We start from the raw sequence: 56,828 nt of genomic DNA, 5'->3' as shown, positions 1-56,828 counted from the left end.
AAGATGCTTCAAATCTCCCTAAACTCTCTCGCCGAGTTTGGCAAATATGGCGGCGATATTGCCGTGATTACCGACAAAACCAAGGAAGAAGTTGCGCCGTACATACCTCGTGCATTTGATGGTCGTTGGTACGTCGTGCATGAGCCCGCGCACGATTTCGTAGGATTCTGCAAGGCGCGCTATCAAATATCGCGATGGGAGTATGCGTCATCGTACCAGCCGATCCTCTACACCGACACCGACGTCATCTTCGATAGCCCGACAGACCCGATCTTGGCCAAGTTGCTTCTCGCCGGCAAATTCGCCGCCCAAAGGGAAGGAACACGTCCGCTCGCAACGAGTGACTCGGTCGGCGCATCTCTGCTGTCTGAGGACAAGTGCGTTGTCGGCGACCGGAAGGGGTTCAACTCGGGGATCATCTGCATTCCAAATGCCAGTGATTTTAACGAGGCGATGCTTGCCATCTCGGAATGCATTGATAGATATGCACGCGCCAGAGGACGTCAGTCGCTCGGCTGGTTCGATCAAGCAATCGCGAATTACGTGACGTTCAAGCTGTGCGAGGTCGATGTGGATATTCTCGATCTGCACACGCGATGGGGGGGACGTGACGCCCTGCATGGCGGGGTCTATCCGCGTGGCTTCGTGCATCTCTGGGGCGGGAAAGACAAGGTATCTCAGATGCAGGAGCTGACCGAGTCGCTGAAGGGGGCGAGCCGCCAGGGCGTTGCGGGGTGGACCTACTTCTGAGCCGGATCGGTTCCCGTCCGCCACTGTGCAGGGCGGCCGAAATGCAAAAGGACAGTCTACGCTGATCTTGATGCGCTCCGGCTGCCTGAGAAATTCGGTCCGCGTGCGTTAAGCCAGTGGTGCTCTTGGCCGCTGGCCGTGATGGTTATTGATCGGCTGAATTGACAGAATGGCAATTTGCCAGACTGCGCCTATACGGCGCGGTCGTCCTGGTGAGGATTGCTCTTCTTAATATAAAACGTCATATGAGCGGAAAACATGAGGCGCAACAGGTTGGTTTCCTGAGCTGATAGTCATATCCGAGTCGAGAAATCTCTGAACAAGCCATCAATATTGTTATCCATTCTTTCCGAGCAGGGCTGATGGCCTTCGCGGCTTGCGCCCTTGGCAGCTAGATCTGACCCAAGCAGGCGGCAGTGTTCAGGATCGGCGAGAGGCCGCCGATCTCGTCCTGGATGTGCTTCCAAGTTCAGCACTTCTCGCGCTCAGTGTCATGGAACTGCTACCTGAGTTCTTCGTGCTTCATGAGTTCCCTCGCTGGGAAGGAGCCTGGGCCGCGACGTCGGCCCGTCGGGGACCCGGTCACGTTCGACAAGAGGCGCGTCGGCGGAGAGCGCCGGGCGGTCGTGCTTGAGCGGCCTTCAGCGCCGCCGTTCGCACAGCGTCTTCACGTAGGTCCCGGCCTCGGTGCCGCGGCCCGAGCCGGCGGCGATGGCGGGGCCGAGCAGCATGCATTCCTGCGGCGAGTGGGCCGGATGGGTGATCACGTCCTGGGCGGTGTCGCGGGTGCAATCCTTCGCCGCCAGGGAGGAGGCGCAGATCAGCGTGACGACGAGGATAGAGGGCAAGGCGACCTCCCAGTAGCGGGAGGCGGTGACATAATGCCGGAATCGCGGGCGCCCACTCTCCGAACGGCGATATCATGCCTCAGTGGGCGATGCTCGCCAGCTCGGCCAGCCGCGTGACGAGGCGGCGCGCCACCTCGTCTTTGGCGAGGGTCGGCCAAGTCTCGAGGCTGCCGTCGCGGCCGATCAGTTGCACCGTATTGCGGTCGCCCCCCATCACGCCGGTGGCCGTCGAGACGTCGTTGGCGACGATGAGGTCGCAGCCTTTGCGGGCGATCTTGGCCCGGGCATGGGCGATCACGTCGGTGGTCTCGGCGGCGAAGCCCACCACCAGGGGCGGGCGCCCCTCGCTCCGGTGCGCGATCGTCGCCAGGATATCGGGATTCTCGGTGAGCCGGAGGGGAGGGGGCCCGTCCGGTCCCTTCTTTATCTTCTCGTCGCCGAGGGTGGCCGGGCGCCAGTCGGCGACGGCGGCGGCGAAGACCGCGATGTCGGCGGGAAGCGCCGCCTCCACCGCCGCCAGCATCTCGCGGGCGGTCTCGACCCGCACGACCGTGACGCCGGGGGGATCGGCCAAGACCACGGGACCCGAGATCAGGGTCACCCGGGCACCGGCCGCGGCGGCTGCCGCCGCGATGGCGTGACCCTGCTTGCCGGAGGAGCGGTTGGCGAGGTAGCGCACCGGATCGATCGGCTCGTGGGTCGGCCCGGAGGTGACGAGGAGGTGGCGGCCCGAGAGGGGTCTCGCCCCTTGCGGCGTCTCGCCTTCAGGCCGCCCCGCCAGCAGGGTTTCCACGGCGTCGGCGATCTCGTCGGGCTCGGCCATCCGGCCGGGACCGGACTCGGCCTCGGCCATCCGGCCCACATTCGGGCCCACCACCGCAACGCCGTCGCCCTTCAGCAGGGCGAGGTTGCGCTGCGTCGCCGGATGCAGCCACATCCGCACGTTCATCGCCGGGGCGATCAGGATCGGCAGGGTGGTGGCGAGCAGCACCGTCGAGGCGAGGTCCGGCGCGTGGCCGCCGGCCATGCGGGCGAGCGTGTTGGCGGTGGCCGGCGCCACCACCACGGCGTCGGCGTCCCGGGCAAGCTTGATGTGGCCGATATCGGCCTCGTCCGCCCGGTCGAATAGGTCGGTATGGGCGCGCTGGCCGCTGAGCGAAGCGGCGGCGAGGGGGGTGACGAATTCCTGCGCGCCTTTCGTCAGCACGCAGCGCACCGAGGCACCGCGCTCGCGCAGCCGCCGGATCAGGTCCAGCGACTTGTAGGCCGCGATGCCGCCCCCGATGACGAGGAGGATCCGTCTGCCGTCGAGCGCGCCCATCCGCCGCTACACCGTGATCGTTCTAGACAGTGACTTGGGTGCCGACCTCGACCACGCGCCCGGTCGGGATCTGGAAGAAGTCCGTCGCGTCGTTGGCGTTGCGGGCGAGCGTGATGAACACCCGGTCCTGCCACAGCGGCATGCCGGACTGCGCCGCCGGGCGGATCGAGCGCCGCGACAGGAAGAACGACGTCGCCATGATGTCGAACTTGAAGCCCTGCTTGCGCAGAAGCGCCAGGCCCCTCGGGATGTTCGGCGACTCCATGTACCCGAACTTCATCACGACCTTCCAGAAATGCGGGCCCATCGGCTCGATCCGGACCCGGTCGGAATCGTTGAGGCGCGGCAGGTCGATGGTCTTGACGGTGAGCACGACGTTCTTCTCGTGCAGCACCTTGTTGTGCTTCAGGTTGTGCAGCAGGGCCGCCGGCGCCGTCTCGGGATCGCTGGTGAGGAACACCGCGGTGCCGCGGACGTGGTGCGGCGGGCTCTTCTCCAGCATGGCGACCAGTTCGGTCAGCGGCACGTCGGTCTTGCGGGTCTTGTTGAACAGGATCGTCACGCCGCGCACCCACGTCCACATCAGCAGCACCAGGGCGCCGGCGAGCAGCAGGGGCATGTAGCCGCCCTCGAACACCTTGAGCAGGTTCGAGGCCAGGAACAGCAGCTCGACGGCGATGAAGGGCACCATCACGGCGCCGGCGGCGAGTGGCGACCACTTCCACACCCGCCACAGCACCAGGAAGGCGAGGCCGGCGGTGATCAGCATCGTGCCGGTGACGGCGATGCCGTAGGCCGAGGCGAGCGCGGAGGACGAGCGGAACAGCACCACCAGGATCACCACGCCGAGCATCAGCAGGGTGTTGATCTGCGGCAGGTAGATCTGGCCCGAATGCGATTCCGAGGTGTGACGGATCTCGAGCCGCGGCAGCAGGCCGAGCTGCACCGCCTGCCGCGAGAGCGAGAAGGCGCCGGTGATGACCGCCTGGCTGGCGATGACGGTGGCGGCGGTGGCGAGCAGCACCATCGGCAGCAGGCCCCATTCGGGGACGAGCTGGTAGAACGGGTCCGTCGTGTCGGGGCTGGCCAGCACCAGGGCGGCCTGGCCGAGATAGTTGACGGCGAGGGCCGGGCCGACGAGGGCGATCCAGGCGGTCTGGATCGGCCGGCGGCCGAAATGGCCGAGATCGGCGAACAGGGCCTCGGCCCCGGTCACCGCCAGGAACACGGCGCCGAGAGCCACCAGCGCGCCGGTGCCGTGGCCGAGCAGGTAATGCACGGCGTGCCAGGGGTTGAGCGCCCACAGGACCTGCGGGGTGCGGGCGATGTGCGGCAGGGCCGCGAGCATCAGCACCGAGAACCACACCAGCATGATCGGGCCGAAGAACGTCGCCATCCGGGCGGTGCCCCGGCTCTGGACTAGGAACAGCGGCAGGATGATCGCGATCGTGATCGGGAGGACGTAGTGCTCAAAGGCCGGGGTGACGAGCTTCAGGCCCTCCACCGCCGACAGGACCGAGATCGCCGGGGTGATGATCGCGTCGCCGTAGAACAGGGCGGCGCCGAACAGGCCCAGCATGAACACGATGTGCGACCCGCCCAGCGCCTTGCGGGCGAGCGCCATCAGCGAGAGGATGCCGCCCTCGCCCTTGTTGTCCATCTGCAGCAGCAGGATGACGTACTTGATGGTGACGATGAGCACGAGCGCCCAGAGCAGCAGCGAGACGGTGCCGAGCACCTCCTCGCCGGTAAGCACGCCGTCGGCCCGGCCCGGCCCCAGGGCTTCGCGGAACGCGTAGAGCGGGCTCGTGCCGATATCGCCGTAGACGACGCCGACGGAGCCGAGGAACAGGGTCCAGAAGCTCGCCTTGGCGTGGCCGTGACCCTCGGCCTCGTCGACGCTGCCCGCCTTGGTGGGTGGGCCGCCGCTCGGCGGGGTGAGGGAGTCGGGCGGCGCGACGGGTCCGCCCGTGGGTGCGGCTGACTGTGTCATGTCTGATCGGGGATGCGCCCGCGGGCGGCCGGGATTGCCGCCAAGCGCGCTGATGGGCCGGGTGGCGGGCTCGAATCCTTCTCGGACCGGCGCGTCCGCCGGGCCTGATTGTGGCAGGATTGTAGCACGGGCCCGGAGGGGCGCAAGGCGGCGCGCGCCTGCCCCTCCGTCAGCCGGCCCTCAATCCTCTCTCGCGCGTCACTCGGCGGCGCTACGCCGCCCTTGGCCGAAGCGGCGCTCGATGTAGTCGATCACGATGCCCTCGAAGTCCTTGGCGAGCGTCGGGCCGCGCAGGGTCATCGCCTTCTTGCCGTCGATGAAGACCGGAGCCGTCGGGGTCTCGCCGGTACCGGGGAGCGAGATGCCGATATCGGCGTGCTTCGACTCGCCCGGGCCGTTGACGATGCAGCCCATCACGGCGACGTTCAGCCCCTCGACCCCCGGATAGGTCTTGCGCCATTCCGGCATCGAGGTGGTGATCCAGTTCTGGATGTCGCGGGCGAGCTCCTGGAACACCGTCGAGGTGGTGCGGCCGCAGCCCGGGCAGGCGGCGACCAGCGGCACGAAGGTGCGGAAGCCCATCGTCTGGAGGAGTTCCTGCGCCACCTTCACCTCGACGGTGCGGTCGCCGCCCGGCTCCGGGGTCAGGGAGTAGCGGATGGTGTCGCCGATGCCCTCCTGGAGCAGCACGCCGATCGCTGCGGAGGCCGCCACGATGCCCTTCGTGCCCATACCGGCCTCGGTGAGGCCGAGATGGATGGCGTAGTCCGAGCGGCGCGCCACCTCGCGGTAGACCGCGATCAGGTCCTGCACCGCCGAGACCTTGGCCGAGAGCACGATCCGGTCCTTGGGCAGGCCGATCTCCACCGCCCGGTCGGCGGAGAGGAGGGCGGACTGCACCATCGCCTCGCGCATCACCGCGCGGGCGTCGCGGGGCTTCGCCGAGCGGGCGTTCTCGTCCATCATGTGGGTGAGGAGCGCCTCGTCGAGGGAGCCCCAGTTGGCGCCGATGCGCACCGCCTTGCCGTAGCGGGCCGCTTGCTCGACGATGGTGCCGAACTGCAGGTCCTTCTTCTCCTTGAAGCCGACGTTGCCCGGGTTGATCCGGTACTTCGCCAGCGCCTCGGCGCAGGCCGGATGGTCGGTCAGGAGCTTGTGGCCGATATAGTGGAAGTCGCCGACGAGGGGCACGTTGACCCCGATGCGATCCAGCCGCTCGCGGATCTTCGGCACGCCGACCGCCGCCTCGTCGCGGTCGACGGTGATGCGCACGACCTCGGAGCCGGCGCGGGCGAGCGCCGCGACCTGCGCCACCGTGGCATCGACGTCGGCGGTGTCGGTGTTGGTCATCGACTGCACGACGATCGGGGCACCGCCGCCCATCACAACCGCGCCCTCGCCCTCGCCGATCCGGACGCCGACGGTGCGGTGCCGGGGGCTCGGGCCGGCGATCTCGGGAGCGGCGTCCGCCGGGGCGGTCGCGGCGAGGGCTTCCATGGCTTCCATCGGATACCTTCGGGGGTCGTTCGCTAGAGTCTCGGGGTCGCTTCAGTCGCGGCGTGACAACCGTCTAGAGCATTTCCGGGCGCGGTGGAAATCGCTTCGTTCCGCGAGCAAGCCGCGGCTCGCCGAAACGCCGAGCGCGATCAACGGCCTGGAGTCGACGGCGGGACTTGGCGATCCCGGAATGCTGCAGGGAATGCGGCGACATCCTTGCCAAACCCCTTCCCGGGGGTGGCGCCCCTCGGTGTCCGCCGCGCCGGGAATGCTTGCGAGGCATCCCCGGCACGGAACATCGTCTGAGGTGATCGTGCCGATGCCACGCGTCAAGCGCATGACGCCGCGCCACCCGGCGCGACGTTGCGGCGCACCATTTGCTTTTGCAATGCAGCACCCCACATCCCAGGCATGACGGACACGACCTTACCCCAGCAAGCGGAGTCCCGCGGGGCGAATGTCTCCGACGCGGCTCACGAGACCTCCGGTCACGCGGCCGTCGACCCGCTTCAGGCTGCCTCCGGCCCTCTCGGCCGCGGCCTCGTCGGTCCCAGGGCCGAGAAGGCGATCGCCCTGGCGCTCCAGGGCGGCGGCGCCCACGGCGCCTTCACCTGGGGCGTGCTCGACGCCTTGATCGAGGACGGCCGCCTCGCCTTCGAGGCGATCACCGGGGCGAGTGCCGGCGCCATGAACGCCGTCGTGATGGTCGATGGCTGGCTGCGCGGCGGCCCCGAGGGCGCCCGCGAGCGCCTGGAGACGTTCTGGCGCGAGATCAGCCTCGACGCCGATCTGTCGCACGCGCAACAGAGCTTCGTCGACGGGGTGATGAGCTTCTGGAAGAAGACCCCGGTCGGGGCGTTCTGGAACGCCGTCGCCAGCCCGTACACGACCAACCCGCTCAACATCAATCCGCTGAAGCGCGCCCTCGTCGACACGGTCGATTTCGAGGCCGTGCGCCGGGACGGCCCGGCCGACCTGTTCATCTCGGCCACCAATGTCTGGACCGGCAAGATGGCGGTGTTCGAGCGGCCGGACCTCACGGTCGACCACCTGATGGCCTCGGCCTGCCTGCCGACGGTCTTTCAGGCGGTGGAGATCGACGGCGTGCCGCACTGGGACGGCGGCTATCTCGGCAACCCGCCGCTCTATCCACTCTATCACGGCGCCCGGTCGCGCGACATCCTGCTCGTCCAGATCAACCCGGTCGAGCGCCGCGAGACGCCGCGCAGCCCGACCGAGATCCGCGACCGCCTCAACGAGATCACCTTCAACGCCAACCTCCTGCGCGAATTGCGGGCGATCGATTTCGTCGACGACCTGATCACCGACGGCGTGCTCGGGCGCAGCAACGCCTACAAGCAGGTGCTCCTTCACCGCATCGACGGCAGCGGCTCGGCGCTCGACGACGCTTCGGCGTCCTCGCGCCTGCGGGCGCAGTGGCCGTTCTTCCTCCACCTGCGCGATGCGGGGCGCGAGGCGGCCAAGGCGTGGCTGGAGCAGAACTACGACGCGGTCGGGCGCGAGAGCACCCTCGACCTAAAGGCGATGTACACCTGAGACGCAACGCCCGAACCCTCCCCCTTTGCGGGGGAGAGTTCAGAGACGCATGCGCCATCGACCTTTCCCTCTATCGGACTTGTCCCTCTATCAGACTTGACGCCCTAAAATATTAGTGCACCAATGGATTGAAAGCACGAAGCGATCCGTGTCGAACGAGGGCCGCCAGAGCCCGCGCGCAGGAACCGGGGGAAACATGACGATCACACGTCGCAACGCGGTCGCGGGACTCGCGGCCGGGGCGGGGCTCGCTCTCTCGGGCCGGGCCTGGGCGCAGCTTCCGATGCCGAAATCGCCCGTCGTCGTCACGGTGGTCGACGTGGCGGGCAACCTTGCCCTGACCCAGAAGGCGATCGAGGCCTACCGCCGGGCGAAGCCCGGCATCGTCTCGCGCTTCGCCTTCACCAAGGCGCCGGCCCCGGAGCTGCCCTCGAAGCTCAAGGCGCAGCAGGCCGCCGGCCGGGTCGATATCGACCTCGTGCTCACCGGCACCGACGGCATCGCCGCCGGCATCGAGCAGAAGCTCTGGGTCGACCTCAAGCCCTATGCCGGCCAGCTGCCGAAGCCTGCCGGCATCTACCAGCCCGCTGCGTTGCGGCTGAATGGCTTGGCGCAGGACCAGGGCCTGTGCGTCGCCTGGTACCCGTCCGGGCCCCTGATCGAGTACATGCCCGAGCGGGTGAAGACGGTGCCGACCACCGCCGAGGAGCTTCTGGCCTGGGCGCGCCAGAACAAGGGCAAGTTCATGTATGCCCGCCCGGCCAATTCGGGGCCCGGCCGTACGTGGATCATGGGCCTGCCCTACATTCTCGGCGACAACGACCCGACCGACCCGGACAAGGGCTGGGACAAGACCTGGGAATACCTGCGGGCGATCGGCGAGACGGTCGACTACTATCCGGGCGGCACCTCGCAGACGATGAAGGAACTCGGCGAGGGCAGCCGCGACATCATCGTCTCGACCACCGGCTGGGACATCAACCCGCGGGTGCTCGGCGTCGTGCCGGCGGAGGCGAAGGTCGGCACGCTCAAGAATTTCCGCTGGGTGGCGGATGCCCATTACATGGCGGTGCCGAAGGGCGTGCCGGACGAGAAGCTCGCCGTCATCCTCGACCTGATGGCGTTCCTGCTCCAGCCGGCGCAGCAGGCCTACACCTACGACGAGGGCTACTTCTATCCCGGTCCCGCCGTGAAGGGCGTCACCCTCGACATGGCCCCGCCGGAGAGCCGCGCGGCGCTGAAGGAATTCGGCCGGCCGGAATACGACCGCATGATCGCCGAGCACCCGATCGAGATGCCGCTCGATGCCGACAAGCTGGTGGTGGCCTTCCGCCGCTGGGACGAGCAGGTCGGCTCCGGCAAGAAGCGATAACACCGAAGGCGGCCCGGAAGAGGCCTGGAGCATTTTCTGCGACGAAGCGGATGCCGGATCGTCGCAGAAAATGTCGCAAAATCAATGACTTGGAGCAGCACGCGATCGCAGCGCGATCGCGTGCTGCTCTGGCGGCAGGGGAGGAAACGGATGGCACGCCATCACGAGGCGCCGCAGGATCTGCGCTTGAGCGGACTGAGCCGCCGGTTCGGTGCGATGACCGCCCTCGACGGGCTCGACCTGACGATCCGGGGCGGCGAGTTCGTCGCTCTCCTCGGCCCGTCGGGCTGCGGCAAGTCGACGGCGCTCAACTGCATCGCCGGGCTGCTGCCGCTCACCGGCGGGTCGATCCATCTCGGCGAGCGCCGCATCGACCGGCTGAAGCCCGAGGAGCGCGGCTTCGGCATGGTGTTCCAGAGCTACGCCCTCTTCCCGCACATGAACGTGGCGAAGAATGTCGGCTTCGGCCTCGCCATGCGGGGCATCAAGGGCGCAGAGGCCGCGCGCCGGGTCGACGACGCGCTCGCGCTGGTGCGGCTGCAAACGCAGGCGGCGAAGCTCCCGGGCCAGATGTCCGGCGGCCAGCAGCAGCGCGTCGCCATCGCCCGGGCGATCGTGATCGAGCCGCCGGTGGTGCTGATGGACGAGCCGCTCTCGAACCTCGACGCCAAGCTGCGCCTCGAGATGCGGGCCGAGATCCGCCGCATCCACGACGCCATCGGGTCGACCACGATCTACGTCACCCACGACCAGGACGAGGCCCTGTCGATGGCCGACCGTGTCGTGGTGATGCGCGACGGGCGCATCCGCCAGGTCGGCACGCCGGAAGATCTCTACGAGCGACCGGCCCATCCGGACGTCGCCGATTTCATGGGCTTTCGCAATCGCCTGCGCGGTCGCGCGGTCGCGGTGAGCGGCGAGCGCGCCGAGATCGAGATTTGTGGTACCCGTCTCGCCGGCACCCTGCGGGAATCCTTGAGCCCCGGCGCTCCCGCGGTCGCGGCGATCCGGCCGGAGGACCTGACCATCGCGGCGGAAGGCCTCCCGGCCCGGGTCGCCAGCGTCGAGTATCGCGGCCGGGCCTTCTTCGGCACCGCCGTGGCGCAGGACGGCACCGAGCTGTTCTTCCGCTCCGATCGGGCGGTGTCGCAGGACGAGACCTTGCACCTCGCCGCCGCCTCGCCCCGGGTCCTGGTCTTCCCCGGGGAGGCTGCGTGAGTTCGGCCTCGCTCCCCGCGACGGCACGGGCCGAGGCACCCGCCGAGACGCCGCCGCTCTCGGTCCGCCTCGCCGCCCGCGGCCTCGACGGCACCACGCTCCTGGTGCTGCCGGCCCTCCTGGCGATCCTCGGCCTGTTCGTCTATCCCTTCGCCTACGGGCTGGTGCTGTCGCTGCAGCCGAAGGCCGGCGCCTGGTGGGCGAACTACGCCCGCTTCTTCTCCGACCCGTTCCTCTCCGACACGATCGGATCCACCTTGCGTCTGGCCGTGCCCGTCACGGTGCTCAACCTCGCGCTCGCGGTGCCGATCGCCTTGCGCGTGCGGCTGATGCGCCGCCAGCGCCTCCTCACCACGATCCTGGTCCTGCCGATCACGCTGGGCACGGTGCTGGTGGCGGAGGGCCTCCTGAACTTCCTCGGGCCGCAGGGCTGGTTCAACCGCAGCCTCGTCTGGCTCGGGGTGATCGGGAGCCCGCTCAAGCTCACCAACAACTACTGGGGCGTCTTCGCCTCGCTCCTCATCACCGGCTTCCCGTTCGCGTTCCTGCTCACGCTCTCCTCGGTCACCGGCATCGACCCCGCCCTGGAGCAGGCGGCGGCGACGCATGGGGCCAATGCCTGGCAGCGCTTCACGCGGGTGATCCTGCCCTTGATCCTGCCGGGCCTCGCCGTGACCTTCTGCCTGTCCTTCGTCCAGGCCTTCTCGGTCTTCCCGTCCGCCGTGCTGCTCGGCGCGCCCGCCGGCGCCACGCGGGTGATCTCGATCGCGGCCTACCAGGCGGCGTTCGAGGAGTACGACTACTCGCTCGCTTCGGCGGTCGCGATGATCATGGGCGCGGTCCAACTCGCCATCGTCGGCCTGCTGCTCTGGGGCCGCACGCTCCTCTATACCGGCCCGGTCGGAGGCACCAAGGGATGATCCGCGACACCGGCCTCGGCTCGCGCCTGTGGCGGATGGCGGTCTGGGCCGTCACGCTGCTGTTCTGCCTCAACCTCATGGCGATGATCGCCGCGGTGGTGCTCAACTCCTTCGCCACGCGCTGGCTCGGCACCTGGCTGCCCCTCGGCTTCACCACCCGCTGGTACGCGGCGGCCTGGGACGAGTTCCAGCTCGGCGACGTGCTGATCGTCACGATCCAGGTGGTGTTCCTGGTGGTCTTCCTGTCCGGGCTCCTCGGCGTCACGGCGGCCTACGCGCTGGCGCGGCGCGATTTTCCGGGCAAGCGGCTGGTGATGCTGGTCTTCCTGCTGCCGCTGCTGGTGCCGCCGATCACCTACGGCATCCCGCTCGCCACCGTGCTCTACCAGGCGGGCCTCGCCGGCACGCTCTGGGGCGTGGTGCTGGCCAACCTCGTGCCGAGCGTGCCCTTCGTGGTGCTGGTGATGATCCCGTTCATCGAGCAGATCGACCCGCGCATCGAGGCGGCGGCCCGCGTCTTCGGTGCCGGCACGCGCCAGCTCTTCCTGCGGGTGCTGCTGCCGCTGCTCATCCCCGGTATCCTGGCCGCCCTGCTGCTGGTGCTGGTGCGCACCATCGCGATGTTCGAGCTGACCTTCCTGGTCGCCGGGCCGACGAGCCAGACCCTCGTCGTGGCGCTCTACTACGCGGTCTTCGCCGCCGGCGTGCGGGCCGGGCAGTCGATCGACGCGATGGCGGTGGTCTACATGGCGGTGACGCTGGTCTGGCTGGTGATCGCGCTCCGCTTCGTCAACCCGACCCAGATCGTGGCACGGGCCAAGCAGCAACAGGGGGCGTAGTGAGGGGGATGTCACCCCCGGAACCGCCACACCCCGGTCCGCTTGATCTCGGCATCCTCCAGCGCCCGGGTCACCGGCACCGCGTAGGTCGCCAGAGTCTCCAGCCGATCCTTCGGCAGGTAGGCCCGGCCGGGATCGCCCAGCAGAACCCGGGCGCCGCGGGCATGCAGGGTGGCGAGCCAGTCGCCGACCCGGGCGGCGAGGTCGCGCTCGTAGAAGATGTCGGCGGCGAGCACGCAGTCCCAGCCCTCGTCGCGGCCGATCAGGTCGGCTCCTTTCGCGGTGATGCGGTCGGCGACGCCGTTCTCGGCCGCGTTGAGGCCGATCGCCGCCAGCGCGAAGGGGTCGAGGTCGCTCGCCTCGACGGATGTCGCGCCGGCCATGGCGGCCGCGATGGCGACGAGGCCGGAGCCGGAGGCGAAATCGAGCACCCGGGCGCCCGTCACCGTCCCTGGGTGCTCCAGCACGTAGGCCGCGAGCGCCTGGCCTCCGGCCCAGGCGAAGGCCCAGAACGGCGGCGGCAGGCCGATCTCGCCCAGCTCCTCCTCGGTGCGACCCCACAATTCCGTCGCCTCATCGGCGACGTGCAGACGGATCGCCGGGGCGTGCGGCACCGGGCGTAAACGCGTGTGGGCGCGGATGAAGGCGACCGGCTCCATCACGCAAGCTCCGCGTAGAGCCGCAGCACGTTTCGCGTAACCGCCGCCTCGGTGAAGCCGCCGGTCAGCACCCGGGCGCGGGCGGCCGCACCCATCCGGGCGACGAGGGCAGGATCGGCGGCGAGCCGCGCCATCGCGGCGGCGAGCGCGGAGGGATCGTCCGGCGGCACGACCAGCCCCTCGATCCCGTCCCGCACCAGGGTCCGGCAGCCCGGCACGTCGGTGGTGAGGATCGCCCGGCCGCTCGCCGCGGCCTCCAGCAACGCCCGCGGCAATCCCTCCCCGCCGCGGGAGGGCAGGCAGGCGACGTGGGCCTGCGCCAGCGCCTCGGCGACGTCGGCGGTCGGGCCGTGCCAGCTGATGCCGTCGCGCGACCACTCGCGCAGGGTAGCCTCGGGGATCGCGCGGCGGTTCGAGGGGTCGGGGGCGCCGTAGAGCGCCAGCTCCAGGTTCGCGCCCTCTGCCCTTGCGAGATGGGTCGCCGTCACAGCCGTATCGACCCCCTTCGACCACAGCATCCGGGCGGTGAGCACGATCCGCAGCGGCGGCTGCGGCGGCAGCGGCCTCGCCACCCACGTCTCCGGGTCGATGCCGGCCCCGCCGACCACCGTGACGCGCGGGCTCTCCTGGTCGAGGCCGAGCAGCCTCGCGTCGTCCGGGTTCTCGAACAGGTAGCGGGTGCGGGCGGTCTCGAGGGGGCCGCGGATCAGGAGGCGCAAGGCGGTGCGGGCGAGGCGGCCGGTCCGGTCCTGCCGGGCGCCGATCAGCCCGAGGCCGGTCAGCGCGTAGACCCGGGACGGGATGCCGGCGAGCATCGCCGCCGCCCCGCCGACCAGGATGCCGCGCAACGCGATGCAGTGGACGATGTCGGCCTTGAGCGCCTTCAGGATCGCCGCGAGCTGGCCGGCGGCGTAGCCCGCCGCCATCGGGTTGAGGCTCGAGCGCTCGGCCTCGAGGTCCACCACCCGGGCGCCGGTCGCCGCGATGACGTCGCGGTGCGCCCGTACCCGGGTGATCACCGAGACGGTGTGGCCGGCCGCCACGGCGGCGCGGGCCATCGGCAGGAAGTGCGAGGCGAAGAACCAGTCCTCGGTGACCACGAAGGCGACATGCGCCCGCTTGTCCTCTCCGCCCTCGTCCTGTGGCTGCACCCGGTCTCTCCCGCTCGTCGACCTCCTCTCCCTACAGCGCGGGGCGGCGCGGGGAAACGGCCCGGCTGTCCCCGCCTCGGGCAGGAACCGCTGCGGGCACGCGTCGGTTGAGTCGGACCGGAACCCGTGAGGTCGTGAAGCCCATGCTGTCGGATCCCGAGATGGCGGAGCCTGCCGCCGAGGATCGCGTCGACACCCGCGACGCCGCCCGCGAGGCGGGCCTGCGCTACGTCAGTGATGAGGAGCCGGGCTATCGCCGCAAGCGCAACGGCCGCGGCTTCGCCTACGTCGATGCCAAGGGCGCGAAGGTGCGGGACGCGGCCGCCCTGGCGCGGATCAGGTCGCTCGCGATCCCGCCGGCCTATACCGACGTCTGGATCTGCCGCCACGCCAATGGCCACATCCAGGCGACCGGGCGCGACGCCCGCGGCCGCAAGCAGTACCGCTACCATCCCGAGTTCCGCCAAGCCCGGGAGAGCACCAAGTTCGCCCACATGATGACCTTCGCGGAGGTGCTGCCGGGCATCCGCGCGACGGTCGAGGAGCATATGGGCCGGCGCGGGCTGCCGCGCGAGAAGGTGCTGGCGACGGTGGTGCACCTCCTCGAGACCACCCTGATCCGGGTCGGCAACGACGATTACGCCAAGCAGAACAAGAGCTACGGCCTCACCACCCTGCGCGACCCGCACGTCAAGGTCGAGGGCAAGGAGCTGAAGTTCCGCTTCAAGGGCAAGAGCAACAAGGTCTGGGAGCTCGCGGTCCACGACCGCCGGGTGGCGAAGATCGTCAAGGCCTGCCAGGACCTGCCCGGTCAGGAACTCTTCCAGTACCTCGACGAGGACGGGGTGCAGCGCGACGTGACCTCGGCCGACGTGAACGCGTATCTCCGCGAGATCACCGGGCGCGACATCACCGCCAAGGATTTCCGTACCTGGTCCGGGACCGTGCTGGCCGCCATGGCATTGCGCGAGTTCGAGGCGTTCGACAGCGAGGCCAAGGCCAAGCGCAACGTGCGCGCGGCGATCGAGCGGGTGGCCGAGCGGCTCGGCAACACGCCGACGATCTGCCGCAAGTGCTACGTCCACCCCGAGATCCTGGGCTGCTATCTCGAGGGCGAGCTGCTGCTCCAGGTCAAGGACGAGGTCGAGGCCGCGCTCCGCGACGAGATCGGCCGCCTGCGGCCGGAGGAGACGGCGGTGCTCGGCCTGCTCCAGGGTCGCCTCTCCAAGGTCGAACAGGAGGCGAAGACCGGGGCGGGGCGCGCCAGGGCGCGCACGGACAAGGGCGGTACGAAGGGGGTGGAGCCGAGCAAGGGACGCTCGGTCAAGGATGGAAAGAATTCCTCGGCAAGTCCGTCGCGGTCCAGCAAGTCACGGGTCGGCAAGGGGGCGTCCCGCAAGGCCGCCTGATCTGGCCGACAGGGGGCGATCCCACATGGATCGCCCGGTCCCGGACCGCCCGATCCCGCGCCACCTCCTCAATGGGAGGCGATGCGGTGCGCCCCGTGGTTGATGCGCCGCAGCGGCCGGGCCTCGCCCTCGAGCACCGGCGCCAGGCCGATCTGCCGGGCGAGCTGTACCAGATCCTTGAGCCGGCCGGTCTTGGTCTTGCGGCGCAGGTTGAGCCGGTGGGTCTCGACCGTGCGCACGCTCACCGTGAGACGGCGCGCCACCTCCTTGTTGCTGAAGCCGGCGCTCAGGAAGCGCAGCACCTCGGCCTCCCGCGGGGTGAGCCCCAGGCTCTCGGCCGCCGCCTCGGGAGCCGGGGCCTCCGCCTCGCCCTCGTGCAGCGGAAGGTCGTGGGCGAGCGCCAGGATCGTCGTGCAGATGTCGCGCGGGGCTGCGCAACGGGCCACGAAGGCGTCGGCACCCGCACTGGCGAACCGGCCGATCTCTGCCGCGTCGGCGGCCTGGAACGCCACCAGGATCCGGGCGTCCGGCGCCCGCTCGCGCAGGGCCGCCACCGCCGCCGGGTCGTATTCGGGCGCGAAAGCCAGGACGACGCAAGGAGCGCCCGGCTCCCGCAGCTCCTCCTCGCCCACCGTCCGCAAGGCCGGGGTATGCTCCAGCGTCGCCCGGAAGGCGGCGCCCAGATCCGACGGCTCGTTGATGATCAGAACCCTGACGGCGTCACTCATGCCGCTTGCCTCCGTCCCAGCGCGATACAGGCGCGGTGCCTACGGAGGAGACTGATCAAGCCTCGTTCCACGGCGGCGGGGGAAGACGGCCCCGGCCGGGCTTTGCGGCAATGGAAGGGCGGGCCCGAGGGGGAGGATTGCCTAGGTAGACCGACTCCGCGGCAGGATGTCGCGAAAGCGAGGTCGCGAGCGGTCGGATCCGGGAGGGGCGCGGCCCGCCGGGCCGGTCCAGTTTGGAACGCGGGCCTCGGTCTTATCCCGCCTTGGGTCAGGCGGGAAGGGACGGGGATCTTGCGGTGCCGTCGGGACGCAGCACGGTCAGGCGGAACGGACCGCCATGCGCCGCGGCATGCGCGACGGCCGCGCTCGCCTCGTCGAGCGGGAACGCCGTCACGGCGTACGCGTCCAGGCGCAGCAACCCGGCGCGGACGAGCCCGGCCATGCGTCCGACCGCGTCCGGCGGGTACATCCACTTGCCCCGCATCGTGACGTCGTTGCGCATGATCCACGGATAGGGCAGCGCCAGGTCGTCCCCGCCGAGCATGCCGACGCCGCCCATCAGCACCACCTGGCCGTAGGGGCGCACGCTCATCACGGACGCACGCACGACCGTCGCGTCGGCCGAGGGCGGCAGGATGTCGAGCACGCAGTCGATCGGGCCGGGCGCGGCCGCCACCATGCGGGCGCGGTCCGTCGCCTCGTCGCCGGTCAGAGTCACCGGGCGGATCCGGGCGCCGAAGCGGCGGACGAGATCGACGAGAGCCGCCTCGTTGCGGCCCGGAGCCACGATGCAGGCCGCCCCCATCGCGAGGCCCACCGCGACGGCGGCGCTCCCGAAATGGCCGGTCGCGCCACTCACGAGCAGGGTCTCGCCGGCCCGGAGGTTCGCCGCCAGGAGGCCGCCATAGGGCACGAGCAGCGTGTTGAGTGCGCACCAGTGCCCGGCCTCCGCCTCGGCGATGGCGCCGATGCGGATGGCGTTCTCGGTCGGCACCCTCACCCGCTCGGCGAAGGCGCCGTGCCGGTGATACTGCTGGAGCCTCTGGCCACCGTCGCCCCGGGCGCTCCAGCCCTGGAGCACGATGTCCGGCATGGCGGCGTCGTCGCGCGAGCGCACGGTCGGATCGCAGAACACCCAGTCGCCGACCTTGAGCTTGGTTGCGTCGGGGCCGACCACGCTCACCCGGCCGATCGCTCCGCAGCCGGGAATGACGGGGGGCGGCAGAAGGTATCGGCGCGCGCCGGACAGGACCTCGTCGGTGTAGGGCAGCACCGGGGCGGCGGCGACGTCGACGATCGCCTCGCCCGTCCCGATCACCGGGTCGGGCACCTCCTCGATGGCGAGCGGCGACCCGAACGCCTTGAGCACGGCAGCTTTCATCTCTCTCGCCTCCCTTGGGCATGCGGGAAGGATGACGCGGGTCCCGAGCACATGAAGGACTGGTATGATCCTGGGATGAACCGACCCACCATCGCGCGGCAGGCACGAGTGAGCGATTCCCGGCAGAAGGCCTTCGGCGACTTCCTGCGCTCGCGCCGCGAGCAGCTCGATCCTGCGCGCCTGGCGATTCCATCCCTGCGCCGCCGCCGGACCCCGGGCCTGCGCCGCGAGGAGGTCGCCGAGCGGGCCGGCATCGGCATCGACTGGTACGTGCGCCTGGAGCAGGGGCGCGACGTCAGCCCCTCGGCTGCCACGGTCGACGCCCTGGCTCGGGCGCTGTGCCTGAGCGAGGCCGAGCACGCGCATCTGCGCGCCCTGTCGCGCAGCGGCCGGGCTTGCGCCTTCGTGCGCGAAGAGGTGCCGCCGACGATCCGTCGCCTCGTCCGCGACCTGCCGCAGCCGGCCTACGTGACAGGCCGGCGCTGGGATCTCCTGGCCTGGAACGCCGCTGCCGCCGACCTCTTCGGCTTCGACGACCTGTCCGAGGGGGAGCGCAACATCCTGCACTTCGTCCTGACCGATGCCCGGGCGCGCGCCCTGTTCGGGGCGGCCTGGGCGGCGGAGGCGCAGCGCATGGTGGCGCAGTTCCGCGCCGTCCACGACCTCTCGGCGGCAGACCCGGCCTTCCTCGATCTCCTCGACCGCCTGGCGGAAGGATGCCCGCTCTTCCCGGCGTGGTGGGAGGCGCACGAGGTGCGCGGCGGGGGCGGCGGCCGCAAGGTTCTGCACCACCCCCGGCGCGGCCGGCTCGTCTTCGACTACGCGACCTTCCAGGCGACCGGCGATCCCGCGCTCAAGCTCGCGATCTACGCGCCCGGCGAGGCGTGAGCGGGCTACCCCGCCCGCGCCAGGATCAGGTCTGTGGCCGCCGAGACGACGCGGTTGCGGCCCGTGCTCTTGGCCTCGTAGAGGGCGATGTCGGCGCGCTTGAGCAGGCCGCCCACGGTCTCCCCCTCCGACCAGGTGCTGACGCCGAAGCTCGCGGTGAGCTGCACCGGGCCGCGCTGGCCCTTGAAGCGCAGCTGCGTGCAGCGCAGCCGCAGGCGTCCGGCGGCGGCCTCGGCCTCCTCCAGGGTGCGTCCCGGCAGGGCGAGGGCGAATTCCTCGCCGCCGAGGCGCCCGGCGATGCCACCGGCCTCCGTCAGCAGCTCCGCGGCGACGCCCCGGATCGCCGTGTCGCCGACATCGTGGCCGTGCTGGTCGTTGATGGCCTTGAAGTGATCGATGTCGACCAGGATCATCGACAGCCTTCCGTGCGCGCCGGCCCGGTCGGCCACGTCGCCGACCCGCTGCAGGAAGGCGCGGCGGTTGAGGAGCCCGGTCAGCGAGTCGGCCTCGGCGAGGCGGATCAGCTCACGCTGCATCCCGGTCATCCGCTCGGCGGCGCGCAGGCGGGCATAGAGCTCCTCCGAGCCCGGCGGCTTGTCGATGAAGTCGTCCGAGCCGCTGTCGAGCGCCTCCGCCAGGTTGCGGGCGTTGCGGGCCGACGACATGGTGATGATGTAGAGCGGCCGGTGCGCGTCCGCGAGGAGCCGGGCCGACCAGCACAGCTCCAGCCCGCCGAGGGGACGGACCTCGAGGCTGGTGATCAGAGCCGTGACCGACGCGTTGTCGGTGACGAAGTCGAGCGCCTCGCGCGAATCCGTGAACGTGTCCACGGTATGGCCGCGCGGCGTCAGGAGCCCGCTGATGACCTTGAGCACCACCCGGCTCGGATCGACGACGACGATGTGCATGGCGCCCCCCCGCAGGAGGACCCACTCCCGCTTCCCGCGACGAGGTTGCGCGCGAAGGTTTAACGCCCTCTCAAAGCACCCCGCGAAATCGTGGGGCTTCCGGTGATGCCGCGACAGACGGTCCCGACCACGCCGGACGGGCGCTATATCGTCGTGCGCGGGCGGCTGTGGCGCCGCTCCGATCCCGGCCTGCCTTTGGTCCGGCGCGAGGCCCTGGTGCAGGACCTGATGCGGGCCCGCCGCGCCGTGCGCGATGCGAAGGAGGAGGGGGGTGCGGCGCTGGCCGCGGCCCGCGCGGCGGTCGACGCGGCCAAGCACGGCCTCGGAGAGCGCGGCCCGCCCTGGTGGACGGACGGGGCACCGGACTACAACCGGCACCTCGCCCGCAACACCCCTTACGCGGAGTGGTTCGCCGGGCTGGAGGAGGAGTGATCCGTCAATCGACGATCCCGAGCGAGCGCATGCGCTCGATCGTCTCCATCAGCTTCGGCCCGGTGTCGTTGCGCAGAACCTCTTCGGTGAGCAGGAAGGCCGGACCGCTGATGTTGAGCGCGAAGTGGCCTCGCCCGCCCGGGGCGTGGATCGGGGCGGCGACAGCGTTGATGTCCTGGTGCCAGATGCCGATGCCGACGCAGAAGCCGTGCGCGGCGATCTCGGCGGCGCAGTGGCGATAGGTCTGGTCGAGGCGGGCCGCGTCAGCCCCGTCGCGGCGCAGGCGGGTCATGAGCGCGGTCCGTTCCGCCTCGTCGAGGCTCGACAGCGTCGCCATGCCCATGGCGCTGCGGGCGAGCGGCAGGCGATAGCCGACCTCGCTCGACAGGACGATGCGCTGGCCCTGGCCGCGCCAGAGCTGGACGTAGACGCTCGACAGCCCGTCGAGGAGGCCGAGCGCCACGTGCGCCTGCACCGCGGTGGCGAGGTCCTGCAGGAACGGCTTGACCATCTGCGGGAAGGAGTTCTGGCGCAGAAAGGCCGCGCTCAGCGCCAGCACCGCCGGGCCCAAGCCGTAGCGCTCGCCCTCCGGATCGTGCACCAGGTAGCCGAGGGACAGGAGCGTATGGGTCAGGCGCGAGACGGTGGGCTTCGGCAGGCCGGTGCGGGCCGCGATCTCGCGGTTGCCCAGCATCTCGGCCGCGTCCCGGAAGGCGCGCAGGACCTGCAGGCCGCGGGCGAGCGCGGTGACGAATTGCCGGTCGCCGTCCTCCGGCTCCGCCGAGTTCTGCGCGATCGAGTCCTGCGTGATCGCGCCGGCGCGCGCCGCCACCGCCTGTGCCATGCTGCCGCCTCCCTGCCACGCCCTGTTCTACGGATCTCGTCCCGGGCCGCCCTAGGGTGACGGGACAGCGCCGGCTCGGCAACATGTTTCGCGATGCGGATCGTCATTTCGCGTCTTGACCCGTCCCGGACGGGGAGGCAGTGTCGGGCTCAAGGCGGGCAGGGACCTGCCGGCGACGCCGAATGCGGCGCGCCACAAGAACACAGGAACGCCATTCCAGGAGGACGCCTTGGTCAAGACCCTCGCGCGCATCACGGCCGCCGGCCTCGTGGCCCTGGCGGCCTCGACCGCGCTCGCCGCGCCGATGAGCCTGAAGATCGCCTTCGTCGATCCGCTCTCCGGCGGCGGGGCCAGCACCGGCGAGGCCGGGCTGAAGACCTTCCAGTTCATGGCCGAGCAGCTCAACGCCAAGAACCCCGATCTGAAGCTCGAGGTGACGGGTTACGACAACAAGCTCAATCCGCAGGAGAGCTTGGTCCAGCTCCAGAAGGCGATCGATTCCGGCGCCAGGGTGGTGGTGCAGGGCAACGGATCCTCCGTCGGCGCCGCATTGATCGACTTCGTCGGCAAGTACAACGACCGCAATCCCGGCAAGGAGATCATCTATCTCAATTACGCCGCGGTCGATCCGGCGTTGACGAATGCCAAGTGCAATTACTGGCACTTCCGTTTCGACGCCAATTCCGACATCAAGATGGCGGCCCTCACGAACTACATCAAGGGCAAGCCGGAGATCAAGAAGGTCTACCTGATCAATCAGGACTACTCGCACGGCCAGGCGGTGCGCGCCGCCGCCCGGGCGATGCTGAAGGAGAAGCGGCCCGACATCCAGATCGTCGGCGACGAGGTGGCGCCGCTGCAGAAGGTCAACGACTTCTCGCCCTACATCGCCAAGATCAAGGCCTCGGGCGCCGACACGGTGATCACCGGCAACTGGGCGCAGGACATGGCGCTGCTGCTGAAGGCCGCCGGCGATGCCGGTCTGCAGGCACATTTCTACACCTATTACGGCGGCGGCAGCGGCGGTCCCACCGCGATCAAGCAGGCCAACCTGCCCGACCGGGTCTTCCAGATCGCCGAGGGCTACGCCAACATCGAATCCAAGGCCGGCCACGACTTCGAGACCGCCTTCCGCGCCAAGACCGGCCAGGAGCTGACCTACCCGCGGGTCGTCAACCTGATGAACATCCTGGCCAAGGCGACGCTCGCCGCCAAGTCGACCGACCCGAAGGCGATCGCCAAGGCGATGGACTCGATCCACAACGACACGCTCTACGGCAAGGACAGCTTCATCCGGCCAGACGATCACCAGATCTTCCAGCCGATCTACATCTCGCGCTTCGGGCCGGTCGATACGTCGAAGGTGCTCGACAGCGAGAATACCGGCTGGGGCTGGACCGGCGACGGTGTGGTCGAGGCGAAGGATACCCTGCTGCCGACCACCTGCAAGATGGACCGGCCGAGCTGAGGGGAAGGGGGCGGCGCCCTGGACCGACGGGGTGCCGCTTCACGTCGCGCGAATTTTCTGGCGCGAATTTTCTGGCGCGAGTTTTCCGGCGCGAGTTTTCTGGACTGAACGGCCCTTTCCCGGACGATTGAAGCGTAGCGGAAGGAGATCCGGGAGCCGGCTGTAAAATTTCGCGAAGCGACCGTGTGTCTGCGCCATTGCAGCATGCAGAGCCGCTTCGCGGCACTTCTCTCCTGGATCCCGGATCTCCTTCCGCTGACGCTCCAGCCGTCCGGGACAGGGCGAGGCCGAAATGACTTGAGGCTGGCGGGGCCGCCCCCGCCGTCCCCGCCACCCCGGGCCCGGGTTCGGCCCCGGCGCCTCGCACCGGCAGGAGACCCCGCGTGCTCGAACTCGTCATCATCTCGACGCTGAACGGCGTGCTCTACGGGATGCTGCTCTTCCTGATGGCGAGCGGCCTCACGCTGATCTTCAGCATGATGGGCGTGCTCAACTTCGCCCATGCCAGCTTCTACATGCTGGGCGCCTTCTTCGGCTACCAGATCAGCCGCTTCACCGGCTTCTGGGTCGGCCTCGTCGTCGCGCCGGTGGTGGTCGGCGGGATCGGGGCGCTCGTCGAGCGCTACGGCCTGCGCAACGTCCACCGCCACGGCCACGTGCCGGAACTCCTCTTCACCTTCGGCCTCGCCTACGTGATCGAGGAGGTGGTGCAGATGGTCTGGGGCAAGCTGCCGGTCGACTACCGGGTCCCGGCCGTCCTCGACTTCCCGGCCTTCACGGTGTTCGGCACCAACTATCCGGCCTACAAGCTGTTCATGCTGGTGATCTCGGTGGTGATCTTCATCGCCCTGCTGACCGCCCTGACGCGCACCCGGGTCGGGCTGATCATCCAGGCGGCGCTCACCCACCCCAACATGGTGGCGATGCTCGGCCACGACGTGCCCAAGGTGTTCATGCTGGTTTTCGGCGTCGGCACCGGCCTCGCCGCGGTGGCGGGCGTCATCGCCGGGCCGGCTCTGGTGACCCAGGCCAACATGGCGGGCCTGCTCGGGCCGATCCTGTTCGTGGTGGTGGTGGTCGGCGGCCTCGGCTCGCTCACCGGCGCCTTCGCGGCCTCGCTCCTGATCGGGCTGGTCCAGACCTTCGCCATCTCGCTCGACGTCTCGGTCGCCAGCGTCTTCCAGGCCGTCGGCATCGACGCCGCGCCGTCGGGCGGCGTGCTCGGCGACCTCTGGACCGTGACGATCGCCCAGATCGGGCCGATCATCCCCTATCTCCTGCTGGTCCTCGTGCTGATCGCGCGGCCGACCGGCCTGCTCGGGAACCGCGAAGCATGAGCGATCTTGCCGACATCGCGCCGTCCGGGACTTTGGCGCAGGCCGGCGCCCGCCCGTCGATCCGCCCGCGGGGCGCAGGCGCCGTTGCCCAGGTGCTGCCCTGGCTCGTGGCCGCCGGGATCCTGGTCGCGGCGCCGCTGGTCTTCACCAGCGGCACCGCGCTGACCATGATGAGCCTGATGGGCATCATGGTGGTGTTCTCCCTGTCCTACAACATGCTGCTCGGCCAGACCGGGCTCCTGTCCTTCGGCCACGCGGTCTATTACGGCCTCGCCGCCTTCTTCACCGTCCATGCGATGAACCTCGTGGCGTCGCTGCGCCTGCCGGTGCCGCTGCCGCTGATGCCGGTGGTCGGCGGGCTCGCCGGCCTCGCCTTCGGGATCCTGTTCGCCCGGATCTCGACCCGGCGCGCCGGCACCGTCTTCGCCATGATCTCCCTCGGCATCTGCGAGCTGGTGGCCTCGGGCTCGCACATCCTGCACAGCTTCTTCGGCGGCGAGGAGGGCATCACCGCCAACCGCACCAAGATGCTGCGCCTGTTCGATCTCAGCTTCGGTCCGCAGATCCAGGTCTACTATCTCATCGCCGCCTGGTGCCTGATCTGCGCCCTCGCGATGTACGCGATCACCCGCACCCCGCTCGGGCGCCTGTGCAACGCGGTGCGGGAGAACCCGGAGCGCGTCGAGTTCCTGGGCTACGAGCCGCAGGCGATCCGCAGCACCGCCTTCTGCCTCTCGGCCCTGTTCGCCGGCGTCGCCGGCGCCCTCGCGGCGATCAACTTCGAGATCGCGAACTCGGCCTATCTCGGGGTGCACCAATCCGGCGTGGTGCTGCTCGCGACCTTCATCGGCGGCATCGGCACCTTCATCGGCCCGGTCGTCGGCGCGGTGGCGGTGACGCTGCTCCAGGTCTCGCTCAGCGACCTGACGGAGGTCTGGCAGCTCTATTTCGGGCTCCTGTTCATCGCCATCGTGATGTTCGCCCCCGGCGGCATCGCCGGCCTCGCCCTCATGCACGGCCCGGTCCTGCGCGCCGGCACCGCCCACCGTCTCCTGCCGGCCTACCTCCTGGCGCTGGGTCCGTTCCTGGCCATGCTGGCGGGAGCAATCGCGCTGATCGAGATGGCGTTCCGGGTGCTGGTCAAGGCGAACGACGGCACCGAGATGAGCCTCGTCGGCATTCCGCTCGATGCCGCCCACATCCTGCCCTGGTGTGTGGCCGGCGCGATGGCGGCCGGGGGGGCGCTCGCCTTGCGCGCCGTGCTGCCGCGGGTGGCGGCCGCCTGGGATGAGGCCTCCGCCGCCGCCAAGGAGAAGCTGGCATGAGCCCCGCGAGCACGAGTCCCGCGATCGAGCTGACCGGCGTCCACAAGAGCTTCGGCCCGGCCAAGATCATCAACGGCGTCGACCTCTCCGTGCCGGTGGGCGAGCGCCACGCCATCATCGGGCCGAACGGCGCCGGCAAGTCGACCTTGTTCCACCTCATCAGCGGCCGGTTCGCGCCGACCAGCGGCACGATCCGGCTCGAGGGTCGGGACATCACCGGCTGGCGCCCGGCGGCGATCAACCGGGCCGGCCTCGCCCGCAGCTTCCAGGTCACCAACATCTTCCCCAAGCTCAGCGTGTGGGAGAACGTGCGCTGCGCCGTGCTGCGGGCGATGGGCCACGGCCCGTCCTTCTGGCGCGGCGTCGAGAGCCTGCCCGGCGTGGCCGAGCGCACCGAGGAGATCCTGTCGCGCATCCGCCTCGGCCACCGCGCCTCCGTGGCGGCGGGGCTGCTCGCCTATGCCGAGCAGCGGGCCCTCGAGATCGGCATCGCCATCGCGAGCGACGCCCGGGTCATCCTCCTCGACGAGCCGATGGCCGGGATGAGCCACAGCGAGAGCGAGCACGCGACCCAGCTGATCCGCGAGGTCACGACCGGGCGCACGCTCGTGATGGTCGAGCACGACATGGCGGTGGTGTTCGGGCTGGCCGACCGCATCTCGGTGCTGGTCTACGGCCGGATCATCGCCACCGATACGCCCGCCCGCATCCGGGAGAACCGCGCCGTGCAGGAAGCCTATCTGGGCGTCGCCACCGGGGAGGAGGCCGCGTGAGCGCCGCCCTCGCGATGCCGGCAGCCGGCCCGGCGCCCGCCCTCCTCGAGGTCGAGGACCTGCACGCCTATTACGGCAAGAGCCACATCCTCCAGGGGGTGAGCTTCCGGGTCGGGGCCGGGGAGATCGTGTCGATCCTCGGCCGCAACGGCGTCGGGCGCTCCACCACCCTGAAGGCGATCATGGGCGACGTGCCGCCCCGCGGGCAGATCCGCTTCAAGGGCCAGCCGATCGCGGGTCTCAAGCCCTACACGGTCGCCCGCCGCGGCCTCGGCTACGTGCCGGAGGAGCGGGCGATCTTCCCCAAGCTCACGGTGCGGCAGAACCTGGCGCTCGGCGAGAAGAGCGGAAAGCGCGGCGGGCGTTGGTCCTACGCCGACATCTTCCGGCTCTTCCCGCGGCTGGAGGAGCGGATCGACACCCCCGGCGGCGTGCTCTCGGGCGGCGAGCAGCAGATGCTCACGATCTGCCGCACGCTGATGGGCGACCCCGACCTCATCATGATCGACGAGCCGACGGAAGGGCTGTCGCCCCAGATGGTTGCCCGGGTCGCCGAGATGATCGGCGAGATCGCCGCCCGCGGCGTGTCGGTGCTGCTGGTCGAGCAGAAGCTGACCATCGCCCTCAAGCTGTCACAGCGGCTCTACGTGATGGGCCACGGCCACGTGGTGTTCGAGGGCACGCCGGCCGCGCTGTCGGCCAACGAGGCGGTGCGGCGGGAGTGGCTGGAGGTGTAGGATTCGTTTTGGAGAGCCCGGGCCGGCTCTGCGCTCAGGCCGACACACCCGCCGGGTCATCCGGGGCCGCGAAAGCGGCGGAGCCCGGGATCCAGGCGCGCAGGTGTTGGCCGGAGACGGCCCCGAGCGTTTCGCTCGGTTCTTCACCCTCAGCGGTTCCGGGTCCCGGGCTCTCGCCTTCGGAGAGCCCCGGGATGACGCGGAGGATGTCAGTCCATTTCCGAGCGAACGGCGCTCAGCGCACGCCCAGCAGCTCGACGTCGAACATCAGCGTGGCGTTCGGCGGGATCACGCCGCCGGCGCCGCGGGCGCCGTAGCCGAGGTCGGGCGGGATGACGAGGGTGCGCTTGCCGCCGACCTTCATGGTCGACAGGCCCTCGTCCCAGCCCTTGATGACCTGGCCGGTGCCGACCGCGAAGTTCAGCGGCTGCTTGCGGTCGAGCGAGCTGTCGAACTTCGCGCCCTTCTTGCCGTCCTGGTAGAGCCAGCCGGTATAGTGGACGCTGACGGTCTGGCCGGTCTTCGGCTGCGGACCGGTGCCGACCACCTCGTCCTTGTACTTGAGGCCGGACGGGGCGGTGACGAACGAGTCGGCGGAAGCTGATGCGGTCATGGCGATCGTGAGGGCTCCGACAAGGTAGAAGGGCGAACGGCGCATCGACGGGATCGTTCCTGTGCGTGACGTCGGGACCCGAGTTAGGGCATTGCCGGGCCGGCGGATAGGCGTCTCAGGCCGGCGGGAGCGATCCGGGGTCGATCGCGGCGCCCTCGGCCCAGCCGAGAAGCAGGGCCCGCACCGCTGCCGGATCGGCGAGGCGGTGGCGGGCCACCGTCTCGCCGGGTCCGACCCGGACGGAGATCCCGCCATCCTCGTTCACCGGGGCGAAGGCCTTCTCGTCGGTGAGGTCGTCGCCGATGAAGATCGCCCGGCGGCCGGCATAGGGCGCCTCGCGCAGGAACGCCCGGATGGCGTGGCCCTTGGTGGCGCTGGCGGGCAGGATCTCGGCCACCGCCTTGCCCTGCTGCAGCCGGTAGGCCTCGCCGAGGATGCCGGCGACCGAAGCGGCCGCGGATTGCGCCCGCGCGGCGTCGGCGTCGTTGGCGAGGCGCCAATGCACCGCGACCGAGCAGCCCTTGTCCTCGATCAGCACGCCGTCGAGGTCGGCGGTCGCCCGCTGCAGGGTGGCGACGCCCGCGCGCAGGGCGGGATGCGCCGCCGGATCGCCGCCCACGACCCGGCCGCCGCGGCGCTGCTCGACCCCGTGCAGGCCGGCGACGTCGAAGCGCTCCGGATCCAGGAAGCCGTCGATGGTGGCGATCGGCCGCCCGGTCACCAGCGCCAGCGCCCCGCCGAGGCGGCTGCGCAGCCGCGCGAGCCCCGCCGGCAGGGTGGGCGGAACCACGACGCCGTCGGGGCGCTGGGCGATCTCGACGAGGGTGCCGTCGAAGTCGAGGAAGAGGGCGTAGGCGGTGTCGGTCAAGGGATCGCGTCTCCCGTCTTTGCCGGCGGTCGCCTGGACAGAGTGCCGCGACGGCCCGCGCCTGGGGTTAAACCGCAACCCGGCCCGCGAGGCAAAGCCGGGGAGGGATGGGTGCGACGGCATCGTGTCGCGGGGCGCCGGATTGCCGTAGCGATCAGTCCCCTTCTCTCAAGGACAAATTCCTAGCGATGACGCAGCGGCCGCAGTAATGCAGCGGGCCGATGCACAGGATTCACTCTAGTATCGGGCTGCGCGATGTCCCGCCCGGCGACGCGACGCCCCCCGCGACACATGCCGGCCCCGTCCGGCGGGACGCGAGGACGGTGACTCGGCCACGGTCTAACCGGCATCTGCTGACTCGCAGCCTCGAGGTAACCTTTCCTTCAAGCGCCCGTGATTTTTGTCTGAGAGTGCGGTGTCGTGATCGGCTGGACCGGACGGGGTGGACGCGCAGTGCGCAGAATGCAGACCATCGTCGATCTGTTCCGGATCGAGACCGCGAACCCGGACCTGATGCGGGCGCAGATGCGGGCCCTGAACAACCAGGTGCCGCTGCTCTATGTCATCCTGGCGATCAACTCGACGGCCGTGGCGGTGACCTATCTGGGCGTCGCGCCGGACCGGATCACCCTCTACCCGCTCGGCGGCCTGCTGGCCCTGTGCGGCCTGCGCCTCGGGCTGTGGCTGCGCCGGCGCCGTCGGCCAATCAACGAGACCCGGATCGCTGCCAGGCTGCGGCTGACGGTTGCGCTCGCCGGCGCGCTGGCGGTCGGCTTCATGGCCTGGGTCATCGCGCTCTCCGAGTACGGCGACGCCGACGCGAGGGCGCACGTGCTGTTCTACGTCGGCACCACCACGATCGCCTGCGTGCTCTGCCTCATGCACCTGCGCGCGGCGGCGCTGTTGGTGACGGTGATCGTCACCGTTCTGTTCTGCCTGCAGGTCAGCCGTCTCGACAATCAGGTCATGCGGGCGATCGGCTTCAACCTGGTGATCATCAGCGCCGCGCTGATGTTCGTGATCGTCGCCTACTATCGCGATTTCACCCGCCTGATCGGCCAGCAGGTCGAGCTCGAGCGCCTGAGCCGGGAGAACCTGCGGCTCGCCAATCTCGATACGCTGACCGGGCTGCCCAACCGCCGCAGCTTCTTCACCTCCCTGGACCAGGCGGCGGGCGAGGCGGAGGCCGGGGCCGGGCCGTTCGTCGTCGGCCTCGTCGACCTCGACGGGTTCAAGCCGGTGAACGACGCCCACGGGCACGGCGCCGGTGACGCGGTGCTGCAGGAGACGGCCCGGCGTCTGCAGGACCTGGTGGGCGCAGCCGGCGTTGTGGCGCGCCTCGGCGGCGACGAGTTCGGCCTCGTCCTGCGCGACGCCGCCGCGCTGGGGACGACGGGCGAGGCGATCTGCGACGCCCTGGCGGTGCCATTCCGGCTGCCGCATGGCGGCACCGCCCAGATCGGCGCCTCGATCGGCTTCGCCGCCTATCCGGAGGCGGGCCGCAAGGCCGCGCAACTGGTCGAGCGGGCGGATTACGCCCTGTACTACGCCAAGGCGCACAGTCGCGGCGCCGCCGTGCTGTTCACCGAGGAGCACGAGCGGCTGCTGCGCACCCAGAGCGTGATCGAGCAGGCCCTGCGCCACGCCGATCTCGTGCAGGAGCTGAGTCTGGTCTTCCAGCCGATCGTCGACATACGGTGCGGTCGCACGGTGGCGTTCGAGGCGCTGGCGCGCTGGACCAACCCGGAACTCGGCGCGGTCTCCCCGGCGGTGTTCGTGCCGATCGCCGAGCGCTCGGGCCTCATCACCCGTATCACCGCGGTGCTGTTCGCCCAGGCGATCGCCGCCGCCAAGGCCTGGCCGGACCGCGTCGCCCTGTCCTTCAACCTGTCGATGGCGGACATCGCCTCGCCGCAGGCAGCCGCCGGCATCGTCGCGGCCGTCCGGACGAGCGGCTTAGAGTCCGGGCGGGTGATCCTGGAGGTGACCGAGACCGCGCTGATCCAGGACGTGGCGCAGGCCCAGACCACGCTCGAGGCGCTGAAGGCCAGCGGCATCGCCATCGCGCTCGACGATTTCGGCACCGGCTACTCGTCCCTGAGCTACGTCCACCGCCTGCCCCTTGACAAGCTCAAGATCGACCGGAGCTTCATCAGCGAGGTCACCACCGATCCGGCCAGCCGCGACATCGTCACGTCGATCGTGGCCCTCGCCCGCAACCTGAATCTCGACTGCGTGGTGGAGGGGATCGAGACCGCCGATCAGGCCCGGCTGCTCCAAAGCCTCGGCTGCGTGCTGATGCAGGGCTACCACTTCCACCGGCCGATGGGCTTTTCCGACACCCTGCGCTACCTCGATGCCGAGGTGGTGCGGACCGTGCCTCCGGTTCAGGCCGTCGCCTGACCGGAGCGGCCGCACCCGGGATGGGAGGGGGCGGCCATGCTCACCTACGCGATCGGCGACGTCCACGGCCGCGCCGACCTCCTCGCCCGCCTGCTCGCCCGGATCGAGGACCACCGCGCCGGACGGCCGCGCCGCCTGGTCTTCCTCGGCGATGCCATCGACCGCGGGCCCGACAGCGCCGGCGCCGTCGCGATCCTGCGCGACCTCCAGGCCCGCGAGCCCGAGGCGGTGACCTGCCTGATGGGCAACCACGAGGCGATGCTGCTCGACGCGGTCGCCGGCACGAATCCCGGCCTGTGGCGGATCAACGGCGGGGGTGCGACGCTCGCCTCCTACGGCGTGGCGCATCCGGGCGACCTGCCGGGGGAGGTCGTCGCCTGGATCGCCGCCCTGCCGACCCTGCACGGCGACCCGCAGCGCTGGTACGTCCATGGCGGCCTCGACCCGGCCAGGGAGGCGGAGGCGAGCGATCGCGAGACCCGGTTGTGGATGCGCGAGCCGTTCCTGTCCTCGGGCCACGATTTCGGCCGCCACGTCGTGCACGGCCACACCCCGACGCCGACCGGCCGGCCGGAATTGCGGGCCTTCCGCACCAATCTCGATACGGGCGCGGTGTTCGGCGGCCCGCTCACCGCCGGCGTATTCACCGACCGGCAGGGGCCGCCGGTGGAGGTGCTGGCGGTGCGGTAGGACGCGTCTCGCTCTCGTCCCGCCATCCGTCGTCGGGCCGGCCGGGTCATCCGGGCAAAGACGAGACGCGCCGGCTTCCAAAGGGGAGAGCGATCAGACCGGGACGCGCGAACGCGGCAGCCGGCACGGGAGAGAGGACCCCCACGTCGTCACGAAGACGGATCGTGCGGGGGCCCGCTCAGTAGCTGCGCGCTCCGGGAATCGGCGGCGGCACGACGAAGACTCCGCCGCGCGCGGGAGGGGGAGCGATGCCGGGCCCATAAGGCGGGGGGCCGTAGCGGTCGTAGCGGTCCCCCCGGAACCGCTCGTCCCGCCAGCGCCCGTCCGCGTCGCGGCGGTCGCGATCGTCCCAGTCGCGGCCGCGGCGGCTGCCGAAGTCGCGATCCCGGTCATCGCGATCCCGGTCGTCGCGGTCGCGGCGCCGGGGCAGGATCTCGTCCGGGTCACGGCTCTCGGCATCGCGGCGGTCGAATGCCGGCCGGTCGCGGTCGCGCCGGCCGTAGCCGTCATCGTCGCGCGTGCTGCGCCGGGCGGTCGGGCGGTCGTCGTCCCATTGCGCCGCGGCGGGACAGGCGGCGAGCCCGGCGAGCAGAGCCGTGGCGAGCAGGAATCTCATCGAACAGGCAGTCCTCCGGGACCAGGCACCGGGCGAATCAGGCGACGGGCTGGTCGTCGCCCGCAGTATACTCCCGCCACAGCAGCACCAATGCCGCCATCACGGCCGGGCCCAGGAACAGGCCGAGAAGCCCGAAGCTCTCGACGCCGCCGAGGATGCCGAGCAGCACCCACAGGAAAGGCAGTCGGGTCGCACCGCCGATCAGGACCGGGCGGACGAAATGGTCGGCCACGAAGGTGATGACGAGGCCGGCCGCCGCCACGATGATCGCGGCCGTGGCGCCGCCCTGCGCCGCGGCGAGCAGGGCCGCGAGGCCGAAGGCGACCGGGGCGCCGAACGGGATCATCGCGGCGAGCGCCGTGAAGGCGCCGAGCAGCACCGGATGCGGCACGCCCGCGAAGAAGTAGACGATCCCGAGCAGAAAGCCCTCGCCGAGGCCGACCAGCACCAGCCCGTCGACGGTGCCGTGGACAGAGGCCGCCATCTGGCGCGCCACCCGCTCGCCCCGCGGGCCGAACAGGCGGCGGGCCGCCGAGAGCCCTTGCGCGGCCAGGGCCGGTCCGTCACGGAAGAGGAAGAACAGGGTCAGCAGCGTGAAGCCGAACAGCATCGCGCGATGGACGATCTGGCTGCCGAAGGTGCGCCCGAAACCCACCAGCGACGAGTGGTTGATCGACTGGTCGACGCGCTTGAGCACCTCGGACGAGCCTTGCGGGTGGCTGAGGTTCTCCTGCCACCAGGCCGAGACCTGCGCCGCCCCGAACGGCAGGCGCGACACGAAATCCGGCACCGGCCAGCCCTGTTCCTCGATCTGGCGCCAGAACGCGACCGCATCGTGCGCCTCCCGCGCCGCCTGCACGGCGACGACGATCAGCGGCACCAGGATGATCAGGGCGACCGCGAGCGTGAGGAGCGCCGGCCACAGGAGGTTGTGCTTGCCCGGCGGCTTGATCCGCACCAGCCGCTCGCGCAGGGGCCACAGGGCGACCACCAGGATCACCGCCCAGGCGAGCGCCGGCAGGAAGGGATGCAGCACCCAGAGGCCGAGGGCGGCGAGGGCGAGGACCAGCGCCGCCCGGGCGAAGGCCGAGGTGCCGGCACTCTGCGGGGGCGTCGGCACCGGTGCGGGCAAGGGTCCCGATTCCGGGCCGGTCGGGGGCTTCACGAGTTCCATGCCGGTTTAGTCCTGAGCCACCGCTCCGCGGGCGCGTCATCCGGCGTGACCTAGGGCAGGGGGCGGCTCGCGGAAACGCCGTGCGGTTGCCGGCCCGCCCCCCCTCGTGTATGCGGGCCCCTCGACCGGGCGCTGCCCGGCGAACCCGTTTCGGGTAGGCGGTTTCGTGGCCGGGGCGCGGGCGGTGCCCGGAGGTCGCGCCGTTCGAGCCAGACCTCAGCAGGAAGACGGCTGCACGTCCATGTCCGACACTTTCGACCGCGTCGCCACCATCATCGCCGACGTCGCCGACATCCCGCGCGAGAAGATCACGCCGGAGAGCCACGCCATCGACGATCTGGGCATCGACAGCCTGGCCTTCCTCGATATCGCCTTCGAGATCGACAAGACCTTCGGGATCAAGCTGCCCCTCGAGCAGTGGACCCAGGAGGTCAACGAGGGCAAGGTTCCGGCCGAGCAGTACTTCGTGCTGAAGAACCTCTGCGAGCGCATCGACGGCCTGGTGGCCGAGAAGGCCGCCAAGGTCTGAGCCGGCGGTAAGCGGTCGCGGGGATGCGCCTCGAATATTTCGACATGATCGACCGGGTCGTGAGCCTCGACCGCGCCGAGGGGCGCATCGCGGCGCTGGCCACGGTGCCGAACGAGAGCCCGGTCTTCGAGGGGCACTTCCCCGGCCACCCCCTGGTGCCCGGCGTTCTCCTCACCGAGACGATGGCGCAGGCCTCGGGCTACCTGCTCCTCGCCCGTGCGTCGTTCAGCCACATGCCGTTCCTGATGGGCGTCGACAAGGCGCGCTTCCGGTCCTTCGTTGGCCCCGGGGCCGTGCTCGAGGTCGAGGCGAGCCTGGAGCATGACGGCTCGGGGTACGCCGTGACCAAGGCGGCGATCCGGGCCGAAGGCAAGCCGCTCTGCAACGCCGAATTGCGGTTCAAGACCATGCCGTTCCCGGACGGGCTCGACGCGCCGATGCGCGAGCGCGCCGCCCGCATCGGCCTCCTCGACGGAGCGGACGCGCGATGAGACCGGTGGTCGTCACGGGCCTCGGGCTCGTCTCCTGCGCGGGCGAGGGCGTCGAGGCGCATGTCGCGGCCTACCGGGCCGGCGCGGCGCCACGTACCGACGCCGAGACCTTCGCGCCCTATCCCGTCCACCCGGTCGCGCCCCTGACCCTCGACGGGCAGATCCCCAAGAAATCCGATCAGCGGCAGATGGAGCCGTGGCAGCGCCTCGGCGTCTACGCTGCCGGCCTCGCCCTCGACGCAGCCGGCGCCAAGGCGGATGCCGCGCTCAAGGCTGCCATGCACCTCGTCGTGGCGGCGGGCGGCGGCGAGCGCGACTACGCGGTCGATGGCCAGATCCTCACCGGCCTGCGCGGTGCTGCCGATCCCGGCTCCTACCTCAACGAGCGCCTGCAGAACGACCTTCGGCCGACGCTGTTCCTCGCCCAGCTCTCGAACCTGCTCGCCGGCAACATCGCCATCGTGCACGGCGTGACGGGGGCCTCGCGCACCTTCATGGGTGAGGAATCGAGCGGGGTGGATGCCCTGCGGATCGCCCAGGCGCGCATCGCCGCCGGCCAGCTCGACATCGTTCTCGTCGGCGGCTCATACAACGCCGAGCGGGCCGACGTGCTGCTGATCCACGAGATGGGCGGCTACCTGCGCAAACCCGATTACCGCCCCGTCTTCGACCGCGGCGACGCTCCGGGCTTCATCCTCGCCTCCGGCGCCGCCTTTCTGGTGCTGGAGGCCGAGGAGCATGCCAAGAACCGCGGCGCCCGGGCGCTCGCCCGGCTCGACGCGGTGGCGAGCGACCGCACGAAGCGCCGGAACGGCAGCGTCGCCGAGAGCCTGACGCAGCTCTGGGGCAAGGCTGGCTTGCTGACGCCCGATGCCGTGATCTCCGCCGCCACCGGTTGCGCCGGCATCACCGCTGAGGAGCACGATGCGCTGACGACCCTCGCGCCGCAGGCGCCGGTCCGGGCGCTCGGCGATCTCACCGGCCACACGTTAGAGGCCGCCGCACCCTTCGGCGCCGCCATCGCGGCCGCCCTGGTGGCGGAGGGAGAGGCCGGCGAGGTCGCCGTCACGGCGGTCGGCCATCGCCGGGGCGAGGGCGTGCTGCGCCTCACCACCACGGGGGAAGGCCGATGAACCGCGACCGCGACGCGATGGGCCGCCCGCTGGTGGCGGTCACCGGCATCGGCGTGGTGACCTCGCTGGGCCAGGGGGTCGCCGACAACTGGGCCGCCCTGACCGCTGGGCATTCCGGCATCCACGCCATCACCCGCTTCCCGACCGAGGGCCTGCGCACCCGCATCGCCGGCACGGTCGATTTCATCGCCGCCGACCCGATGGTGGCGCCGCTCCTCTCCGAGCGCTTCGCCGAGGCCGCCGCCGACGAGGCCGTCGCGCAGGCGGGCCTGTCCGGCGATTTCCCGGGCGCGCTGTTCATGGCGGTGCCTCCGGTCGAGATCGAGTGGCCGCAGCGCCAGGCCCTCGCCGAAGCCGCGGCGACGAACGGCGACGTGACCTATTCGGATCTGCTACGGGCCGCCGCGAGCCGACGCTTCGACGACTGGCACGACCTGTTCATCTTCGGCACGGTCGCCGACCGCATCGCCGACCGTTTCGGCACCAGGGGCTCGCCGATCTCGCTCTCGACCGCCTGCTCGTCGGGGGCGACCGCGATCCAGCTCGGCGTGGAGGCGATCCGGCGCGGCGAGGTCGAGGCGGCGCTCTGCATCGGCACCGACGGTTCGGTGAACCCTGAATCGCTGATCCGGTTCTCGCTGCTCTCCGCCCTCTCGACCCAGAACGATCCGCCGGAAGCCGCCTCCAAGCCCTTCGCCAAGAACCGCGACGGCTTCGTGATGGGCGAGGGCGCCGCCGCCCTCGTGCTGGAGGACGCCGCTCGCGCCCGGGCCCGCGGCGCCCGCATCCTCGGCTACGTGCTCGGCTGCGGCGAGAAGGGCGACGGCTTCCACCGCACCCGTTCGAGCCCGGACGGCGCCCCGATCATCGCGGCGATCCGGGCGGCGCTGGACGATGCCGGCCTGCACCCGGACCGGATCGACACGGTGAACGCCCACGGCACCGGCACGCCGGAGAACGACAAGATGGAGGCGATGGGCTGCCTCGCGGTGTTCGGCGAGCGCATGCGCAGCGTGCCGATCTCCTCCAACAAGTCGATGATCGGCCACACGCTCACCGCCGCCGGCGCGGTCGAGGCGGCGTTCTCGCTCCTCACCATCGCGCATGGCCGGGTACCCCCGACCCTGAACTACGCCGTGCCCGATCCAGGCATCCCTCTCGACGTGGTCACGACCGCCCGCGACGTACCGGTGACGACGGTGCTGTCGAACTCCTTCGGCTTCGGCGGCCAGAACACCTGCCTGGTGTTCGGGGCGGAGCCCGCATGAGCGCCCCCGTGCACAACCGGCGCGTCCTCGTCACCGGCGGCGGGCGGGGCCTGGGCGCCGCGATCGTGCGGGCGCTCGCGGCCTCGGGCCACGACGTCGACTTCACCTATCGCGGCTCGCGGGAGGCGGCCGAGGCGCTGGCGCTGGAGCTCACCGCCCTCTACCCCGAGCAGCGGATGCGGCCCCACCCGCTCGACCTCTCGGACAAGGCGGCGCTCGACGATTTCTGCGGCGTCATGGAGGGCGAGGCCCTCTTCGGCCTCGTCCACAATGCCGGCCAGCCCTGCGACAGCCTCGCGGCGGTGCTCGACCAGGACCGGGCGGAAGCGGCGATGCAGGTCAATTTCTGGTCGCTGACCCGCCTCGCCAAGGCGCTGGTGCGGCCGATGACCCGGGCCAAGGCCGGGCGCATCGTGGCGATCGGCTCGGTGGCAGCGCTCCAGGCCAATCCCGGCAACGCCGCCTACGCGGCGAGCAAGGGCGCGCTGATCGCCTATTGCCGGACGCTGGCCATCGAATCGGCCCGGCGCGGCGTCACCGTCAACGTGGTGGCCCCCGGCTTCATCGACACCGACATGATGGCGCCCTACGCCGCCCACCGCGCCGGGATGGAGAAGCAGATTCCCGCCGGGCGCTTCGCCGCGCCCGGTGAGGTGGCCGATCTGGTCGCATTCCTGCTGAGCCCCGGGGCGGGGTACATCACCGGTGCGGTGCTGCCGGTGGATGGCGGGCTCACCGCGATGATGGGCATCCACCGCACCTGACGAAACGAGCTCATGCGGCACCCCCACTTGCGCGCCCGCTTGCGCGCCGCCGCGGCGGCGGCCTTCCTCCTCGGTCCGGCGTCGATCCAGGCGCAGGATTTCGGCCGGCTGGAATTCTTCCGGGTCGAGGGGCTGCCCCCGGGCGACACGCTCAGCATCCGCGAGGCGCCGGATGCCGATTCGCCGGCCCTCGGGCAGGCCCCGCCCCGCGGCCGCCTGCGCGGCTTCGGCTGCACCAACGACACCCCGAGCGGCCTGACCTGGTGCCGGGTGAAGCTCGGCCCGATCGTGGGCTGGGCGCGGCGGCGGTACCTGACGCCGGAGTGAGCGGACGCTTCGACAAAAGCTCCGCCCAGAGGAACACCGTATGAAAGCCCTCCAGCTCTTCGGCGACCGCGACCTGCGCCTGACCGAGGTCCCGGACTTGGATCCGCCCGGCCCCGGCGAGGTGCAGATCCGGGTGCGCGCCGTCGGCCTCAACTTCATCGACGTGTGGGGCTTCCGCGGCATGGCCTTCGCCAAGCGCAAGCTGCCGCTCACCGTCGGGGCCGAGGCCGCCGGCGAGATCGCCGCACTCGGCGAGGGCGTCGAGGGCTTGAGCGTCGGCGACAAGGTCGCGCCCTACGGTGCGCTGACCTGCGGCAAATGCCGTGCCTGCCGCGAGGGCCGCGACAACCTCTGCGAGGAAGTCGGCGGGGTGCTGGGCTTCCACGTCGACGGCTTCGCCCGCGAATACGTCAACCTGCCGGCGCGCCTCGTCGTGCGGGTGCCCGACGCGGTCAGCTTCATCGACGCCGCCTGCGCGCCGATCGCCTTCGGCACGGTGCAGCACATGCTGTTCGACAATGCGCGACTCGAGCCCGGCGAGACGATCCTGGTCCATGCCGGGGGATCGGGCATCGGCACGACCGCGATCAAGATGGCGAAGGCGATCGGCTGCACGGTGTTCACCACCGTGGGCGACGACGCCAAGGGCGAGAAGGCGCGGGCGCTCGGCGCCGACCACGTCATCAACTACCGCACCGAGCGCTTCGAGGGCGAGGTGCGCAAGGCGACGAAGCGCAAGGGCGTCGACGTGGTCTTCGAGCATGTCGGCCCCGAGACCTGGAACGGCTCGCTGCTCTGCCTCAAGCGCGGCGGGCGGCTCGTCACCTGCGGGTCGACCTCCGGCGTCTCCACCACCATGAACCTGATGCAGCTGTTCCAGCAGCAATACCGCATCACCGGTTCGTTCGGCTGCCGCATCGCCAATATCCGCGACGCCCTCGGCAAGATGGCGGAGGGGATGAACCCGGTGATCGATACCGTGCTGCCGCTCGCCGATTTCGCGCAGGGGCTGGAGCGGCTCGAATCGCGCAAGGTGTTCGGCAAGATCCTGGTCACGCTCTGAAGGACACGATCGCCCAGGAAGTGTGCGGAGACCGCCGGCACACCCTTGCGCAAACCGGTCCGGCGAGAGAAGAGGCAGCGTGCAGGGCGTGAAGATCCTGCGCGATCGCGTCCCTTTGCCCGCTCTCCTGACCGGATTGCTTCGTGAGATCATCGTGCTGCGCCTGAAGCTGAGGCTCTACCGCACCCTGTCCCGCCTCGCCGGCCTGCCGATGGTCTTCGTGGTCCGTGCCCTCTTCGCGCTCGCCCGCCTCCTCGGGCCGGCCCGTGCGGCGGCGGCGGGAGCGGCGATCGCCCGGGCGATCGGGCCCCGGCTTCCCTCGCACCGCACGGCGCTCAAGAACCTGCGCCAATCCTTCCCGGAGGCGCGCGAGGCGGAGATCGCCGCGATCGCCCTCGGCTCCTGGGACAATCTGGGACGCACCGGCGCCGAGTACGCCCATCTCGCCGAGATCTTCGACTACGACCCGGAGGCCGCAACGCCGGGGCGGATCGAGGTCGAGGGCATCGAGCACTTCTTCGCACTGCGCGACGACGGCAAGCCGGGGCTGATCTTCTCGGCCCATCTCGGCAACTGGGAGCTGCCGGCGATCTGCGCCGCCCGGTTCGGCCTGGAGGCGAGCGCGGTGTTCCGCCCGCCGAACAGCCCGGCGGCGGCGCAGCTGGTGCAGGAGGTGCGCCGCGCCACGATGGGTGGCCTGACGGCGGCCGGGCCCGGCGCCGCTTTCGCGATGCAGGGCGTGGTGGAGCGCGGCGGCCATCTCGGCATGCTGGTCGACCAGCATTTCACCCGCGGCGTAGTGGTGGACTTTCTCGGTCACCCGGCCCTGGTCAACCCGCTGCTGGGAAAGCTCGCCCGGCACTACGACTGCCCTGTCCACGGGGTGCGGGTGATCCGGCTGCCGGGCGACCGGTTCCGCCTGGAGCTGACCCCCGCCCTCGACCTGAAGCGGGACGCGGGCGGCGCGATCGACGTGCAGGGCGCCATGCAGGCGATGACCGACGTGATCGCCGGGTGGGTGCGCGAGTACCCCGAGCAATGGCTGTGGATGCACCGGCGCTGGCGGCCGGCAATGCTGCCCCCGGCGGCGGCCCGGGCGCCCGCCGCTCAAGCCTCAAGCTAACGTGACTTCTCTCCGCCCGCCGGCCGGGTGTTGATGACGCATGACGCGCGCGCCCTTTCACCGCCTGCTCGCCGGCCTGGTCCCGGCCTGCCTCGGCCTTCTCGGCCCGGCCCGCGCCGAGGAGACACCGCCGCGGGCGGTGGTCGAATTGTTCACGAGCCAGGGCTGCTCCGCCTGCCCGCCCGCGGACCGGCTGGTGAGCGAGCTGGCGCGTGATCCGGGCGTGATCGCCCTGACCCTGCCGGTGACCTACTGGGACTACCTCGGCTGGAAGGACACGCTCGCCAGCACCTCGTTCACCGCGCGCCAGCGCGCCTATGCGAGCATGCGCGGCGACCGGCAGGTGTTCACGCCGCAGGCGGTGGTGAACGGCGCCGCGACGGTGGTCGGCTCCGACAAGGCGGCGCTGGAGCGCAGCATCCGCGACCCCGGCACCGCCGCGAGCCTGCCGGTGCCGATCCACAGCGAGGCCGACCCCGATCGCATCGTGATCGATGTTGGCCCGGCGCGCGACGCCGGGCGCACCGCCGAAGTGTGGCTGCTGCCCGTCGCCCGTACCTGCGAGGTCGCGATCGGGCGCGGCGAGAACCGCGGTCGCACCGTCACCTACCGCAACGTCGTGCGGGGCATGCACCATGTCGGCTCCTGGCGCGGCATGCCGGCCCATTACGAAGTGCCCCGCACCGCCCTGGTGGCCGCCGACGCCGATTCCTACGTCGTGGTGCTCCAGGCCGAGAACAATGGGCCGGGGCGCATCCTCGGGGCCGTCAAGGGACCGGGCCTGTGAGAGCCGGTTCGACGTCGATGGCCGGTCTGATCCCATCCACGACCTCAGGATGAGATCGCGAACTGGATAATCGCGGCGCCGGAAGAATGCGCCGCCAGGAGGAGACGCACCTTGGCCGACCCGACCGACATCCCCGCCTATACCCTGCCCGAGCGCAATCGCCGGGTGCTGCTCGCACGCCGGCCGACCGGCATTCCGCAATCCGAAGACTTCAGCCTCGACACCGTCCCGGTGCCGGAGCCGGGTCCAGGCGAGATCCTGGTGCGCAACCTCTATCTCTCCGTCGATCCGGCGCAGCGCGGCTGGGCCAGTGCGGAGGCCAACTATTCGCAGCCCGTGCCCCTCGGCGGGCCGATGCGGGCCCTCGCCGTCGGGGTCGTTGTGCGCTCCAACAGCCCCGACGTCGCCGAGGGCGAGTTCCTGTACGGCTGGTTCGGCTGGCAGGATTACGCGTCCGTTCCGGTCTCGGCGATCTTCCGGCGCTGCCGCGAGGCGGTGCCGCTCTCGGCCCATGCCGGGTTGCTCGGCCTCAACGGGCTCACCGCCCATCTCGGGCTGACCGAGCTCGGCCGGCCGAAGGCCGGCGAGACGGTGCTGGTCTCGACCGCGGCGGGCGCCGTCGGCAGCCTCGTCGGCCAGATCGCCCGCAACCTCGGTTGCCGCGCGATCGGGCTCACCGGCAATGACGCCAAGGTCGCCCGCTGCCGCGAGGCCTACGGCTATGCCGCCGCCTACAATTACCGGACCGGGGACTGGGCCGCCGCCCTGGCCCGGGAGGCGCCGGAGGGGGTGAACGTCTATTTCGACAATGTCGGCGGGCCGATCCTCGATGCGGCGCTGCGCCGGATGGCGGTGGGCGGCCGGATCGTCCAGTGCGGCACCGCCTCGGTGGCGAGCTGGACCGAGACGCCGACCGGGCCCCGCGTCGAGCGCGAGATCCTGACCCGGCGCCTCGTCTGGAGCGGCTTCGTGGTGCTCGACCACAAGGCCCGCTTCGAGGAGGCGGTCGCGCAACTGGCGGCCTGGTACATGGACGGCCGCATCATCCTCGACGAGGATGTCTCCGAGGGCATCGAGGGGGCCCCCGGGGCGATCGCCGCGCTCTACCGCGGCGAGAACCGCGGCAAGCGCCTCATCTACGTCGGGTAGGATGATCGGGGGTTAAGGGGTCAGTCGACCCATTCGCCCCGGCGCATCAGCGGCTCAGGTCTCCCCTCCGGCGTCACCCCATCCACGTCGACCTCGGCCGAGCCGATCATCCAGTCGATGTGGATCAGGCTGCGGTTGGCGCCGCGGGCAGTGAGATCCTGTTCGCTCAGGCCCGCGCCGCCATCGCGAAAACACTTGCTGTAGGCCTGGCCCAGCGCGATGTGGCTCGCGGCGTTCTCGTCGTAGAGGGTGTTGCAGAACAGGAGCCCCGAAGCCGAGATCGGCGAGGAGGCCGGCACCAGCGCGACCTCGCCGAGGCGCCGCGCGCCCTCGTCGGTGTCGATCACCTTCGCCAGCACGTCGCCCCCGGTGCGGGCGTGCGATTCGACGATGCGGCCCTCCTCGAAGCGCACCGCGATCCCGTCGATCAGGGTGCCCTGGTAGGAGAGGGGCTTCGTCGCGCTGACATGGCCGGTCACCCGCATCCTGTGCGGCGTGGTGAACACCTCCTCGGTGGGGATGTTGGCGTTGCAGACGATCCCGTTCTTCGCCGTGGTGGCGCCGCCGCACCATTCATGGTCGTCGGCGAGGCCGACGGTCAGGTCCGTGCCGGGCCCGCGGAAATGCAGGGCGGCGTAGCGGCGCGCGTTGAGGTACCGCGTGCGGTCGCTGAGCGCCCGGTTGTGCGCCGCCCAGGCGCCGACCGGATCCGGCCCGTCGACCCGCGAGGCGGAGAAGATCGCATCCCACAGCCGGGCGACGGCCTCGTCCTCGGGCAGCTCAGGAAATACCGTGCGGGCCCAGGCGGGAGACGCCGCCGAGACGATGGTCCAGTTGGTGGCGAAGTTGGCGATCTGCTCGAGCGCCGGCATGTACGCCTTGGACCGGGCGCGGTTGGCCCGCGCCACCTTGTCCGGATCCTGGCCGGCGAGGAGCGACGGGTCGTCGCCCGAGATGGCGAGCCGCGCGGCGCCGCTCCGATAGGCGTGGGCCATGCCCTCGTAGAGCCAGCCGGCGGCGTGGTCGAAGGCGTCGTCATGGCCGTGCTCGAAGCGCGCCAGCGTCGCCTGGTCGTCGGCGAGCAAGGTGGTCACCACCGACGCGCCGGCCTTGTAGGCCTGGGCGGTGATGCGGCGGGCGAGCGGCAGCGCGTCGAGGGGCGCCGTCATCACCAGTTCCTGCCCGGGCCGGAGCCCGAGCCCGACCCTCACGGCGACCTCGGCGAGCCGGTCGAGGCGGGCGTCGTGCGTGCTCATGCGAATGTCGTCTCCTGCAGGCGAGCGCTGTCCTGGACGGCCCAAGAGTGGGGTCTCACCCCACCCGCGTCCAGGCGATGCCGCCCAGATCCTCCCGGAAGGCGAAGCGGGCGAGGTGCTCGGCCACCACGCCCTGCATCCGGGTGAGGCTCTCCAGGTCCGGCGCCTCGACCCGCAGGGTCAGGCCCTCCGGGTCGGCCTCGGCCGTGAAACGCCGGTCCTCCCCGAACGGCACCACGCCGCGCTCCGGCGAGAAGGTCGTCTCGGGGAACTTGTGGCCCCAATGCTTGCACAGCTGGGTCAGATAGCGGCTGCCGCTCGCCGTATCGACGCGGGCTTGCGCCGCCAGGGTCACGGGATCGCTCACGCGGCTTCCCCTTCTTCCTGCCCTGCGTCCTGCAATGCCGACCAGATCGCCTGCGGCGTCGCCGGCATGTTGATGTGGCGGATGCCGCGGGGGCGCAACGCGTCGACGAGGGCGTTCATCACGGAGGGCAGCGAGCCGGCGCAGCCCGCCTCGCCGCAGCCCTTCACCCCGAGCGGGTTGGTGGTGGCGGGTACGGCGTGGCTCTCGAAGCCCATGAACGGCGCGTCGGAGGCCCGCGGCAGGCAGTAATCCATGAACGAGCCGGTCACGAGTTGGCCCTGCTCGTCGTAGGCCGTGCGCTCCATCAGGGCCTGGCCGATGCCCTGGACCACGCCGCCATGGAGCTGACCCTCGACCAGCATCGGGTTCACCAGCGTGCCGAAATCGTTGACGGTGGTGTAGCGCAAGACCGTGGCGACGCCGGTCTCGGGATCGACTTCGACCTCGGCGACGTGGCAGCCGTTGGGGAAGGCCGAGGGCGATTCCTTGTGGGTGTGGGCGACATCGAGGCTCTTCGGCGCCGACGGGTCGGGCAGGCCCGCCCGCACCTTGGCGGCCAATTCCAGGAGACCGATGCCCCGGTCGGTGCCCGCGATGGTGAAGCGGCCCTCGCGAAACTCGATGTCGGCGGGGCCCGCCTCGAGCACCGAGGCCGCGGCCTCGCGGCCCTTGGCGATCACGAGGTCGCCGGCCTCGACCAGAGCCGTGCCGCTCGCCATCAGCGACTTCGACCCGCCGGTGCCGCCGCCGGCGATGAGCTGGTCGCTGTCGCCCTGGAGGAGCCGGATGCGGTCGAGGGGGATGCCGAGGCGGTCGTGCAGCACCTGGGCGAAGGGCGTCAGGTGGCCCTGGCCGTAATCGAGGGTGCCGGTGATGATCGTCACGGTGCCGTCGGCCTCGAAGCGGATGCCGCCCATCTCGTTCTGCGGCGGGGCGGTGATCTCGAGGTAGTCGCCGATGCCGATGCCGCGAAGCTTGCCCCGCGCCTCGCTCTCGGCGCGGCGTGCCGCGAACCCGTCCCAGTCGGCGGCCTGGAGCGCCCGGTCGAGCACGGCCGGGAAGTCGCCGCTGTCGTAGGTGAGGCCGGATGGCGCCTTGTAGGGCATGTCGGCCGGGCGGATGTGGTTGCGGCGACGGAGCTCCACCCGGTCAAGGTTCATCTCGGCGGCGGCGGTGTCGATCAGGCGCTCGATGAAGTAGTTGCCCTCGGGCCGCCCGGCGCCCCGATAGGCGCCGATCGGCGTGGTGTTGGTGAACAGGCAGGCGACCTCCACGTCGAAGACGGGGGTGCGGTACACGCCGACCATGTTGCGGGCGATGTTGACGGTCTGGAACAGCGGCGCCAGCGGGTTGAGATAGCCGCCCATATTGGCGCGGCCCTTCACGCGGAAGGCCAGGAAGTTGCCTTCGGCATCGAGCGCGAGGTCCGCCGTCACCGCGACGTCGCGGCCGTGATGGTCGGACAGGAAGCTCTCGGAGCGCAGGTCGGTCCACTTCACCGGCCGGCCGAGGCGCTTGGCGGCCTCCAGGAGCGGCAGGTATTCGGGGTAGACCGGCGCCTTCATGCCGAACGAGCCGCCGACATTCCCGGTGAGCACCCGCACCTTGTCGCGCGGCAGCTTCAGGACGCCCTCGGCAAGGGTGTTGCGCAGGCCGAACACGCCCTGCGAGCCGACATGGAGGGTGAAGCGGCCGTCCTCCGGCTCGTACACGCCGATGGCGGAGCGCGGCTCCATCGGGTTGATGACGAGGCGGTTGTTGAGGAGGTCGAGGGAGGTGACGTGGGCCGCCTTGGCGAAGGCCGCCTCCGTCGCCGCCTGGTCCCCGGTACGGAAGTCGAGGGCGAGGTTGCCGGGCGCGTCGTCGTGGAGGAGGGGCGCACCTTCGGCCGCGGCCTCGTCGGGCGTGGTCACGACGGGCAGGTCCTCGATGTCGAGCACCACCGCTTCCGCGGCGTCGCGGGCCTCGGCCAGGGTCTCGGCCACCACCAGGGCGACCGGCTCGCCGACGTAGCGCACCCGGTCGATGCTGAGGGAGGGGTGGGGCGGCTTGCGCATCGGCGTGCCGTCCTGGTTCTTGAACGGCAGGGCGTTACCGATCGTCCCGTAGCCGTCGAGGTCGGCGGCGGTGAGCACCGCGAGCACGCCCGGCATCGCCAGAGCAGCCTCCGCGTCGATCCCGCGGAGATGGCCGTGGGCGATCGGGCTGCGCACGAACACGCCGTAGGCCTGGCCGTCGAGGGCGAGGTCGTCGGTGTAGCGGCCCTCGCCCCGCACCAGCACCGGGTCCTCGGCCCGCGGCACCGGCTGGCCGATGCCGAATTTCTGCGGAGTGGCGAAGTCGCGGGCGTCGGGACGGGCGTTCATGCCGGGGCTCTCCGGGATTCTTGTCAGTGTCAGCTAGCAACTCGGCCGAGGCATGCAAGACACGGGCAGGCAGGACACCCCGGCGCGCAGGGCACGGCTCGTGCCGCCACAGAACCGAATCCCGGATCGGAAACCTGAAACCAGCCCTTGCGGAAAGGCCGTTGAGCACGGCAAGCCTGTGCGGCGGCGACCGCAAAGGCGTATCACAGGCCGGCCCGATGACCCTCTCGATCAACCTCCCCCTGATCCTCGCGGCGGCCTTCGTCTCCAGCGCCAGCCCCGGCCCCGCGACGCTGGCGATCGCCGACACGGCGATGCAGGGCGGGCGCCGCGCCGGGCTGACGCTGGCACTCGGCGTCGCCACCGGATCCCTGACCTGGTCGATCGCCGCGGCGCTCGGGCTCGCGGCGGTGATGGCCTCGAGCGCCTGGGCCCTCGAACTCCTGCGCTATGCCGGCGGCGCCTACCTCATGATCCTGGCGCTCAAATCGGCCCGCAGCGCGATCAAGGGGCCGCCGGCCGCGGCCCGAACCGAGGCGACGACCTCGCGTACCGATGCCCGAAGATCCTACATCAAGGGGCTCGCCCTGCACCTGACCAACCCGAAGGCGATCCTGTTCTTCGGCTCGCTCTACACCCTCGGGATCTCGGCCCGGACCTCGCATGCGGAGCTGGCCCTGGTCATCGCCGCTGTCGGCCTGCAGAGCACGCTGATCTTCACCGGCTACGCCTGGCTGTTCTCGAACCGTCGCCTGGCCCGGGGCTATGGCCGCCTGCGGCGCTGGTTCGACGGCGTGTTCGCCATGCTCTTCGCCGGAGCGAGCCTGAAGATCCTCACCGCGCGGCTGACGCCGTGATTCGCTCGCCTCGCCGAACCGATCGGGGCGCCGCATGACCGAGGAGGCCGCGCTCGCGGAACTGGCCCCGCTGTTCGAGGAGGTGTTCGGCGAGCCGGTGCCGCTCACCCCCGCGCTGACCGCCGAGGACGTCGAGGGCTGGGACTCGACCCGGATGATCGAGCTCATCATCGCGGTCGAGGCGCGGTTCCGCATCAAGCTCACCACCCGGGAGGTCGACGGGCTGTCGAGCGTCGGCGACCTCGCGGCCCTGATCGCCCGCAAGGCTCCCGAGACCCGGAAGTGACGGCCCCGCGATGACGGTCGACCTCTCCTGGCTGCCCGAGCCGCCGCCGGATTTCGCCGCCCGCCTCGCCGCGGCGGAGGCACTGTCCGACCTGGAGGCCTGGGACGCGCTGGTGGCGCTCGCCCGCACCCGCCTCGATCCGGCCCGGACCAACCGGCTCGACCGGTCCTTGCAGCGGCGCTTCCCCGAGGGGTCTCCCTCTGGCCCGCCATTGCGGCTCGCGCTCCTCGGCTCCTCGACGCTGGCGCATCTCGCCGCCGGGATCCGGATCGGGGCGCTGCGCCGCGACCTCCGGCTCGCTGTGTGCGAGGGCGCCTACGGCCAGTACCACCGGGAGATCGATGGCGAGCGCTTGCGCGCCGTCCGGCCCGACTTCGTGCTCCTCGCCCTCGACGCCGCCGATCTCCTGGGACCGAGCGACCCCGGTGCCGGGCCGGAGGCGGCGAGCCTCGCCGACGCGATCGGCCGCCTGAAATCCCTCTGGGCCCGGGCGCGGGCGGCGCATGGCTGCGCCGTGATCCAGCAGACGCTGCTGCCGACCGCCCTTTCGCTGCTGGGCCACAACGAGCACCGGATGCCGGGCTCGCTCGCCGCCCGAACGCTCCGCCTCAACGCCGCCTTGCGGGACGCTGCACAAGAGGACGGCGTCGACCTCCTCGCCCTCGACGACGCCGTCTCGCGTCACGGCCTCGAGGCCTGGCACGATCCGGCTTTGTGGCTGCGGGCTCGCCAGGCGGTGACGCCGGCGGCGGCCCCACTCTACGGCGACCTCGTCGCCCGGCTCGTCGGCGCCCGGCTCGGCCGCTCGGCCAAGGCGCTGGTGCTCGACCTCGACGACACGCTCTGGGGCGGGACGATCGGCGAGGACGGGCTCTCCGGCCTCGTCGTCGGGCAGGGCAGTGCGGTGGGCGAATCCTTCCTCGCGCTCCAGGCCTACGCCCGCGATCTGACGCGCCGCGGCATCGTGCTGGCCGTCTGCTCGAAGAACGATCCCGAGACGGCCCGACGGCCCTTCGCCGAGCATCCCGACATGCTCCTGCGCCTCTCCGACGTCGCCGCCTTCGTGGCGAACTGGGACGACAAGGCGACCAACCTCCAGCGCATCGCGGCGGAACTCCGGCTCGGCCTCGACGCCCTGGTCTTCGTCGACGACAGCCCGTTCGAGCGCGCCCTGGTGCGCGAGCACCTGCCGATGGTGGCGGTGCCGGAGGTGCCCGACGAGCCGGCGCGGGTCGCCCGCTGCCTCGCGGATGCGGGCTACTTCGAGGCCGCGACCCTGACCGACGAGGATCGTGGGCGTGCCCGCGCCTACGCGCAGGACCGGGCGCGCCGGGTCTCCGGCTCGGCCCCCGGCAGCACGGAGCTTTCCGGCACCCTCGCGGGGCTCGGCATGCGCCTCACCTGGCGCCCATTCGACGCGGTCGGGCTCCCGCGCATCGTCCAGCTCGTCAACAAGACCAACCAGTTCAACCTCACCACGCGGCGCCTGCGCGAGGCCGAGGCCACGTCGCTGATCGAGGATCCCGCCGCCCTCACGCTGCAGCTGCGCCTCAGCGACCGCTTCGGCGACAACGGCGTGATCGCGGTCGCGATCGGCCGGCTCGCCGGCAGCGACCTCGTCATCGAGACCTGGCTGATGAGCTGCCGGGTGCTCGGGCGGCGGGTCGAGGAAGGAACCCTCGCGGCGCTGGCGGCTCAAGCCGTGCGCCGGGGCGCCCGGCGCCTCGTCGGTGTCTTCCGCCCGAGCGGGCGCAACGGGATGGTGGCGGATCTCTACCCGCGCCTGGGCTTCACCGCCGATGCTTCCGGGCCGGACGGGGATGGGCGATGGGTGCTCGACCTCGCGGCCTACGCGCCGCCCCGTGATCTGCCGATGGTGGTGGAGGCGGGCTGAACCGTGTCTCACACCCCTCGCATCCTCTCACGCCACCTCGTTCGGGATCTCGACCGGGGTGGCCGCCGCGGAAGAAGGGGTGAGGACGGGTAGGGAGACCGTGAGGCGTTGCCGATCGACACCGTGTCCAGTCTCCGCTCGTCGAACCTGACGTGCGGACCTCCCGTCTGCGGCGACGCGGCCCGCCCTTGGATGACCGCTTCACGGAAGCCGACAGCCGAGGTCAGGTGGCTGCGCTCGCCGGCATGACGGTCCGCCGGCGCCCGGAACATCCGCCGACGCTCCGGCCAGGCCTCGTCGCAGCAAGGCTGCGGCGAGGCGACGATCATGGGCGGGCCTCCCGACGGGCCGCGGCAATCGCTCCACCGCGACGCCGTGCAGGACGATGCTCCGCACTCCGGACCTGATGGTCCGGCTTCCAATCAGACGAAGACGAAGTTGTCCTGGGTGAAGCCTTTGCCTGCGAGGTCCGACACCGACGCGACGTCGGTGAAACGGGCGATCGAAACGGCGTCGTTCTCTCCCCGAACGTAGAGCATGCTGGCCGTCCCGACCGTCGTGTTGAAGTACAGGATCAGGTCGCCGGCCTGCTCTCCCGTGACGGCGGTGGCCGCCGCGGAGGCGGATGCGAACCCCTGGTCGGTCAGGACTACGACGCTCTCGCCTGCCGCTCCCGCTGCCGCGCCCGAGTAGAAGCTGTCGACCCGGGTGGACGGACCGCCCGAGGACGTGTTGACGAAGTTCGCTCCAGCCTGATCGACGCCGAGGTTCGCCGCATCGAAATTCAGGCGGTCGTCGGACGCGTTGAAATCGATGATCTCGGTGTAGCCAGGCACGAGACCGCCTTCGACCAGCGCCAGCGGGTTGGTGAACTTGAACTCGAAGATGTCGCGTCCGCTTCCCCCCGTCAACGTATCGAGGCCGTCGCCTTGATAGAGGATGTCGTCACCCTCGCCGCCGATGAGACGGTCGCCGGCGAAGTCGCCGCGCAGCGCCATGCGCCCGTCGTCGCCGTAGAGGACATCGTTGCCGATCCCCCCCTCGAGGGTATCAACACCGGTGCCCCCGGTGAGAATGTCGTTGTCCTGCTCACCGAGCAGCAGATCGTCGCCTGCATTGCCGAACAGCTGATCGGAACCGAAGAACCCGGTGACCGTGTCGGCTCCGTCGCCTCCCGAAACGACATCGTCGTCCAGATCGCCGTAGAGCAGATCGTTGCCCGCCCCGCCATCCAGGGTGTCGCGTCCCGAGAATCCGTGAACGAGATCGTCGCCGTCGCCGCCGAAGCCCAGATCGGCACCGTCGCCGCCATCGAGGGAATCGTTGCCCTCGCCGCCGAACAGCACGTCGTCGCCGTCCCCGCCCTCGACGGTGTCGTTTCCGCTCCCGCCATCGACCCAATCGGCGTCCTGCTCGCCGCTGACGAGGTCGTTGCCGGCGCCTCCGCGCAGGGTGTCCCGCCCGAAGAAGCCCCGCACCGCATCGTCGCCGGCCCCCCCGTCGACGCTGTCGTTGCCGACGTCGCCGAAGAGAGTGTCGTCCCCCGCAAGGCCGAAGACCGTATCGTCGCCACCGAAGCCGTGGATGAGATCGCCGAATTCACCGCCGGTGAGGGTATTCGATTCGTCGGTGTCGAAAATCGTCAGCGGCACGCTGGTGTCGTCGTCGGTGATCGTCAGCACCGCGCTTCCGACGCCGATCGTCGACGGCTGGTCGACCGAGACGATCCGCAGGCCGAAGGTTTCGTCGGCCTCGATCAGGCGGTCGCCCAGCACCGCGACCGTGACGGTCCGGGAGGTCTCGCCATCGGCGAAGTTGACCGTGACCGGGATGCTGGAGACATCCTCGGCATCGGCGGTGCCGAGGGCTGCGAGGGTAACGGCGGCGGCGCCGGTGGCGACGTCGCGGGAGACGGTGAACGAGACGTTGCGGCTTCCCGCGCTGCCCTCGACCACGGACGTTTCATCGGCGGCGATCGAGTAGATGGGCGCGGCGAGCACGGTCAGCAGCGTTTCGACCACCGTCGACGCGTTCGAGGCGGTGAAGACGGTGCCACCGGACTCCGTCGCGATCTCCCTGAACGCGGCCGCCGTGCTCGCATCGCTCCCGATGACGACGGTGTAGATTTGCACCGGCACGACGTCGGCGGGGGAATCCGCGGATGCGTCGGCGACGGAGAAACTGGTCATGAACAGACCGGGCGCCATCGCCCTGGTGACCGGTGCGGTGGGCACATCGACGTTGAGGTTGCGAGCCAAGCGGTAGACCTGCCCGGCCAACTCGACATCCTTCGGAGGAGCATCGCCGAACAGGATGATCCGGCGCGCCGCCGCCTCCTTGCGCCACGTGCCGGCGCCTCCGTTGAGCGCGCGCAGCAGCCCGGCATTGACGGCTTCGGGAAAGTCGCCGCCGCCGCCGACGGTGATGCGGTTGATCGCCCCGATCGCCGCGCTCTTGCGATCGTCGGGGTCGGGTTGCTCGGTGAACGACAAATAGGTTTCGGTCGCCGGGTCGTTGTAGCCGACGACGGCCACCCGCGAATTCAGCAGCCCGCGGCTGGGATCGAAGATGCCGTTGAGGATCGCCGCCGATTGCGCTTTGACCGCGCCGATATCGTCGAACATGCTCCCCGTCGTGTCGATCACGAAGGCGACGTCCTGGCCGGGGCGAAGATTGACGGTCCGATCGGAGAAGCGCGCGAACTCGACACTCTTGAGAGTGTCAGCGCCATCTCTGTCGACATTAGAGTCGGAAATGACGATCGAACCATCAGTTACGAATTCAATATCGTAATCACCATAGGCGCCCGTATACAGAGAGGTGTCACTCCCGCTGCCGCCTTCGATGAGGTCGTTTCCAGCTCCGCCGATGATCAGATCGTCGCCGCCGCCGCCATTGAGATTATCTGCTCCGGAATAGCCTTCAATGGAGTCGTTTCCGGTTCCAGCCAGAACATCATCAACGGCATCTTTGCGTCCGATGTAGTATGTTGCTTGATTATGGTGGCTCGAAGACCCTGAAACAAAATCCGTAACACGCTCGTCCGTGTCGATGAATACGACGTTTGAGTCTGGTGTCATATCCAGAAAAAACTCTGAATCGATAACTCGATCGAGCGCTTCAACATAGTTGTTCTTATCGTGAGGGGCCGGTCGAGGAAGTCCCGGGAAGGAATATGTATCATCATACCAAAGCGTATTATCGGCCGTCGAAGGAAAATCGTTGCTGGAAAATGGACTGCTCAAGCGCGGCAGTATTTTGAATACGAGATCATTTTCAAATCCGAAATTCAATATATCTTGATTGTCTGCAACTTTTGGTGTGGCAAACGTAATATAATCGGCGGAACTGAATGCGCCACCGTAACTATCAAACGAGATATCACGCAGGATATTTGCGGCTGCGGCGCCGAGGCTGTGGCCAGTTACAAAGACATGGTTGATGCCGGTTGTTGCAGAGTACGACGCAACCGTATCTAATAACGAATTATAAGCATTGATATAGTTACGATTGCCGACAATATCTGCATAGGTAGCGACGTCCAGTACGCCATCTGTTCCCCTGAATGAGATCGCTAAATCGTTGCCTTGGCGGAAAAGAGCTGCTGCCGGAGCTCCCAGAAAACCTAATCCACCTTCGAAGTATCCTCCATCAAAAGATCCACTCAATGTTCCAGAAACAAAACCAATATCACTGCCTGTCAATCGATTCCACCCACCTCCTGGCTCTCCTCCATCGATGTATGCGGATCTCGCCAGTCTTGCTACTTCGGCAATTTCCTCAGCACCCGCAGAAAACCCCCCAAAATAAGGCATTTTTTCCTCCCTTAATTCTGATATTCTCTGATGTAAGATTCTTAGTAACGTGACTGTTCCCGGCGTAGCAGTGCAGGCCAGATTTTGCAAGTGCAGAGTGGTTAACCCTTGAGAAGGGGCGCGAATGTGTTGGGAGACCTAAATCTGGAAAGTTGGGATAACTGGTTTCATGCCAGCCAATATGATCGTATGATCCGCGGATCTTGCAGAAAACTTACAAGAAATATGACGAATAAATCAGTAAAAAACTATTTCTGTCTAGTAAAGAGATTTAACATTGCTAGTGTGAAAGCTGGCAGCATCGGGGGAAGGCGCGATGAAGGTGAGGTTTCGAGGATGACTCCGCTTCTCATGCCCACTTCCTGCCCGGGACATGCGGAATGCCGGCATCCGCCTCTCAGGCAGATATCGGCCAGGGCACTCATCTGGTAATGCCGCCTCACCGCCGCAGCCGGTTCCCCAGCACGAACCCGAACAGCCCCATCAAGACGATGCCGGTCCCGCCCTGCACCCCGACGAGCAGGTTGGTGATCCGACCGACCGGCTTGATGCCGATCTCCGGCGGGTTCGCCGTCATCATGTTGAGGGCGCTGTAGCTCAGGAGATCGAGGGCGTTGTAGGTCGGCGCGCCGCTGCCCTCCGGGATCAGGCCGCCGGTGAGCCCGAAGAGCCCGGCGAACACCACGATCAGCACCGCGAAGGCGCGAAACAGCCGTGACAGGCTCTCGCCGTAATCGCACAGCCACTCGACGAACCGGTCGGCGAGCCAGCGATAGCCGTGGCGCAGCACGCCGCTGCGGTCGCGGGCGCCCCAGGCGGTGCGGAACAGCACGCCCGCATGCAGGCGTCCCATGCGACGGCGGCGGCGATAGGCCCAGCCGGCCTCGTCGCGGCTGCCGATGCTCTCGAAATTCTGCTCCAGCGCCAGGTAGCTCGCCTTCGCCGCCTCATACTCCCCGGCGACCTCCTCGCCCACCGCCTCGCCGATCTGCGCGGCGCGGAAGCGCGTGCCATTGAGCCAGGCGCCGGCGAAGCGGGCGTGGCGCAGGCCGCAGGAGGAGAGATCGAGCCGCACCAACGTCGCGGCGGAGAGGTCGGCCCCCGAGAGATCGGCCCCGTCGAGCTTGGCGCCGGTCAGCGTGGCGCTGCGCAGGCGCGAGCCGGTGAAGCGCGCCTTGGTCAGGCTCGCGCCCTCGAAATCGGCGTGGGTCAGGTTGGCGTCGGAGAGGTTCACCTCGTCGAGGCGGGCGCCGCGAAACCGCGAGTAGTCGGCATCGGCCCCGGTGAAGTCCGCACCCCATAAATCGGCGCCGGAGAAATCCGCGCCGTCGAGCAGGCTGCGGGGCAGGCGGGCGAAGCGCAAGGACCCGTCCCGGAAGCTTGCATCCTCCAGCATCGCCTCGGTGAAGTCGGCCTGGCCGCCCGCCACGCCGGTGAAGCGTGCGCCGCTGAGGTCGGCCTTGCCGAAATCCGCCTCCTCGATCAGCGCGCCCGAGAAATCCGCCGAGCGGGCGAGCGCCCCGGTCAGCCGGGCCCGCTTCAGGGTGGCGCCGGTGAGGTTGGCCTGCTCGAGGTCGCTGCCGCCGATCTCGGCCCCGGCAAGGTTCAGGCCCTGACGGTCCTGATCCCACCACGCCGCGTCGCCGGCGACCGGCGCGAGGCGCGCGCGGCTCAGATCCGCCTCGCGCAGGTCGAGGGGCCGGCCGTCGCGGTGCAGGGCCGCGCCGTCCCGCGCCGCGATCTCGGCGAGGAGCGCGCCGACGCGCGGATCGAGCGGGGTCTGGGGGCGGGTGTTCACCGCTCAGATGCGCCGATCGCGCGTGACGGGCCTGTCCATGCCATGGCGCACGGGTTTTCCTTCGAGTGGGTCGGGCCGATGTCGCCGGTATCAGCCACGGACCTGGCGGGAATGCAACGGCGGGGCCAATGGCGGCGCGCCTGCACGGCGGGAGGTGGACGCTGCGGCTATGATCGGTCGCAATCCGTCGACAGGAAAAATTTGGAGTACGAAACAATCCATCGCCATGATCGATGATCAACCGCGCCATCATGCAGGTTCGGCGAGTCTATCAGCGATCCGAGCAGGCTGTCGCGGCCTCGGGCACCACTGCGCGTTTTTCGCACTGATGAGATCCTGCATGGGATTGCCTGCCGAGCAAAAATCGATCAACAAGACAGGTGGACAGTTCCAGTCGTCGCCATTTATGAGTGTATCGAGTGGTGATCAGGTATTAATCATGAGCGAAGAAAGCATGGTCGGCGCCGCGATCTCGGAGATGCATAACCGCATACATTTTCTGGCGCTGATAGCCGTCATCGCAACATCATCCCTCGCCCATGCCGAGGATCTTCGGAAGGAATTTACCTGGGTTAAGGCCGAGGGATCGCCGCCGAAGCTCGGCCTGCAGCCGAAAGACCCCGATCACCGGTCGATGTCCTATGACTATGTCTACATGGAGTGCGGCCGGCAGGGACAAGTCACGGTCGCGGCATGGCCGATCGATCGTCGCGCGCGAGCTCCGAAGGCGGCCGTGGGCCTTACTGTCGTGACGGATCGCGAGCGCCACGTCCTGCCCAACCCGAAACGCTCCTTCAACGAGATGGACGAGGCCTGGCAGGTTTCGGCCACCACGTCAGACCTCGCATTTCTCCGCACCATGCTGCAAGCGTCGAGCATCCGCCTCGATACGACCGGTCTCTCCCTGGTCCTGCCGATGGCCTCCCGGGATGTCGGCGCCTTCCTGAAGCACTGCGAGCAATTCCGACGCTAGGTTCACGTCAGGCCGGACGCGGGCGGCCTTCGCGGCGGCCTGAGCCTACCGCAGATCGAGGGCCTGGATCACCTCGGCCACCCGTCGCCGCGCATCCTCGCCGAGAGGCAGGATCGGCCGCGGCGGCGCAGCATGGCAGAGGTCGAGGAGGCCGGCGCAGGCGAACATCACCCGCAGGCTCGAATACTTCTGGAACAGAGCCCAGAGGGGGCTGAGCCAGGCATCGAGCCGTCGCGCCTCTGCACGGCACGGACGATGTCGATCGCGACTTGCGGAAACAGCCCGGCGACGACGCTGTACCAGGCATCCGCTCCGGCGAGCAGCGCTTCGGTCGTAGTCCTATCGCCGCTATTGCCGAGGAAGACACCCTGCGGAACGGCGGCACGCAGCCTTGCCAGGTGCCCGGCGATCACCTGTGGGTCCTGGCCCGGGCTCTTCACCACGATGATGCCGGGCAACCGGCTTAAGCCGCCGATCAGCTCAAGGCCGAGCCGGAAATGCGTGGTCGAGGAATCGTTTCAGATGCACAGTGGCAAGCCGCTCTCCCGCGCCACCCTCGCGACATTCTCGAACACCTCGTCGTCGGTGGGCGGCGTTTAGGAGAAGGCCGCGAGCAGCCCGGCCGCGGCGCCCGCCGCCCGGGCATCCTGCGCCAGATGCGCCACTGCGTCGGTCGGCAGCGCACCGATTCCGACCATCACGGGCACCGTCCCTGCGTGCCGTCGAGAGCGGCGTCGAGCACCCGGCGGCGCTCTTTCCGCGTGAGGTAGGGATAGGAGCCGGTGCTGCCGAGGAAGCCGATCGAATCGACGTCCGCGGCGCACAGGCGGGCGACGAGCCGGCGCAGGGCTGGAAGATCAACCCGGCTATCAGCATCCGGCGGGTGTGATCGGGAAGGTGGAAAGGCCGGTGAAGCGCGGCGTCGATCCGTCCTGTCTGGCCCAGGGTCAGGCGGCGGGCCGCCGCGCGAGGGCGAGGCCGAGGCCCAGTGCGATCATCGCGGCACCGGAGGCCTCGCGCAGGCGGCGGATCAAGCTTGGGCGGGACGCGGCCCCGCTGCGGAGACGACTGGCCGCGACGGCGACCGCGAGGTCGGCGAGGGTGTTGAGCGCGACCGACACCGCCCCCAGAATTACGAACTGCAGCGCGACGCGACCGGCGGCCGGATCGACGAACTGCGGCACGAAGGCCAGGAAGAACGCCGCCGTCTTGGGGTTCAGCGCCTCGACCAGCACGCCCTCGCGGAAGGCGCGCCCGGGTCCGCTCGGGGGCGCCACACCGGCTGGCACCTGGGTCGGCGCGCACTGGCGGGCGGCACGCAAGGTGCGGTAGCCGATCCACACCAGATAGGCCGCACCCATCAGCTTGAGTGCCGTGAACAGCTCCGCGCTGGCGAGCACGAGGGCGGAGATACCGAGACCACCCGCCAGGACATGAACCATGCCGCCGAGCCCCGTGCCGAGGCTCGACGCGACGCCTTCGGCGCGGCCCCCAGCAAGACTGCGCGCGGCGACGTAGAAGAGGCCCGGGCCGGGCGTGACGGCGAGCACGAAAGCCGCCGCGACGAAGATAGCGAGGGAGGTCGGATCGGGCATGAATGTCTCGGAAAGGGCGGGGTGCCGGCCAGCTGGCGCCGATGCATCGGGCATGCGGAGCCAGTAACGGCAAACCGGTTCACTCCCTACGGCCAGTTCCACGCATTCGTGCTGGTCCAGTTCGCCGCCGGCTTCCGTTCAGCTTGAAGAGGGGCGATGCGCAAAGATCCCTAACGCAAAAAACCCCGCGAGGCTCTGAGCCTCGCGGGGTTTTTCATGATCTTGGTTGCGGGGACAGGATTTGAACCTGTGACCTTCAGGTTATGAG

The 56,828-nt window shown here is 69.9% G+C and carries 50 protein-coding genes and 1 pseudogene (1 of these 51 running past the window's edge); 30 read left to right on the top strand and 21 right to left on the bottom strand.

Annotation, left to right across the window (positions count from 1 at the left end; translation table 11 throughout):
- Nucleotides 1-750, top strand: partial view of a hypothetical protein gene (locus tag MFF64_RS19070; protein WP_238191972.1) — the 3' portion only. It extends 660 nt beyond the left edge of the window; only the last 750 of its 1,410 coding nucleotides appear in the window; its start codon lies off the left edge, out of view; the stop codon is at nt 748-750.
- 641 nt (nt 751-1,391) lie between these two features.
- On the opposite strand, the gene MFF64_RS19065 is transcribed toward MFF64_RS19070, so the two are convergent.
- From MFF64_RS19065 to ispG, 4 genes are all read right to left on the bottom strand, one after another.
- On the bottom strand, nt 1,392-1,598 hold the full coding sequence (locus tag MFF64_RS19065) for a hypothetical protein (RefSeq protein WP_099901909.1): 207 nt from the start codon (nt 1,596-1,598) through the stop codon (nt 1,392-1,394).
- Nucleotides 1,599-1,677: 79 nt separating this feature from the next.
- The gene (coaBC, locus tag MFF64_RS19060) at nt 1,678-2,919 is read right to left on the bottom strand and encodes a bifunctional phosphopantothenoylcysteine decarboxylase/phosphopantothenate--cysteine ligase CoaBC (RefSeq protein ID WP_238191970.1); all 1,242 of its coding nucleotides are present in this window, start codon (nt 2,917-2,919) and stop codon (nt 1,678-1,680) included.
- A 22-nt stretch (nt 2,920-2,941) separates the two neighbouring features.
- On the bottom strand, nt 2,942-4,912 hold the full coding sequence (locus MFF64_RS19055; RefSeq protein ID WP_238191968.1) for a potassium transporter Kup: 1,971 nt from the start codon (nt 4,910-4,912) through the stop codon (nt 2,942-2,944).
- Nucleotides 4,913-5,110: 198 nt separating this feature from the next.
- A complete protein-coding gene (gene ispG / locus MFF64_RS19050) occupies nt 5,111-6,418 on the bottom strand; it encodes a flavodoxin-dependent (E)-4-hydroxy-3-methylbut-2-enyl-diphosphate synthase (protein ID WP_099903024.1) in 1,308 nt (435 codons plus the stop codon).
- Between the two features lie 402 nt (nt 6,419-6,820).
- On the opposite strand from ispG, the gene MFF64_RS19045 reads away from it, so the two are divergent.
- The 5 genes from MFF64_RS19045 (at nt 6,821) to MFF64_RS19025 (ending at nt 12,315) form a co-directional block, all read left to right on the top strand.
- The gene (locus MFF64_RS19045) at nt 6,821-7,966 is read left to right on the top strand and encodes a patatin-like phospholipase family protein (protein WP_238191965.1); all 1,146 of its coding nucleotides are present in this window, start codon (nt 6,821-6,823) and stop codon (nt 7,964-7,966) included.
- Nucleotides 7,967-8,162: 196 nt separating this feature from the next.
- The gene (locus tag MFF64_RS19040) at nt 8,163-9,338 is read left to right on the top strand and encodes an ABC transporter substrate-binding protein (protein ID WP_099905175.1); all 1,176 of its coding nucleotides are present in this window, start codon (nt 8,163-8,165) and stop codon (nt 9,336-9,338) included.
- Between the two features lie 150 nt (nt 9,339-9,488).
- Nucleotides 9,489-10,556: an ABC transporter ATP-binding protein gene (locus MFF64_RS19035; protein WP_099905173.1), complete on the top strand. Its 1,068-nt coding sequence runs from the start codon at nt 9,489-9,491 to the stop codon at nt 10,554-10,556.
- Nucleotides 10,553-11,476: an ABC transporter permease gene (locus MFF64_RS19030; RefSeq protein WP_099905171.1), complete on the top strand. Its 924-nt coding sequence runs from the start codon at nt 10,553-10,555 to the stop codon at nt 11,474-11,476. Before MFF64_RS19035 ends, MFF64_RS19030 begins: the two co-directional genes overlap by 4 nt.
- Nucleotides 11,473-12,315, top strand: coding sequence for an ABC transporter permease (locus MFF64_RS19025; protein WP_099905169.1), 843 nt, complete (start codon nt 11,473-11,475; stop codon nt 12,313-12,315). Before MFF64_RS19030 ends, MFF64_RS19025 begins: the two co-directional genes overlap by 4 nt.
- Nucleotides 12,316-12,326: 11 nt before the next feature.
- Here the strand turns inward: MFF64_RS19025 and MFF64_RS19020 are convergent, their stop codons facing one another.
- Entirely contained in the window at nt 12,327-12,974 is a 648-nt protein-coding gene (locus MFF64_RS19020) for a class I SAM-dependent methyltransferase (protein WP_099905167.1), read from the bottom strand.
- The gene (locus MFF64_RS19015; protein ID WP_238191963.1) at nt 12,974-14,125 is read right to left on the bottom strand and encodes a glycosyltransferase; all 1,152 of its coding nucleotides are present in this window, start codon (nt 14,123-14,125) and stop codon (nt 12,974-12,976) included. The genes MFF64_RS19020 and MFF64_RS19015 overlap by 1 nt, the downstream gene beginning before the upstream one ends.
- A gap of 143 nt (nt 14,126-14,268) precedes the next feature.
- Here MFF64_RS19015 and MFF64_RS19010 point away from each other — a divergent pair, with 143 nt between their 5' ends.
- The gene (locus MFF64_RS19010; protein ID WP_099907469.1) at nt 14,269-15,534 is read left to right on the top strand and encodes a DNA topoisomerase IB; all 1,266 of its coding nucleotides are present in this window, start codon (nt 14,269-14,271) and stop codon (nt 15,532-15,534) included.
- A gap of 68 nt (nt 15,535-15,602) precedes the next feature.
- On the opposite strand, the gene MFF64_RS19005 is transcribed toward MFF64_RS19010, so the two are convergent.
- The gene (locus tag MFF64_RS19005; protein ID WP_099907467.1) at nt 15,603-16,262 is read right to left on the bottom strand and encodes a response regulator transcription factor; all 660 of its coding nucleotides are present in this window, start codon (nt 16,260-16,262) and stop codon (nt 15,603-15,605) included.
- Between the two features lie 268 nt (nt 16,263-16,530).
- On the bottom strand, nt 16,531-17,643 hold the full coding sequence (locus MFF64_RS19000; RefSeq protein WP_099907466.1) for an alcohol dehydrogenase catalytic domain-containing protein: 1,113 nt from the start codon (nt 17,641-17,643) through the stop codon (nt 16,531-16,533).
- 108 nt (nt 17,644-17,751) lie between these two features.
- On the opposite strand from MFF64_RS19000, the gene MFF64_RS18995 reads away from it, so the two are divergent.
- Nucleotides 17,752-18,531, top strand: a complete 780-nt coding sequence (locus MFF64_RS18995; protein WP_099907471.1) for a helix-turn-helix transcriptional regulator — start codon at nt 17,752-17,754, stop codon at nt 18,529-18,531.
- Nucleotides 18,532-18,536: 5 nt separating this feature from the next.
- Here MFF64_RS18995 and MFF64_RS18990 read toward each other — a convergent pair whose 3' ends face one another.
- Nucleotides 18,537-19,439 carry a GGDEF domain-containing response regulator gene (locus MFF64_RS18990; protein WP_099907464.1) on the bottom strand — a complete coding sequence of 301 codons (903 nt, stop codon included), beginning with the start codon at nt 19,437-19,439 and terminating at the stop codon, nt 18,537-18,539.
- Between the two features lie 105 nt (nt 19,440-19,544).
- On the opposite strand from MFF64_RS18990, the gene MFF64_RS18985 reads away from it, so the two are divergent.
- Entirely contained in the window at nt 19,545-19,871 is a 327-nt protein-coding gene (locus tag MFF64_RS18985; RefSeq protein ID WP_099907462.1) for a hypothetical protein, read from the top strand.
- A 4-nt stretch (nt 19,872-19,875) separates the two neighbouring features.
- Here the strand turns inward: MFF64_RS18985 and MFF64_RS18980 are convergent, their stop codons facing one another.
- The gene (locus MFF64_RS18980; RefSeq protein WP_099907460.1) at nt 19,876-20,715 is read right to left on the bottom strand and encodes an IclR family transcriptional regulator; all 840 of its coding nucleotides are present in this window, start codon (nt 20,713-20,715) and stop codon (nt 19,876-19,878) included.
- 229 nt (nt 20,716-20,944) lie between these two features.
- Between MFF64_RS18980 and MFF64_RS18975 the strand changes: the two genes are divergently transcribed.
- The 5 genes from MFF64_RS18975 to MFF64_RS18955 all read left to right on the top strand — a co-directional run bounded on the left by MFF64_RS18975 (nt 20,945) and on the right by MFF64_RS18955 (nt 26,355).
- Nucleotides 20,945-22,183: a branched-chain amino acid ABC transporter substrate-binding protein gene (locus MFF64_RS18975; RefSeq protein WP_099907458.1), complete on the top strand. Its 1,239-nt coding sequence runs from the start codon at nt 20,945-20,947 to the stop codon at nt 22,181-22,183.
- 383 nt (nt 22,184-22,566) lie between these two features.
- Complete coding sequence (locus MFF64_RS18970) at nt 22,567-23,520, top strand: branched-chain amino acid ABC transporter permease (RefSeq protein ID WP_238191961.1); 954 nt, start codon at nt 22,567-22,569, stop codon at nt 23,518-23,520.
- Nucleotides 23,517-24,845 (top strand): branched-chain amino acid ABC transporter permease, encoded by a 1,329-nt coding sequence (locus MFF64_RS18965; RefSeq protein WP_238191959.1) that lies wholly within the window; start codon nt 23,517-23,519, stop codon nt 24,843-24,845. The genes MFF64_RS18970 and MFF64_RS18965 overlap by 4 nt, the downstream gene beginning before the upstream one ends.
- Nucleotides 24,842-25,618 (top strand): ABC transporter ATP-binding protein, encoded by a 777-nt coding sequence (locus MFF64_RS18960; RefSeq protein WP_099902534.1) that lies wholly within the window; start codon nt 24,842-24,844, stop codon nt 25,616-25,618. The genes MFF64_RS18965 and MFF64_RS18960 overlap by 4 nt, the downstream gene beginning before the upstream one ends.
- Nucleotides 25,619-25,632: 14 nt before the next feature.
- Entirely contained in the window at nt 25,633-26,355 is a 723-nt protein-coding gene (locus tag MFF64_RS18955; RefSeq protein WP_099902538.1) for an ABC transporter ATP-binding protein, read from the top strand.
- A gap of 235 nt (nt 26,356-26,590) precedes the next feature.
- Here the strand turns inward: MFF64_RS18955 and MFF64_RS18950 are convergent, their stop codons facing one another.
- Nucleotides 26,591-27,013, bottom strand: coding sequence for an FKBP-type peptidyl-prolyl cis-trans isomerase (locus MFF64_RS18950; RefSeq protein WP_099903151.1), 423 nt, complete (start codon nt 27,011-27,013; stop codon nt 26,591-26,593).
- A gap of 70 nt (nt 27,014-27,083) precedes the next feature.
- A complete protein-coding gene (gene otsB, locus MFF64_RS18945) occupies nt 27,084-27,836 on the bottom strand; it encodes a trehalose-phosphatase (protein ID WP_099903153.1) in 753 nt (250 codons plus the stop codon).
- Between the two features lie 462 nt (nt 27,837-28,298).
- On the opposite strand from otsB, the gene MFF64_RS18940 reads away from it, so the two are divergent.
- On the top strand, nt 28,299-30,239 hold the full coding sequence (locus tag MFF64_RS18940; protein WP_238191957.1) for a putative bifunctional diguanylate cyclase/phosphodiesterase: 1,941 nt from the start codon (nt 28,299-28,301) through the stop codon (nt 30,237-30,239).
- Between the two features lie 36 nt (nt 30,240-30,275).
- A complete protein-coding gene (locus tag MFF64_RS18935; RefSeq protein WP_238191955.1) occupies nt 30,276-30,929 on the top strand; it encodes a metallophosphoesterase family protein in 654 nt (217 codons plus the stop codon).
- Nucleotides 30,930-31,107: 178 nt separating this feature from the next.
- Here MFF64_RS18935 and MFF64_RS18930 read toward each other — a convergent pair whose 3' ends face one another.
- Together MFF64_RS18930 and MFF64_RS18925 are read right to left on the bottom strand one after the other, a co-directional pair.
- Complete coding sequence (locus tag MFF64_RS18930) at nt 31,108-31,545, bottom strand: hypothetical protein (protein WP_099903715.1); 438 nt, start codon at nt 31,543-31,545, stop codon at nt 31,108-31,110.
- 37 nt (nt 31,546-31,582) lie between these two features.
- Nucleotides 31,583-32,719 carry an AI-2E family transporter gene (locus tag MFF64_RS18925; protein ID WP_099903717.1) on the bottom strand — a complete coding sequence of 379 codons (1,137 nt, stop codon included), beginning with the start codon at nt 32,717-32,719 and terminating at the stop codon, nt 31,583-31,585.
- Nucleotides 32,720-32,960: 241 nt separating this feature from the next.
- On the opposite strand from MFF64_RS18925, the gene MFF64_RS18920 reads away from it, so the two are divergent.
- The 10 genes from MFF64_RS18920 to MFF64_RS18875 all read left to right on the top strand — a co-directional run bounded on the left by MFF64_RS18920 (nt 32,961) and on the right by MFF64_RS18875 (nt 41,353).
- Nucleotides 32,961-33,248 (top strand): acyl carrier protein, encoded by a 288-nt coding sequence (locus MFF64_RS18920; RefSeq protein ID WP_048443797.1) that lies wholly within the window; start codon nt 32,961-32,963, stop codon nt 33,246-33,248.
- A gap of 23 nt (nt 33,249-33,271) precedes the next feature.
- Nucleotides 33,272-33,739 carry a 3-hydroxyacyl-ACP dehydratase FabZ family protein gene (locus MFF64_RS18915; protein ID WP_099903719.1) on the top strand — a complete coding sequence of 156 codons (468 nt, stop codon included), beginning with the start codon at nt 33,272-33,274 and terminating at the stop codon, nt 33,737-33,739.
- Nucleotides 33,736-34,872, top strand: coding sequence for a beta-ketoacyl-ACP synthase (locus tag MFF64_RS18910; protein ID WP_238191952.1), 1,137 nt, complete (start codon nt 33,736-33,738; stop codon nt 34,870-34,872). The genes MFF64_RS18915 and MFF64_RS18910 overlap by 4 nt, the downstream gene beginning before the upstream one ends.
- Entirely contained in the window at nt 34,869-36,140 is a 1,272-nt protein-coding gene (locus MFF64_RS18905) for a beta-ketoacyl-ACP synthase (RefSeq protein WP_238191950.1), read from the top strand. Before MFF64_RS18910 ends, MFF64_RS18905 begins: the two co-directional genes overlap by 4 nt.
- Nucleotides 36,137-36,904, top strand: a complete 768-nt coding sequence (locus tag MFF64_RS18900; RefSeq protein ID WP_099902395.1) for an SDR family oxidoreductase — start codon at nt 36,137-36,139, stop codon at nt 36,902-36,904. The genes MFF64_RS18905 and MFF64_RS18900 overlap by 4 nt, the downstream gene beginning before the upstream one ends.
- Before the next feature lie 12 nt (nt 36,905-36,916).
- Entirely contained in the window at nt 36,917-37,231 is a 315-nt protein-coding gene (locus tag MFF64_RS18895) for an SH3 domain-containing protein (RefSeq protein WP_099902398.1), read from the top strand.
- 40 nt (nt 37,232-37,271) lie between these two features.
- Nucleotides 37,272-38,294, top strand: a complete 1,023-nt coding sequence (locus MFF64_RS18890; protein WP_238191948.1) for a zinc-binding dehydrogenase — start codon at nt 37,272-37,274, stop codon at nt 38,292-38,294.
- Nucleotides 38,295-38,448: 154 nt separating this feature from the next.
- Nucleotides 38,449-39,417, top strand: coding sequence for a lipid A biosynthesis lauroyl acyltransferase (locus MFF64_RS18885; protein ID WP_099899590.1), 969 nt, complete (start codon nt 38,449-38,451; stop codon nt 39,415-39,417).
- A 40-nt stretch (nt 39,418-39,457) separates the two neighbouring features.
- Nucleotides 39,458-40,204: a DUF1223 domain-containing protein gene (locus MFF64_RS18880; protein WP_099899585.1), complete on the top strand. Its 747-nt coding sequence runs from the start codon at nt 39,458-39,460 to the stop codon at nt 40,202-40,204.
- Between the two features lie 111 nt (nt 40,205-40,315).
- Entirely contained in the window at nt 40,316-41,353 is a 1,038-nt protein-coding gene (locus MFF64_RS18875; RefSeq protein WP_207767866.1) for an NADP-dependent oxidoreductase, read from the top strand.
- Between the two features lie 20 nt (nt 41,354-41,373).
- Here MFF64_RS18875 and MFF64_RS18870 read toward each other — a convergent pair whose 3' ends face one another.
- Genes MFF64_RS18870 through MFF64_RS18860 form a run of 3 tightly spaced genes read right to left on the bottom strand, consistent with a single transcriptional unit; the run spans nt 41,374 to nt 45,342 of the window.
- On the bottom strand, nt 41,374-42,609 hold the full coding sequence (locus MFF64_RS18870) for an aminopeptidase (protein ID WP_099899583.1): 1,236 nt from the start codon (nt 42,607-42,609) through the stop codon (nt 41,374-41,376).
- A 55-nt stretch (nt 42,610-42,664) separates the two neighbouring features.
- On the bottom strand, nt 42,665-42,976 hold the full coding sequence (locus MFF64_RS18865; protein WP_099899581.1) for a DUF2218 domain-containing protein: 312 nt from the start codon (nt 42,974-42,976) through the stop codon (nt 42,665-42,667).
- Entirely contained in the window at nt 42,973-45,342 is a 2,370-nt protein-coding gene (locus tag MFF64_RS18860) for a xanthine dehydrogenase family protein molybdopterin-binding subunit (protein WP_099899579.1), read from the bottom strand. The genes MFF64_RS18865 and MFF64_RS18860 overlap by 4 nt, the downstream gene beginning before the upstream one ends.
- A 161-nt stretch (nt 45,343-45,503) precedes the next feature.
- On the opposite strand from MFF64_RS18860, the gene MFF64_RS18855 reads away from it, so the two are divergent.
- Genes MFF64_RS18855 through MFF64_RS18845 form a run of 3 tightly spaced genes read left to right on the top strand, consistent with a single transcriptional unit; the run spans nt 45,504 to nt 48,379 of the window.
- On the top strand, nt 45,504-46,199 hold the full coding sequence (locus MFF64_RS18855; protein ID WP_238191946.1) for a LysE family translocator: 696 nt from the start codon (nt 45,504-45,506) through the stop codon (nt 46,197-46,199).
- 34 nt (nt 46,200-46,233) lie between these two features.
- Nucleotides 46,234-46,485 carry an acyl carrier protein gene (locus tag MFF64_RS18850; protein WP_238191944.1) on the top strand — a complete coding sequence of 84 codons (252 nt, stop codon included), beginning with the start codon at nt 46,234-46,236 and terminating at the stop codon, nt 46,483-46,485.
- A 10-nt stretch (nt 46,486-46,495) separates the two neighbouring features.
- On the top strand, nt 46,496-48,379 hold the full coding sequence (locus MFF64_RS18845; protein ID WP_099899575.1) for an HAD-IIIC family phosphatase: 1,884 nt from the start codon (nt 46,496-46,498) through the stop codon (nt 48,377-48,379).
- Between the two features lie 422 nt (nt 48,380-48,801).
- On the opposite strand, the gene MFF64_RS18840 is transcribed toward MFF64_RS18845, so the two are convergent.
- Nucleotides 48,802-52,083, bottom strand: coding sequence for a VWA domain-containing protein (locus MFF64_RS18840; protein WP_238191942.1), 3,282 nt, complete (start codon nt 52,081-52,083; stop codon nt 48,802-48,804).
- 550 nt (nt 52,084-52,633) lie between these two features.
- On the bottom strand, nt 52,634-53,992 hold the full coding sequence (locus MFF64_RS18835; protein ID WP_238191941.1) for a pentapeptide repeat-containing protein: 1,359 nt from the start codon (nt 53,990-53,992) through the stop codon (nt 52,634-52,636).
- A gap of 340 nt (nt 53,993-54,332) precedes the next feature.
- Here MFF64_RS18835 and MFF64_RS18830 point away from each other — a divergent pair, with 340 nt between their 5' ends.
- Nucleotides 54,333-54,965: a hypothetical protein gene (locus MFF64_RS18830; RefSeq protein WP_238191939.1), complete on the top strand. Its 633-nt coding sequence runs from the start codon at nt 54,333-54,335 to the stop codon at nt 54,963-54,965.
- 45 nt (nt 54,966-55,010) lie between these two features.
- Here MFF64_RS18830 and MFF64_RS18825 read toward each other — a convergent pair.
- Together MFF64_RS18825 and MFF64_RS18820 are read right to left on the bottom strand one after the other, a co-directional pair.
- Nucleotides 55,011-55,855, bottom strand: a pseudogene (locus MFF64_RS18825) (dihydrodipicolinate synthase family protein).
- Nucleotides 55,856-55,912: 57 nt separating this feature from the next.
- Entirely contained in the window at nt 55,913-56,560 is a 648-nt protein-coding gene (locus MFF64_RS18820) for a LysE family translocator (protein ID WP_099902278.1), read from the bottom strand.
- Nucleotides 56,561-56,828 lie beyond the last annotated feature (268 nt).

It is taken from the genome of Methylobacterium frigidaeris, from assembly GCF_022179185.1.
GTDB classification, from domain to species: Bacteria; Pseudomonadota; Alphaproteobacteria; order Rhizobiales; family Beijerinckiaceae; genus Methylobacterium; species Methylobacterium frigidaeris.
This window is presented reverse-complemented; position numbering and strand designations above follow the sequence as displayed.

Bases quoted from the DNA above. Each gene is read 5' to 3' on its own strand.
- coaBC (WP_238191970.1), bottom strand. From the start codon at position 2,919: ATGGGCGCGCTCGACGGCAGACGGATCCTCCTCGTCATCGGGGGCGGC.
- MFF64_RS19055 (WP_238191968.1), bottom strand. From the start codon at position 4,912: ATGACACAGTCAGCCGCACCCACGGGCGGACCCGTCGCGCCGCCCGAC.
- ispG (WP_099903024.1), bottom strand. From the start codon at position 6,418: ATGGAAGCCATGGAAGCCCTCGCCGCGACCGCCCCGGCGGACGCCGCT.
- MFF64_RS19045 (WP_238191965.1), top strand. From the start codon at position 6,821: ATGACGGACACGACCTTACCCCAGCAAGCGGAGTCCCGCGGGGCGAAT.
- MFF64_RS19040 (WP_099905175.1), top strand. From the start codon at position 8,163: ATGACGATCACACGTCGCAACGCGGTCGCGGGACTCGCGGCCGGGGCG.
- MFF64_RS19035 (WP_099905173.1), top strand. From the start codon at position 9,489: ATGGCACGCCATCACGAGGCGCCGCAGGATCTGCGCTTGAGCGGACTG.
- MFF64_RS19025 (WP_099905169.1), top strand. From the start codon at position 11,473: ATGATCCGCGACACCGGCCTCGGCTCGCGCCTGTGGCGGATGGCGGTC.
- MFF64_RS19020 (WP_099905167.1), bottom strand. From the start codon at position 12,974: ATGGAGCCGGTCGCCTTCATCCGCGCCCACACGCGTTTACGCCCGGTG.
- MFF64_RS19010 (WP_099907469.1), top strand. From the start codon at position 14,269: ATGCTGTCGGATCCCGAGATGGCGGAGCCTGCCGCCGAGGATCGCGTC.
- MFF64_RS19005 (WP_099907467.1), bottom strand. From the start codon at position 16,262: ATGAGTGACGCCGTCAGGGTTCTGATCATCAACGAGCCGTCGGATCTG.
- MFF64_RS19000 (WP_099907466.1), bottom strand. From the start codon at position 17,643: ATGAAAGCTGCCGTGCTCAAGGCGTTCGGGTCGCCGCTCGCCATCGAG.
- MFF64_RS18990 (WP_099907464.1), bottom strand. From the start codon at position 19,439: ATGCACATCGTCGTCGTCGATCCGAGCCGGGTGGTGCTCAAGGTCATC.
- MFF64_RS18985 (WP_099907462.1), top strand. From the start codon at position 19,545: ATGCCGCGACAGACGGTCCCGACCACGCCGGACGGGCGCTATATCGTC.
- MFF64_RS18980 (WP_099907460.1), bottom strand. From the start codon at position 20,715: ATGGCACAGGCGGTGGCGGCGCGCGCCGGCGCGATCACGCAGGACTCG.
- MFF64_RS18965 (WP_238191959.1), top strand. From the start codon at position 23,517: ATGAGCGATCTTGCCGACATCGCGCCGTCCGGGACTTTGGCGCAGGCC.
- MFF64_RS18960 (WP_099902534.1), top strand. From the start codon at position 24,842: ATGAGCCCCGCGAGCACGAGTCCCGCGATCGAGCTGACCGGCGTCCAC.
- MFF64_RS18955 (WP_099902538.1), top strand. From the start codon at position 25,633: ATGCCGGCAGCCGGCCCGGCGCCCGCCCTCCTCGAGGTCGAGGACCTG.
- MFF64_RS18950 (WP_099903151.1), bottom strand. From the start codon at position 27,013: ATGCGCCGTTCGCCCTTCTACCTTGTCGGAGCCCTCACGATCGCCATG.
- MFF64_RS18940 (WP_238191957.1), top strand. From the start codon at position 28,299: ATGCAGACCATCGTCGATCTGTTCCGGATCGAGACCGCGAACCCGGAC.
- MFF64_RS18935 (WP_238191955.1), top strand. From the start codon at position 30,276: ATGCTCACCTACGCGATCGGCGACGTCCACGGCCGCGCCGACCTCCTC.
- MFF64_RS18930 (WP_099903715.1), bottom strand. From the start codon at position 31,545: ATGAGATTCCTGCTCGCCACGGCTCTGCTCGCCGGGCTCGCCGCCTGT.
- MFF64_RS18925 (WP_099903717.1), bottom strand. From the start codon at position 32,719: ATGGAACTCGTGAAGCCCCCGACCGGCCCGGAATCGGGACCCTTGCCC.
- MFF64_RS18920 (WP_048443797.1), top strand. From the start codon at position 32,961: ATGTCCGACACTTTCGACCGCGTCGCCACCATCATCGCCGACGTCGCC.
- MFF64_RS18915 (WP_099903719.1), top strand. From the start codon at position 33,272: ATGCGCCTCGAATATTTCGACATGATCGACCGGGTCGTGAGCCTCGAC.
- MFF64_RS18910 (WP_238191952.1), top strand. From the start codon at position 33,736: ATGAGACCGGTGGTCGTCACGGGCCTCGGGCTCGTCTCCTGCGCGGGC.
- MFF64_RS18905 (WP_238191950.1), top strand. From the start codon at position 34,869: ATGAACCGCGACCGCGACGCGATGGGCCGCCCGCTGGTGGCGGTCACC.
- MFF64_RS18900 (WP_099902395.1), top strand. From the start codon at position 36,137: ATGAGCGCCCCCGTGCACAACCGGCGCGTCCTCGTCACCGGCGGCGGG.
- MFF64_RS18895 (WP_099902398.1), top strand. From the start codon at position 36,917: ATGCGGCACCCCCACTTGCGCGCCCGCTTGCGCGCCGCCGCGGCGGCG.
- MFF64_RS18890 (WP_238191948.1), top strand. From the start codon at position 37,272: ATGAAAGCCCTCCAGCTCTTCGGCGACCGCGACCTGCGCCTGACCGAG.
- MFF64_RS18880 (WP_099899585.1), top strand. From the start codon at position 39,458: ATGACGCGCGCGCCCTTTCACCGCCTGCTCGCCGGCCTGGTCCCGGCC.
- MFF64_RS18870 (WP_099899583.1), bottom strand. From the start codon at position 42,609: ATGAGCACGCACGACGCCCGCCTCGACCGGCTCGCCGAGGTCGCCGTG.
- MFF64_RS18860 (WP_099899579.1), bottom strand. From the start codon at position 45,342: ATGAACGCCCGTCCCGACGCCCGCGACTTCGCCACTCCGCAGAAATTC.
- MFF64_RS18850 (WP_238191944.1), top strand. From the start codon at position 46,234: ATGACCGAGGAGGCCGCGCTCGCGGAACTGGCCCCGCTGTTCGAGGAG.
- MFF64_RS18845 (WP_099899575.1), top strand. From the start codon at position 46,496: ATGACGGTCGACCTCTCCTGGCTGCCCGAGCCGCCGCCGGATTTCGCC.
- MFF64_RS18830 (WP_238191939.1), top strand. From the start codon at position 54,333: ATGGGATTGCCTGCCGAGCAAAAATCGATCAACAAGACAGGTGGACAG.
- MFF64_RS18820 (WP_099902278.1), bottom strand. From the start codon at position 56,560: ATGCCCGATCCGACCTCCCTCGCTATCTTCGTCGCGGCGGCTTTCGTG.